The sequence below is a fragment of the Flavobacterium glaciei genome, assembly GCF_003350545.1.
GTDB lineage: Bacteria > Bacteroidota > Bacteroidia > Flavobacteriales > Flavobacteriaceae > Flavobacterium > Flavobacterium glaciei.
On record NZ_QQBA01000008.1, the window covers coordinates 1 to 57,671 of the forward strand.

The window sequence follows — 57,671 nt, forward strand, 5'->3', positions numbered from 1 at the left end:
CGCTTATAACGGATGTTTAAAATCCTGTTATAAGCGTTTCTTTATTGTCTAAAAAACGACTCTAATCAAAATAAGCGAAGTTTTTCAGTGCCCTCCAAAAAAGACAAGTGTTGATATCTTCAACCAAGCTTCTAAGTTTATCAATTCCTTCAATTGTGTGCCCATTTGTTTGATCGCTCATAATTCTATTTTTTATTTCTACAGAAATGAATTGTAAATTTATTTTACAAAGTTGAGAAACAAAACAGCCAATAGCATTACATAATTCATTGCAAAAGTTTCATTTTTCGCAGATTTATTATTGTTTAACTGCTAATTGCATCTATTTAAATGCTTAAAAAAGAATTGTTACAAGCGTTTCAATTTCAAAATGGATTTATTTTTCATCACTATTAATCTCAATCCAGTATCCATCAGGATCTTGAATATAGATTTGTTTGATGCCATCCGCACGAACAGTAATTTTATCTAATGTTCCCGGCCAATCAGAATAGGTAATGTTCAGGGATTTCAATGCCTTTATTAAAGCGTTAAAATGAGTGACTTTAAAAGCCAAATGAACTGCTTTATTTATTATCACGGGTTCTTTGATAGTAGAAACAAGATGTAACTCTTTTCCCTCTCCTAAAGAAACCCAGCGAATGCCTTCCTTTCTTGTAAGATTAGTAATTTCTGAAAATTTCAAAACGTTAGTATAGAAATCAATAGAACGATCCAAGTCTTTTACAGAAAGTGCCATGTGATCTAATTTCAAAACAAAAGAGTTAGTGTTTTGGGCATAAAGGGTTCCAATGAAAACAAAAACAATCAGGAATGCAGTTATTTTTTTCATGGGTAATTTGATTTTTATCTTACTAAAATAATATTTGTTGTTTTGTCGTTAAAATTAATTTTTACCAAGAATATCATTGATCACTTTGATTGATTCTTCAATTGTGCTGGTATTGGTGTTTATGGCTACACTATTATTGTGGTATGGTTTGTACATGTTTATATTTGGACGAGAAAACAACCCCACAGTAGGCGTTTGTGAAGCACTTGCCAAATGCATAATTCCGCTATCGGCACCAATGAAAATTTCAGTGTTGGCAATTACAGAACCTATTTCTCTAATGTCTTTACTATAAAATGTAGGAGCTTTAAATCCTATTTGTGAAATGTTTTCTACCGGTAAAACCTCTAAAATATTGTAATCTTCATATTTTGTTTTTAATTGCCCATAAAATTCTTCCCACCATGTTTCTGAATAGCATTTGTCGTCTGTTGCATAAGTGAAAATAGCAATAGTTTTTTTGTTATTAGGAACTATATTGTCTACTATTTTTTTGCCTTTAGCTAGTTCAGCAGCGCTTAATTTAAGATCTAATGGTGGAACAGGATTTTCATTTTTTGGGAACCCTAATTTGGTCAAAAAACTTCTAAATTCGTACACAGGATATTTTGCAATATGCTCATAATCGCTGTGTTTTGATTGCAAAGTTTCGTCTGCTTCACCAAAAAATTTGTATTTGGCATCAGCAAATTGTGCTGATAATCGCCCTGACGAGGAGTTTTTGTCCACGTTGATGACAATGTCATATTTTTGCTTTTTAATTTTCACCCAAACCTTGAAATAGTCGATCAAATTTTTGAAAGGTTTTTTTGGTAGTTCAATGATGTAATTGATGTTGGTGTAATTTTCAAATACAATTGGTGCCAAACCTCCTTTGACAAACAAGTCAATTTTACAGTCCGGAAAAGTTGTGATGATATCTTGTACTAGTGGTGTAATGAGTAACAAATTACCTAGTCTGTGATTGGGTCTGGAGATTAAAACCCTTTTGATTTCGACTTTTTGAGTTAAATCTATTTTGTAATCTTTTTGTGAACTGCCAATATTTTTGGTTAATCCATGTGTGACAATTCTTCGGAATACATTTACTTTTTTTAAGATACTCATGCTTTTATACTAGGATTAAGAATTGAATTTTATGTTTTAAATGAATTGCTGTACCAATGGAATAGTATCTTAAAAATACAAAACGGGTTTTCAGTACACACAAATGTACAATTTAGAAAGAAACAACATGATTTTCAATCTATAATATATAGGACACTTATTTTTTAGCAATATTCACAGGGCATTTTTGAACATGTCAAATTATACAATAGCTGTCTTGTAAGATTATAATTATCAGTTATACGCCTTGACTGTCTTAATTAGTTAGATGAAAATTTTTTTAACTCTGTATAAAAGATTACGTAAGACTATTTTAAAACTTTCAGTATAATAAGGAATCTTAGATTTTGATTTTTTGCGGACCATTATAGCTGTCGAAAGTCTTAAATTTTAATTTTGGGTAGCAACTTATATATTCAAGTGTGATTTTTGCATTAAACAATGTATTTAAATTACCATTTTAAAAAAAAATCAACCAATGCTAAAATGTCCTGAAATATTTTGCAATCTTTGAACACTAAAAATTTAAAAGTATTATGAGCAAGACAAAACTAACAATCAATCGCAATGGTTCTATAAAAATAGAAGGCGATTTCGAAATAACAGACTGCGAAGGAAACAGATACGGATTAGAAGGAAGAACCGCATTAGGGCTTTGCCGTTGTGGATTGTCAGCAAACAAGCCTTTTTGTGATGGTTCTCACCGCAATGGTTTTGAGCATGAGCCAGCTGCATTTGACTTGCCACCAGTAAAAACAAAGTAATTTCTTTTAAAACTAAAAAAGATAAAATACTATCGCTAATAAGTGATAGTATTTTATTAGATTTAATAGATTGTGAATAAAACAATTATACTTTGGAAAATAAGTTAAATTATACATTAATTAAAAAGTAACTTATAAATTAAAATTTTTTGTAAAAGTATACCTTCAATTACTTACTTAATTTTTTAAAGACTTTTTTTATCTTTTGTTTGTAATGAGTTCTTTTTTTCTGTGATAAATTTCGTTAAGGTTTAGGGTATATGTTTCCATCTCTTCTGAAACTTTTTTAAAGTAGGTTACGTATTCTACAAGTGTTTCATAACTTATATCCTTTTCGTTATCAATAAGATTGTTTAGCGTCATAAGCGTTGAAACTGGTCGTCGTAACACATGCGATATGTCAAACACAATTTGGTCAATGGCAATTTCATATTCTACGCGGTTGTTAATATTATGAAAACTGCCGTACCAAACCACGCTGCCATCTGCCATTTTTTCGGGGTTTCCTTTCATAGAATGCCAACGAAAATCCTTATCATATAGCACTCTATACTCAATGTTTAAAAAAGTTAAATTTGTAAATGAGTCCATTAATTTAGCTTTAAAATCTTCTAAATCATCGGGGTGGATTAACGTAAAACCTATTTCTGGAGAATTTAACCATTCTTGCATTGTAACAGTTGGGTGCAATTGAATCATACCTTCACTAATGAATTCAAAACTCAGAATTCCTTGTGAGGTCATTTTCAATTGAAAAATCCCATCAGGCACACTATTTGTTAGCTTTCTCAAACGTTCTACATAGGTTTTGATTTCTTCTCTTAAATCTAAAATTAGTTTGCGGAAGTTTAAAAAGTCCATGGCTTTTTTTGCCAAGATGTGTAAAACTTTAATTTGTTCGGATGATAATTGCCTTGGTTTATTATCAATGATACAAAAACTTCCTAATATATTTCCTGATGGAGTCGATAATGGTGCCCCAGCATAAAAACGAATGTTTGGATTGTTGTTTACTAATGGATTATTGCAAAAACGGGGATCGTTAAAAGTGTCTTCAATAATCAAGTTTTCTATATTTCCTGTCAATAAATGTTGGCAAAAAGAGTCTTCTCTTTTGGTTTGGGTAATTTCAAGTCCAATATTAACTTTGAACCATTGACGATCTTGGTCTACAAAAGTAATTAATGCGATAGGCACATCAAATATTAAAGAAGCCATTTCGGAAAGCTCATTTAACTCTTGTTCTGATTTGGTATCAAGAATTTGATAAGATAAAAGTTCCTCTATTCTTTTTATTTCTGATTCCATACATGAAAAATTTAAAGGCTTTTTTAATCATTGTCCAACAAGCTATTTTGTATTAAAAGCTCTTATCAAATATAATTAAAAGATTTGAAATTTAAAAATAAAATTAATGATTCATACTAAAAAGTTTACAAATTTTAATAATGTCAGAGATGCTTTTTAATTTTTTTTCTAACTTTTTAAAATAAATAGAAAAAAAGACGAATTCATATGCTTATTCTAATGGTATAAAGAAAAATAATGTAAGTGCTTCATTAATAGCTTATTTTAAAAACATTGCATTTGTTTATTCAACTGAAAATGATAGCTTTAACTGTCATCTTCATTTGAAATTAGAAATTAACTATCGTTTATTACGAGGAAATAAATTTGTTTTGTTTATGGGCCTTTTTTACAATAATACTTTGTGTATAGCTAAAGTTTCCTAATTTGAATGCATTTGGGTCTAAGAATAGGTTTTTAATTCACTTGTACTGCCTTCTAGAAAAAAGATAATCAGAGTTTACATAATTTCAATTTTTTTTCTTCTTTTTGAGAAAGTATTTTTTTTGCCCAGCGAAGTTATACTTTACGACCTGTAACAGACTTGCTTTGATATTGAGTAAAATTATCACTTATTTTTTAAACTGCTGATAATCGCCATTACATCTTGATCGCCCAATCCTTCTTGTTCTGCTGCAGCATAACTGTAGTACAAAGGATGAATAAGTGGAGAATCGAGTCCGGCTTCTTTGGCCAGTCTTAAATCTTTGACTAAATGTTTCAACGCAAATGCTGCCGGATAGGAATCATTCAGAATGGAAGGTGTTTTTATATTCGAAATGCCGTTGCCACAAGCGCCTTGATTGATGATGTTGAGCATGTCTTCTTTGCTCACGCCATTTTTCTCGGCAAATAAAACCGTTTCGGCTATGCCTTGAAGATTTAATCCTAATAGGTAATTGATAGCTAATTTAGCTGAACTTGCCACGCCAGGTTCTCCTACGTGAATGGCAATTTTACCCAAAACGTCAAATATGGGTTTGGCTACATCGAAGTCTTCAGTTGAAGCTCCTACAAGAATGACCAAAGTTCCGTCTTGTGCCGGTTTTACACTTCCAGAAACGGGAGCGTCTATGAAATGTACGTTATGTTGGTTGCAAATGGTGTTTAAATAACGCGAGGTTTCCGGAGCAACGGTACTCATATTGATGATAGTTTTGCCAGAATTGGATTTAGATAATAAACCTGTTGGACCTTCAAAAACTTCTTTGACAGCCGCGTCATTGGATAACATCGTCAAAACTATGTCACAGGTTTCCATTAGTTCTTGTAAACTACTTGCTGATTTTGCTCCTGCAGCCAGTAATGGCGCTTCTTTATCTTTGGTGCGATTGAAGACGGTAACTTCAAATCCGGCTTTGCGTAGGTTCATCACCATTGGATTTCCCATGTTGCCAAGGCCTGTCCATCCTAATTTTAATGTATTCATAGTTTTTGTGTTATTTATATTATTTGCTCATTGTGGGCACAGTTTGCAAAACTACGCTAACGATTGAGGCATATTAGCGCGGTCGGGATTACAGTCATTGCGAGGAACGAAGCAATCATATTTACTTTATTAGTTGTTTTATTTACTCCTCTTTGTGGGGAATGAATAGTTAAAGATAAAGTAAATGCGTTGCAAACGCTGCGATTGTGCTATAAATTAAAATTGGCACTCGTTGCAAGCGAGGGCCAGTAGGGAACGAACAATTACCGAAAATCTAGCCATGAGTTTTAGCATGTGCTATATGCTGGCGCTCTTTTTTATTCTTCTTCCATATTCCAATAAACATAATTAAAAAAACTATCAATTTCTAAGAATGAATTCATATTCAATTCGGTTTTAATTTTATTCAAAAGAACTGTATATTCTTGATAATCTGTTCCTTTAAATGAACCAACGGTTTTAAAATCTTTCCCAATTAGAGATAAAACAGTTAGTGGATTTTTATTTAGGTTTGGAAACTTATTGTAATTATAACTCATCATTATTTCTGCAACAATATTTTCTCCAATTCCAAATATTTCTTTAGCCTTTCGTTTTGTATTTAGAAAATTTATTGAGTTTGTAAAAGCAACGTCTATAGCTTGATTAGAGTTGTCTTTTACTTTTCTTACTAGTTCACGAAAAGCATTTGCATAATCTAAAGTTTCATGAGTTGTTCTGTGAATACTTCCTGAATGCCAAAGTTTTTTATAACCTGAATGTCCAACTAATGGACCGAATAAGTTATGGAATTGATTTGCATTTAAATGTTTATTGCTTGCAAGAATTTCTAGATTTTCTTTTGCTAAATCATATTGTTTCTCTCTGTCTAAAGGTATAATATATACACTCGATTTTTTATAGACTTCGAAGTAATGTCTTAATCTTGGCATGTCAATTCCTGCTATTGTTGTTTTTTTTCTTTTAAATTTGAAAATTGGTTTTCTAGAATATTCTTGATTAAATTCCTCTAATTGAGATTTATATTTCGCAATTAATTCAGCAATATTCTCAGTATAATAAGCTTTTGTTAATCGTGAAAAATATTGCATCAGTTGTAAATACTCGGTTGAATTAATGAAAGTTTCTTTTATCATAGAAACTTCATCGTTTACAATCCAACCCGCTTCGGTTAAATTAGCTGACCCAATAATTATGGTCGCATTATTTCCTTTTCGGAAAACATAAATTTTTGAATGAAATATTCCAGCATCTGGAGTGCAAAGGATCAAGCGATGATTAACTTTTGTTTTAATTATATTATTAAGATTTTCTAACGTTTTAGGGTCGGTTTCTCCAAGACCTGTTCCGATGAAAAAAGTTGATTTTTTAGTTTTGTCATTGCAAAAATCTTTCAAATGATCCTTAATGTTATTAAGACCGCTATTCTTTAAAAAACCTGCAGCAAATATTACTTCATCCGCTTCTTTGAAAAGTTCAATCAATTTTTCTTTATGCGATTCCTTATGGTTTGTTATTATCATTTGTTGAAATAGTTTATTCAATGTTTTATCGATTTGTAATGACTGGCTTGCGATTTAAGACTAAACTTTAGGAGCTCAAAACCAAATTAAGTTTCTCTGTGTTTTTTTAAGAAAAAAACAAAGGTTAAGTTATTAATTAAAAAAGCTAGTAGGATTTTATATTTAATTTATATTAAGTTCTTTCAAAAATTTTTCTTGATATGGATTTTTACTAAACATATTACTCTCATAACCAAGTTTCATTTCTTTGCTTAAATCTAATTGTAATCTTTCAACATAAGGTAAAAGGACCCATGCTCGTGGATATGTTTTAAAATTTCTTTTTGTTTTGTTATAATTTTGATTGACAGTAGCCTCGTAAATATGTGAAATTAGACTGACTAATGATTTTACTCTATTTTTTAAATCATTATTAGGCAAATATGTTGTAGCTAAAATATTTAGTCTAATTATTTTTTCACGAAGTCTTAGGTCATTTGAAATTAAAGTAAGAGCATTTATATATTTTTTTTCTTGTTCCATTAAAGCTTTCTTTTCAAGTTCAAAATCTTCAAAATCTGAGATTGAACGTATTTTTTCTTGAAGACAAAATAGATCATCAAATTCAGCATAATTACCAATTATTAAGATAATAATTTCAATCATTTCCTCAATTTTATGTATTCGTAATTGTCGTCTATCTCGTATAGTTGTATCATAATATGAAAGGACAGAAATGAGAATGGCAATTATTGAAAAAGTAATTGTTAAACCCTCAATAAATGTAAATTTTTCTGTAAATGATACCATATAATTATGTTTAATTTAATCAATCTAGTTTAGGATGGCTGATCCGTTAAGGTTGGGGCTAATATTTATATACTGTAAACATACTTTCTCGAAGGATAACCTAATTTGGGTAAATTGTCGCTATTAAATTGCGCTTTTGTTATCAAATATATTAAATTTTTATTACAATTTTTCTTAAAAAGAATAAAGGTCATGTCGATTGCGGTTTGCGTGAGGGAGGGAAGCGGCATCCTTTATTTTCTTTCTTTAAGAAAATAAAGATACAGCGTACCGCCCGACCCTAAGTGGCGAGGAGGAACGACAAAGCTGCTGCAGGGTCACGCCCAAAGGAATAATCAGTTTATAATATTCACGACATTCTCTATATTCTTTACTCTTTGTTCTATATTCTATACTCTTTCCTATTGGCTTTTATGAAATTTCCAAAAAAAGTATATCTTTAGCCAACTAATTCCTAAAACCAAAAACCAAATACCAAAAAAATATGGAAGACCAAAAACCAGATGATTTTAAGAGAGAACTAGGATTGCTTGACGGAACCATGCTTGTGGTGGGTTCTATGATAGGTTCCGGGATATTTATTGTGAGCTCAGATATGGTTAGGCAGTTGGGTTCTGCAGGTTGGTTGATTGCTATGTGGGTGCTCACAGGTGTGATTACGGTGATTGCTGCAGTGAGTTATGGTGAGTTGAGCGCGATGTTTCCTACGGCGGGCGGACAATATGTGTACATCAAGGAAGCTTACGGTAAACTGGTGGGTTTCTTGTACGGCTGGAGCTTTTTTGCCGTGATTCAAACCGGTACGATTGCTGCCGTGGGTGTGGCTTTTGCCAAGTTTGCCGCCTACTTGTATGCGCCTTTGAGTGATAAGAATATTTTATACGAAATTGGAGATTTCAAACTCAATGCGGCTCAGATTGTTTCGATTTTTACGATTATTTTGTTAAGTTATGTGAACAGCCGTGGGGTGAAAAACTCTAAGATTTTGCAAACGGTGCTTACGGTTATCAAAATTGTATCGCTAGCGGGTTTAATAATTTTTGGTTTTATAGCTGCTGATGCTACTGTATGGGATGCTAACTGGGCTAATGCCTGGACGGCGCAGAGCCTGAATGTAGATGCAGGCGAGTGGTTGCCCATAAGTGGAGTTGCGCTAATATCTGGTATTTCGGCCGCCTTTGTGGGATCGCAGTTTTCTAGTGTGGCCTGGGAAGGGGTTACGTTTATTGCTGGTGAAATTAAAAACCCTAAACGAAATGTGGGATTGAGTTTGTTTCTAGGAACGCTGCTTGTGAGTGTGATTTATATTCTTGCTAATGTAATGTATCTGGCTGTTGTGCCATTATACGAAATTGCTACTGCCGAATCTGATCGTGTGGCGGTGGTGGCTTCGCAACAAATTTTTGGTTCTGTGGGAACGTTGATTATTGCGGTGATGATTATGATCTCGACTTTTGCGTGTAACAATGGTTTGATTATGGCAGGTGCTAGGGTGTATTATACGATGGCACAGGATGGTTTGTTTTTTAAGAAAGCGGCCCAACTGAATAAAGCGAGTGTTCCTGCATGGTCTATATGGGCACAATGCATCTGGGCTTCGGCTTTGTGTTTGACGGGTAAATACGGTGATTTGCTTGATTTTGTGGTGATTATTGTTTTGATATTTTACATTTTAACTATTTTGGGTATTTTTATTTTACGTAAAAAAATGCCGAATGCAGAGCGTCCGTACAAAGCTTTTGGCTATCCGGTTTTACCTGCTTTGTATATCTTGATTTCTTCGGCGATATGCTTGGCTTTATTGTATACAAAACCTACTACCTGTGGCTGGGGCGTATTGATTATGCTAATAGGTATTCCAGTGTATTATTTGACAAAAGCTAAGGAGTAGTTTTTTTAGTTGTGAATAGTGAATAGTGAATAGTGAATGGTGAGTTGTGAGTTGTGAATTGTGAATTGTGAATTGTGAATTTGCGGATGTTAAATTAAATTTTCAAACAAGACTTTTTTGAAAATCAGTGAAAATCCGTTCAATCCGTGTCATCAGCGTTCCAATTCAGTACAAAAATGATAAATTAACACATAAAAAAAATCCGCTTAATCCGTGTCATCAGCGTTCCAATTCAGTACAAAAATGACAAATTATAACATAAAAAAATCCGTCTCGTTTTTATAACGAGACGGATTTTCTATTTAATTCAGGTTGGGTTGCTGCTTTTTTCAATCTAAATCTAAAAACTAAAAAACTAAAAATAACAATTTGCAACCCACAACCTGTAATCTAAAGGCTAGTAATATGTAAAGCGTCTTACTTTGGCAATATATTTTGCTAATCTAATAACTTGGTGGCTGTATCCGTATTCGTTGTCGTACCAGATATACAACACGATATTTTTTCCATCTGAGGAAACGATTGTGGCATTACTGTCATAAATAGCAGGGGCTGATGTCCCTACGATATCCGAAGAAACCAATTCGTTATTCAAAGAATATTTGATTTGCTCCACCAATTCGCCTTCTAAAGCATATTTTTTCATGATGGCATTGATGTCTTTAACGGATGTTTTTTTAGATACTTCCAGGTTCAAAACTACTAATGAACCGTTAGGAACTGGTACTCGAATTGCATTTGAAGTTAATTTTCCGGCAAGGCTCGGTAATGCTTTTGCAACAGCACTTCCTGCGCCTGTTTCAGTAATCACCATATTTAAGGCTGCAGCTCTTCCACGACGATATTTTTTGTGCATGTTATCCACAAGATTCTGGTCGTTTGTGTAGGCATGGATGGTTTCTAGATGTCCTTTGACAACTCCTAAAGTATCTTCAACAGCTTTCAAGACTGGAGTAATCGCATTTGTTGTACACGATGCTGCCGAAAAAATATTGATTTCGTCAGGATTGTATTCGTTGTGGTTTACACCATGAACAATATTAGGAACTCCTTTTCCTGGAGCGGTAAGCAATACTTTATCAACACCTTTTGAAACCAAATGGCGGCTTAATGCTTCGTGTGTGGTGAAAGCGCCCGTGTTGTCAATTACTAAGGCATTGTCAATTCCATATTGCGTATAATCAATCTCTTCGGGTCCGTTTGCTGTTATGATGTGTACAGTGGTTCCATTGATAATCAATGCATTGTTTTCAGGGTCAGCAGTTACAGATCCTTGAAAATCACCGTGAATAGAATCATAACGCAATAAAGAAGCTCTTTTTTCAAGTGAAGTGGTGTCATTTTTATCACGTGTCACTATTGCGCGCAATCGCAGTTGACTTCCTTTACCAGTTTTAGACATTAATTCTCGGGCTAATAAACGACCAATACGACCAAAACCATACAGCACAACATCTTTAGGTTGAATGTCCTCAGAGTTTTTGGCATTTTTCAATTTGTCGATGACAAAATATTTGGCGTCTGGATATTTATCTTCTTCTAAACCATATTCGTACGTTAGTTTTCCAATATCTAATTTTGCCGGTGGCAGATTCAATTCTAAAATCGCTTTTGCAATTTTAACGGAATCAAATACTGAAATAGGTTTACCAACAAATTCGGCTGCATATTCATGCAAGTTGATAACGTCACTGACATTTCTGTCAATTAATTGATTTCGGAATAATACCATTTCTATCGATTTATCATACCATAAATCGCTGATGATTTTAATCAGTTTAACTCCTGCACGTCGCCTGTCGGCTTGTAATGAAACTTCCTTCTCGTATAAAGTTGTGGTTGCCATGTTGAAAATTTAATGAAAATAAGTGATTGTATTTTTTAAAATTTGCGCAAAAATACCCATTTCAATCGATTTCGTAGCGTATTTTATGAATTATTTATAAAATAAAAAAGCCACCTTGTTTTTTCAAGATGGCTTAGTATTCAGTTTTAAAAAATCAACTTACATATAAAAACGCAGTAGTTCACCATTTTTACTGATCAGTTCTATTCGCACTTTTTGATTGTCTTCTATTTTTCCAAATTTTTTCGATACCGTTTCCACATCGGTTGCTTTTACGTTATCGATGCTTAATATAATACTTCCAACTAATTCCTCTTCGTATTGCTGCCATTTCTCATCGCTTATTCCTTTGATGCGTACACCGTAATCAATTTTGAATTTCTTTTTATCAGCAGCTTCAATATTTTCGAGTGTGATTCCTTTGAACTCAGCATTAAAAAACTCGTTTTTGCTCAAAGTCACAAGAACAGTTTTGGTTTTTCCGTCTCGGCTATAAGTCACTTGAACTTTGTCGTTTGGACGTTTGGTGTTGATGTATCCTGACAAATCCGCAAAAGTGCTGATGTTTTGCTCGTCTATTTTTACGATAACATCTCCTTTGGCCAAGCCAGCCTTGTCAGCACCTGAATTTTTAGTGACTTTATTGATGTAAAATCCTTGAGTCAAACTAATACCATAATCTTTAGAACTCATACTGTTCAATTCACCACCTTCAACACCTAGAATTCCGCGTTGTACATTCCCGAATTCCATTAAATCTTCAATAATTTTGCGGGTAATGTTAGAGGGAACGGCAAATGAATATCCGGTATAACTTCCGGTTGGTGATGAAATCATCGTGTTGATACCGATTAATTCTCCGCGAGTATTCACCAGAGCACCACCACTGTTTCCTGGGTTTACCGCCGCATCTGTTTGAATAAAGGATTGAATACCGCTTGTGTCAAGATTTCTGGCTTTCGCCGAAACGATACCTGCCGTAACAGTCGAGTTCAGGTTGTACGGGTTTCCTACAGCCAATACCCATTCACCTACTTTCACCGAATCAGAATTCGCGAAAGCGGTGTACTGAAGCTTTTCTCCCGCATCAATTTTAAGCAAAGCAATGTCCATTTTGGAGTCGGTACCAATTAATTTTGCTTTGTACGATTTTTTATTATTGAGTGTAATTTCAATTTCGGATGCGTCTTTAATCACGTGATTGTTGGTCACAATGTACCCGTCTTCCGAGATTATTACTCCAGATCCTGTTCCTACTTGTTGCTGTGATTGTCCGCCTTTGAAGCCATAAAAGTATTCTAGAATTGGATTTGAAACGGTTGTTCTTGAAACGTTTTTTACGTGAACCACCGTATGTATGGTCTTGTCAGCAGCCTCTGTAAAATCCAGCACTTCTGATGCTAAACCTACTCTTTTTCCGTATGAATTTGATGCCATGGTAACTACTGAACCATTATCTTTAGAAAAATAACCATCAGTATCAAATAATAGCTTGTAAGAACCTAAGGTAACTACACCACTTAATAAAGAAACTCCAAATAATGTTGATAAATTTTTCATAGTCAATTTCGTTTTTAAAAAAATGTGTTGGTAAAATTAAAACTTTTTTGGATTGTTAAAATACCGTTTAACGCTCTTTAACAATGATTAACATTTCATTAATAGTTTGTACTTTTGTATCTCACAAAATTAAAAAAATGCAATTAGAATTTTATAAATACCAAGGCACAGGCAATGATTTTGTAATGATTGACAACCGCACCGAGTTTTTCCCAAAAGAGAACACAAAATTGATCGCTCAATTGTGTGACCGCCGATTTGGAATAGGAGGAGATGGTTTAATTTTGTTAGAAAATGACTTGGATACCGATTTTAAAATGGTCTATTACAACTCAGATGGAAACCAGAGTTCTATGTGTGGTAACGGTGGACGTTGTTTAGTGGCTTTCGCCAAAAAGCTGAGCGTAATCGAGAACGAAACTACTTTCATAGCAACAGATGGTTTGCACCACGCAACAATTGGAATTGACGGATTAGTTTCACTTCAAATGATTGATGTAGATACCGTAAAAGTAAGTCCAGATTATGTTTTTCTGAATACAGGTTCTCCGCATCATGTGCAGCTGGTAGACGATTTAGAAAACTATAATATTAAGGAAAATGGAGCTGCTATTAGATACGGAGATTTGTACGGGAAAGCAGGAAGCAACGTTAATTTTGTAAAACAAATTGACGATACCACTTTTTCATTGCGTACCTACGAGAGAGGCGTAGAAGATGAAACGCTATCTTGCGGAACTGGCGCTACAGCAGTCGCAATTGCAATGAATGTATTAGGAAAAACAATGGAAACAGCTATTAATTTGAATGTAGAAGGTGGAAAATTAGTCGTTTCTTTTGATAAAAAAGAAGGACAGTTTACTCATGTTTTTTTGAAAGGTCCAGCGGAATTTGTATTTAAAGGAACGATTGAGATTTAACTAAAACCCAAAACCAAGAACCAAATACTTGAATGAAAACATTAAAAGGTCACAATATTTACATTCGTGCATTAGAACCCAATGATTTGGAGTTTGTATATGGCATAGAAAACGATCAAAGTATTTGGGAAGTCAGTAATACACAAACCCCTTACAGCCGATTTTTAGTCAAACAATATTTAGAAAATGCCCATCAGGATATTTATGAAGCCAAGCAGTTGCGATTAGCTATTTGCCAGGATCAGGATTTTCCCGCTTTGGGTCTAATAGATTTGTTTGATTTTGACCCAAAGAATAACAGGGCAGGCGTAGGTATAGTTATCCAAGACAATGAAAACCGGAAACAAAACATTGGTTCAGAAGCCTTGGGGTTATTAATTGAATATGCTTTTTGTAATCTTAATTTGCACCAATTATTTGCAAATATAGGAACCGAAAATGAAGCTAGTAAAGCACTTTTTACTAAATTTGGATTCGAAATGATAGGCATAAAAAAAGATTGGAACTTTGTAAACGGTGTCTATAAAGATGAAGCTGTTTTTCAGTTAATCAACACTAAATTTTAAATTTTTAAGTTTTGTACCATTATCGTTTCAAAATTAATGTACACGAAGAATAACGTCGTTGTGATTCAAAAATAAATAATGCCACTTATGAATATTAAGAAAATTATAACCATTGCTTCAGTTGTTTTAATATCAATATTAATGATTTATGGATTAATATTATTAAAACAAATTTTTTCTGCGAACACAAAATTTACCGATAAAGAAGTGTATGTGTACATTCCTACGGATTCTAAATATGAAGAAATAAAGAAAATAATTGCACCGTATATCGAGGATATGGAGCGTTTTGAAATGGTGGCTAGTAAGAGAGGTTATGTTGAAAATATAATTCCAGGTCGTTTTCTTTTCACAAAAGGAATGAATAGTTACGAATTAGTAAAAACCTTGAGACTTAATTCGCCTGTGAAATTAGCATTCAATAATCAGGAACGAGTGGAGAATTTAGCCGGACGTGTAGGTTCACAAATAGAAGCCGACAGTTTATCTTTATTGAATTCCTTTAAAGATTCTATTTTCTTGAATGAAAATGGTTTTAACGAAGAAAATGTCCTAGCTATATTTATTCCGAACACCTATGAGATTTATTGGAACACTACTGCTGAAAAGTTCCGTGATAAAATGATTAAGGAGTACCGTAATTTCTGGAATAAAGAAAGAGTTGCCAAAGCGCAAAAACAAGGACTTTCTCCAATTGAAGCTACTATTTTGGCTTCTATCGTGCACAAAGAATCCGTTAAAAAAGACGAGAGACCAAGGATTGCCGGTGTGTATTTGAATCGGTTAAGAGCAGGAATGCCATTACAAGCTGATCCTACTGTTATTTTTGCGATAAAAAAGAAATCAAATGATTTCGAACAAGTCATCAAAAGGGTATTTTACAATGATTTGACAATGAGTCATCCTTACAATACGTATATGAATGTAGGACTTCCTCCAGGACCTATAGCCATGCCTGATATTACAGCATTAGAAGCTGTTTTAGACCCTGAGAAAAATAATTTCATTTATTTCTGTGCTAGTGTAGAGCGATTTGGATACCACGAGTTTGCTGCCACTTTAGAAGAACACAATATAAACGCAAAAAAATATTCCGATTGGATCAACAGCCAAGGCGTAAAAAGATAGTTTTGGGGCGGGTCAAAAGCCTAATCTTTTTGGTGCTTTTTTGGTGCGTTTCTCAATCTGGTTTTTCACAAAACACATCGGATAGTTTCTTTAAACCATCGGATTCTTTAAATCATAAAAGACAAAATGCTGTTGTAATCTCCGAAGCAGTTTTGGCTACGGGAACTTTAATAGCATTAAATCAAGCTTGGTACGCTGAGTATCCTAAATCTGATTTTCATTTTATAAATGATAATTCAGAGTGGCTTCAAATGGATAAGGCGGGCCATGTATATTCATCATATCATTTGGGACGATTTGGTGCCGAAATGCTACAATGGAGTGGTGCCAATAAAAAGAATCAAATACTATACGGAGCTGGTTTAGGCTTTGCATTTCTTACAGCCGTTGAGGTTTTAGATGGTCATTCCTCTCAATGGGGCGCTTCTATGGGAGATGTTTTAGCAAATGCTTCCGGGACAGCTATATATGTATCACAAGAATTAATCTGGAGGGAACAGCGTATTACGCCTAAATTCTCCTTTCATACTACAAAATATGCCAGTTATAGACCAGAGGTTTTAGGAAGTTCATTAGCAGAAAACATTCTAAAAGACTACAATGGGCAAACCTATTGGCTTTCAATCAATTTGCAGTCTTTTGCCAAAGACTCAAAAATTCCAAAATGGCTCAACTTGGCTTTTGGTTATGGAGCAGATGGTATGATAACCGGAAATAAAGAAGAAAACACTCCCATTTTAGCTTCAAATCCACAAAGATTCAGACAATTTTACCTGAGTCTGGATGTCGATTTGACAAAAATTAAGACAAAATCCCATTTTTTAAAGACTGTTTTTTCCGTTCTTAACACGGTTAAAATTCCTGCACCTACGATAGAGTTCGTGCGTTTTAACGATATAAAATACCATTTCATCTATTTTTAGAAAAGTTTAACTACCTGATTATCAGTATAATTATTTTTGTTGTATCTTTGCGCGTAGAAATTTCTAAACGGGACAGCGTTTTGAAGAAAAATAATTTATGATAAAGAAGTGGTACTTTTACACTAGTCTGACTGTGATTACAGTTTTTTTAAGCTCGGGTTTTAAACCTTTTAACTTAGAAACCAGCCGTTGGTTTCTTATAAATGAAGAAGAAGGAACACACTACTTATATCCTTCTGAGAAGCATGAAGATTACATCAATTCAAATATCCCTTTTACTGGAAATTTTTTCGTTGGTTTTAAAGAAGCAATAGGATATAGAGAATCAGAAAGTAAATATAAAAAAATCAATTCTTTAGGATATTTAGGCAAATACCAATTTGGTATTGAGACTTTAAAGTCTGTTGGAGTGCATAATAGTTCTACTTTCTTGAACAGTCCAGAATTACAAGAAAAAGCATTTATAGCTCTCTTAGCTAAAAATAAGTGGGAACTAAAAAAAGAGATTGAAAAATACGAAGGAACAATACTCAACGGAATACACGTCACTGAATCTGGAATTTTAGCCGCAGCACATCTTGGCGGTGCAGGATCAGTAAAAAAATACTTTAAAAATAAGGGTAAACGTTATTTTAGAGATGCTTACGGAACTTCCATAAGAACGTACATGAAACTATTTGGTGGTTACGATACTTCGTTTATTGTAGCTGACGGTAATGCAAACGTTAAAAATATACAAATTTAAATTTGTTTATAAAACTTAAAAAGGCTGTCTGAATTAATTTTGACAGCCTTTTTTTTGATTCTAAATCAATTTATTTTGCTTTAATTATTTCCCCATTGGGACGCACCACTAATTTCATGGATTCGTTATCTTTTTTAATTTTAATGTTATATTGTTTATTGATAATGTCCCCATCCTCTTGAGTGTAAAGAAAACTATCGTTTACAATAGACCAACCGGGAAAAGTTCTGTAAATTGAGTAGATAACTTCACTGGGAAGTTTTACGTTTTTAAAATTTTCTACTACACGAATTAATTTTCCGTTTTCGTTATAAGTTGCGGTCAATGTGCCGTTTTGTACTTGCATTACTACTAGATATTCTTCGAACCCTTCAGCATCTTTACCTAAATCATAAGCAATGAATTTTTCTTGGACTAATTTTACACTTTGATCAGGATTGTTATTAGGTATATATACAGAAAAATCAGTTCCAACTCTTTTAATTACAATTCCAGGCAGTTCTTCAATTTTGATTTTTTCCTTATCCGTTACTTGAGCATTTGCTGTGATTGTCATGCTTAAAATGAATATTATGATAATTGATTTCATGAAATTTAGTTTTAAATTAATAAACAGGTAGTTGTATTCGTTATTAATAATTTAATGTTATGACTTGTTTTTCTTCCTCTCTTCTTAGAATATTTCACTAATCTGTATTCCCGTATTTAAATGTGTTTGTTATCATTAGCGTATGTAAATTTACCTTTTTTTTAAAGGTATGATAGTTAATGAATTCCCTTTTCAATGTTATAATATGAACTAATTTCTTTTTAGTAAGAGTTAAATGATTTTTTTTAGTGTTTTAACATAAAAAAAGCACCAATCTTTCGATTGATGCTTTGTAAGTAATGAAATTTTGTGAATAGCTTTTACTCGAAACTGTCCATCAAAATTTCTAATATTTTAATGGCGGCTTCACTGATTTTTGTTCCCGGTCCAAATACGGCAACTGCACCGGCATCAAATAAAAACTGATAATCTTGTGCAGGAATTACTCCGCCTACAACTACCATAATATCCTCCCGACCGTATCTTTTTAGCTCTTCAATCACTTGTGGCACCAGTGTTTTGTGACCTGCTGCTAATGAGGAAACCCCTAAAATATGTACGTCGTTTTCTACGGCTTGCTTGGCAGCCTCTGCCGGCGTTTGAAAAAGTGGACCAATGTCAACATCAAAACCTACATCAGCGTATCCAGTAGCTACCACTTTAGCGCCACGGTCGTGTCCGTCTTGTCCCATTTTGGCAATCATGATTCGTGGGCGACGTCCTTCTTTATTAGCGAATTCATCGGCCAGTTGTTTTGCTTTTTCAAAACTTTTGTCGTCTTTTATTTCTTTACTATACACACCGCTAAAGGATTTAATTTGTGCTTTGTATCTTCCAAAAACCGTTTCCAGAGCATCGCTAATTTCTCCTAATGTTGTACGGTTTCGGGCTGCTTCAACTGCAATTTCCAGTAAATTACCTTCACCAGTTTGCGCACAAAGGATTAATTTTTTTAGTGAATCCTGTACTTTTTGAGTGTTTCTGCTAGCTTTAATACGGTCTAATTGTTCCAGTTGTTGCTTGCGGACCATTTGGTTATCCACATCCAAAATCTGTAAAGGATCTTCTTTTTCTAATCGGTATTGATTGACACCTACAATAATATCTTGTCCACTGTCTATTCTAGCTTGTTTTCTTGCTGCCGCTTCCTCGATTCTAAGTTTTGGAATTCCTGATTCAATCGCTTTAGTCATTCCTCCCAGTTCTTCTACTTCTTGGATAAGTTTCCAAGCGTTTTCAGCTATTTCATTCGTTAAGTTTTCTACATAATAACTGCCTGCCCAAGGATCGACGGTTTTAGTAATTTTAGTTTCTTCTTGTAAATAAAGCTGTGTGTTTCTGGCAATTCTTGCCGAAAAATCTGTTGGTAAAGCAATAGCTTCATCTAAAGCATTGGTATGCAAAGATTGTGTTCCTCCAAAAGCGGCTGCGGCTGCTTCAATACAAGTTCGTGCCACGTTATTGAAAGGATCTTGCTCTGTTAAACTCCAACCCGAAGTTTGACAATGGGTTCGTAACGCTAGAGATTTATCATCTTTTGGTTCGAATTGCTTCACTAATTTTGCCCAAATCATTCTTCCTGCACGCATTTTGGCAATTTCCATAAAATGATTCATTCCAATCGCCCAGAAAAACGATAATCTTGGAGCGAATTCATCAATTTTCATTCCGGTTGCTAATCCAGTTCTAATGTATTCCAATCCATCGGCTAGCGTATATGCCAACTCAATATCAGCTGTGGCTCCCGCTTCTTGCATGTGGTATCCGGAAATTGAAATCGAGTTGAATTTGGGCATATTTTTGCTGGTAAATTCAAAAATATCAGCAATGATTTTCATAGAAGGTGTTGGCGGATAAATATAAGTATTACGCACCATGAACTCTTTTAGAATATCATTTTGTATCGTACCGGAAAGTAATTCAGGTTTTACGCCTTGTTCTTCGGCCGCGACAATATAAAAAGCCATAATAGGTAAAACAGCGCCATTCATCGTCATGGAAACGGACATTTCATCTAAGGGGATTTGGTCGAATAATACTTTCATATCTTCCACGGAATCAATTGCGACTCCTGCTTTTCCTACATCACCTACCACGCGTTCGTGATCCGAATCATAACCGCGATGTGTAGGTAAATCAAAAGCGATCGATAGTCCTTTTTGACCCGCAGCCAAGTTTCTTCTGTAAAAAGCATTGCTTTCTTCCGCAGTTGAGAATCCGGCATATTGGCGCACTGTCCATGGTCGGCGAACGTACATTGTAGCGTAAGGTCCGCGTAAATTTGGTGCAAAACCAGCTCCAAAATCAAGATGAGTAAGATGCTCAATATCTTTTTCTGAATATGTTGGTTTTAATTCGATTCCCTCTGCCGTTAGAAATGCATCAGCCGCAGCATTTTCATTCTTCACTTTCAACGGTGTGCTTTCTAATTTTATATGTTGTAAATCTTTTCTTTTCATTTGTTTAGTACCAAATTTCACGAATGCTTATGAATTTTTAATTTTGATTAGTCTTAATCTCTGAAAATTATTCAAGATCCAATCTTTCTTGTTCTATTTTTTCTGCCAGACGTTTTTCTATTATTGGTGTAATCAAGGTTTTTCTTGGTTTGACTTTTACAAAAGGAAACAATTCTAAATCATGTTTCATTTTATCCTGTTTATTAGGATGTTTGTTTGTGCCTAATAGAATTTCTTTCCCAGAATCAAATAATTCCTGAGCTGTGTCAGCACTTTCCTGAATTTTCCTTTTGATGATTCCATCGTTAAGTTGTTTCAAGAAACCACCATTTGCCTCAATATCTTTGAACAATGCCAAAGCTTTTTCGGCTAATTGATTGGTGAGATTCTCGATATAATAACTTCCGTCAGCTGGATTATTCACTTTGTCAAAATAACTTTCGTTTTTAAGAATCAACAATTGATTTCTCGCGATTCTGTCTCCAAATTCATTGTCTTTGTGATACAAGGCATCATAAGGTAAATTTGCTATAGCATCAGCCCCACCAATAATAGCACTCATACATTCTGTTGTGGTACGCAACATATTTACATTGTAATCGTATAATGTTTTGTTTCGTTTGGTTGGTGATACGATAATATTGCAATCAATTTTGTGGTTGTACTCCTTAGCTATTAGATTAAAAAGTAATCGTAATGCTCGCAGTTTTGCAATTTCAAAAAAGTAATTTGTTCCAACAGCTACTTCAAAAACTATGGGTTGATTTATGCTTTCAATTCGATTCAAATATTCATTTGCTTGTCCTAAACTATAAGCGATTTGCTGCACCATATTGGCTCCGGCGTTTTGATATAAAGCAGAATTAATACTAATTAATGATGCTGATTCTGTTACTTCCGTAAGTAAATTGAGGGTGTCAAAATTGCTTTTTTCTGCGGTTGTAAACCAGTTTCCGTCTTTGGCTAATTGCCCAATTGGATCCAAATTACAAAAAATAACAGCATTATTTTTCTTTGTAAAAGCATCAATTTTCTTCACGAAATCGATTGAAATAAATGCTAGATTAAAATAAACGGTTACTTTTTTTAAAGGTAATTGCTCTAAAAGATTGATAATATCAATTGATTCATTTTCTATTGTAAATCGAAGGCTATCCGCACCACGATTCAAGGAGTCGATCGCTCTTTCTATTGATTTTTGAACATCGTAGACAAATATATTTTGACAAATTTTAAATTCAGAAGCTTTTGTGGCAACAGGTAAAACTCTGGTAAACTCATCTTTGTGGTAAAAAGGTTTTACTTGAATGTCTTCAGGAGAATTCCAAACTAAGGTTTCATTATAATCCGCTCCTTTGAGTTCAAATTGGATTTTTTGTTTCCATTGTTTAGAGGAAATGGAATCGAAATCATCGAAAAGGTTTGTAGCCATTTTGTCTGTTATTTTCCTCACCCCAGCCCTTTCCAATGGAGAGGCAGCCGAAACTTGGTGTTATGTTTTTAATAATTACTATATATTTTATGTTCCTTTTCCTTTGGGAATGGTTGAGATGGAATTTTTATTTTTTTTCAATCGTGTCACCTTCGAATTCGATGATATAAATATCTTCACTATCTTTTTTCATATAGTATTTTTCGCGGGCGTATTTTTCTATTTGTTCTGAATTTTTTAATTGCTTGATGTTTTCTTGATCCTTTTTTATTTCTTCTTTGTAATAGGACGCATTATCTTCTAAATCTTCAATTTGTTGATCCAAAATACGATGACCGAAGTAGGAATAATTATCCAAGAAAATCATCCACGTACAAAAAAACAACAAAACCCAAACGTATTTGTTACTTAAGAATTTAAACCAAGATTTGTTTTTATACGGATTTGTCATTTTTTATTTTTTAGCCCCGATTACAGTAAAAACCCTTTTAGTAGGTGATGATGACTAAGGAAGAATCATCTACTAAAAAAATGCAATCTCGTCTTCAGGACGAGAGAGGAAATAGCTCCTATTAATTATTCCAATAAAATTACAACTAAATTATAGAATTCTTTGATTTATTACCGCACGAACTACATCAATGGCTACGGTATTATATTTGTCATTTGGAATGATAATATCAGCAAATGCTTTTGTTGGTTCGATAAATTGCTCGTGCATCGGTTTTAATGTATTTTGATACCTGTTGATTACCTCATTCATATCTCGACCACGTTCTGCGATATCACGTTTCATACGTCGGATTAATCGCTCGTCAGAATCGGCGTGAACGTATATTTTTACATCAAATAATTCTCTTAATTCTGGATTTGCCAATATTAAAATTCCTTCCACAATCATCACTTTTCTAGGGTGTGTAAAAACGGTATCATCTGTTCTGTTGTGCGTAACAAAGGAATAAACTGGCTGATGAATATTGTTTCCCTCTTTTAATTCCTTAAGATGAGCTACTAACAGCGGAAAATCAATAGCACGAGGATGATCAAAATTAATTAATGCTCTTTCATCAAATGAAAGTCCGTGATTTTCTTTGTAATATGAGTCTTGAGAAATAATACCAACTTCAGTTTGTGGTAATTCATTCATAATCTGATGTACAACGGTAGTTTTTCCGCTTCCTGTACCACCTGCAATTCCTATAATGAGCATAAATATTTTTTTATGTTTTTATCGGCACAAAAATAGGAATTTAATCGGGAGCAGTTTTTCTTTTTTTGAGAAATATTGCTAAATTGCTATATTTATGAGTAGTTATTACTTGATGTTTTTCTATCTTTAATTTCTAAAATTTAAACGGTGTATTCACAAATCAACAAAAATATAAGTAGGTATGTTACTTTTGATACGAATGAATTAGAGATTTTTAATTCATTACTAGAGTATACAACGATTCCTAAGAAAACTATTTTATTGCATGAAGGCGAAATGTGCACTTTTGAAGCTTTTGTCATCAAAGGCTGTGTCCGAAAATATTATATTGATGCTAATGGTTTTGAAGTTATTTTACAATTTGCGATTGAAAATGCTTGGATTAGCGATATTTCTTTCAGTATCTACGAAGAGAAACCCAGTAGGGTGTATATTGAAACATTAGAGGATTGTGAATTTTTTATGTTTAGCCCAGAAACAAAAGAGGAGTTATTTGCTAAAGCTCCAAAGTTTGAACGCGCCTTCCGTATCTTGATGCAAAGGAGTCTAGCGGTTACTCAAGACCGTTTGTTTAATACGATTTCTAAATCCGCCACCGAGAAATATTTAGAATTTAGGGAACTATATCCCACACTTTCTCAGCGTGTGGCGCAGCATTACATTGCTTCTTATCTGGGAATTTCAGCTGAGTTTCTTAGTAAAATAAGAACTAAAATCGCTAAACTTTAAATTATCTTTATTTTTCATTTCTTGTCCTAGTTCAATGTATGCGCTTTTTTTTTGACGCAACTTTGCATCATACTATTAAAGAACAGGATAATGGAAAATACAGATAAAATTTCAGACGGTGTAATTACACATCATGTTTTGCACAAATCAAATACTCGCGGTCATGCTAACCATGGTTGGTTAGAATCCTATCACACGTTTAGTTTTGCCAATTACCAAAATCGGGAACGAATGAATTTTGGAGTATTGCGTGTTCTAAATGATGATAGAGTCAGTCAAGGAATGGGTTTTGGAAAACATCCTCATGATAATATGGAAATCATTTCAATTCCGCTCGAAGGTGATTTAGAACACCAAGACAGTATGGGAAATACTACCGTAATCAAAGAAGGTGATATTCAAGCGATGAGCGCCGGTACCGGAATTTTTCATAGTGAGTACAACAAAAACAAAGACCAGTTAGTTAAATTTTTACAGATTTGGATTTATCCAAATGAAAAAAATGTAACGCCTCGATATGACCAAATCACTTTAGATTTAAACGATCGTCACAATAAATTACAGCAAATTTTGTCACCAAATCCAGAAGACGAAGGGGTTTGGATTCATCAAGATGCTTGGTTTCATATTGGGAAGTTTGAAAACAATTTTTCTACTTTGTATGAATTGAAAAAACCAGGAAACGGAATTTATGCTTTTGTTTTAAAAGGTGATTTTACATTAGGAAACATCTCTTTAAATGAACGTGATGGATTAGGAATTTGGGATACGAATACAATAAAAATTACCGCTAATTCAGCTAATGCAGAGATCCTATTGATGGAAGTTCCGATGCAATTGTAATCTACTAGATAATAGAAATAAATAATAATAATTAAAATAAAATAATATTATGTCTACAACAAAATGGGTAATAGACCCTACACACTCAGAAATTGGTTTTAAAGTAAGACACATGATGTTTACTAATGTTTCAGGTAAATTTTCAAAATTTGATGCAACGATTGAAGCAGAAGACAGCAATCTAGAAAACTCAAAAATTGAATTTACAGGAGCAATTGATTCAATCACAACTGGGAATGCAGATAGAGATACGCATTTATTGAGTGCAGATTTTTTTGATGCTGCTCAGTTTCCAGAAATTAAATTTAGCGCGACTTCTTTTTCTAAAATTGATGAAGGAGAATATGTATTAGTTGGCGATTTATCATTACACGGTGTTACAAAATCAGTGAAATTAATTGCAGATTACGGAGGATTAATGAAAGATCCATGGGGAAATACTAAAATGGCTCTTGCTTTAGAAGGAAAAATCAACAGAAAAGATTGGGGATTAAATTGGAATTCGGCACTTGAAACAGGAGGTGTTTTAGTAAGCGAAGAAGTTCGTTTGAATATCGAATTGCAATTTTTGCAACAATAATTTTAAAGTAAATAAAAACAAATCTCACAGGTATATTTCCTTTGAGATTTGTTTTTTTTAATAAAATGGAATGATGGAAACCATAAATATTTTATACATAGGAAGACATCTCGAAATTTTAGCAACTGTAGTCCGATTGATAAATGCTAATGCTAATGCGAATTGGAATGGAGTAGGCGTAATGAATGATGAGGAAGCAAAGGAGATTTTTCTCAGAAAAGATTTTTCCCTTGTATTGTTAGGTTCCGGAATTCAAGAACAAAGTGAAGCCGATTTGTGTAAGTTTTTCATAAATCATAATCCAAATATTAGTATTGTTCAGCATTATGGAGGCGGAAGTGGTTTGCTGAAAAGTGAAATATTACTAGGGTTGTATAACAATAAAAATTAAAAACTCTTTTTTTACCATTAAGAAATTAAGAAAAATTAAGCACTACTTCATAATTTTTCTTAATTCCTTAATGGTTAAATTTAAACAATAGAATGTTGACTAAATATGTAGTAGTGTTAACTAAAAAAAGAGAGCCATGTGACTCTCTTTTTTTATTTTATATAAAGCTATTATTTATTTTTCTTTGCTTTGATCATCATTTCTAGTTGATCCCAAAGTTCTTCTGGAATTGCTTCAAGTAAATTGAATTGTCCAGCGCCTTTCAGCCATTCACCACCATCAATTGTAATCACATCACCGTTGATATAAGCTGAAAAATCAGAAACTAAATAAGCTGCTAGATTGGCTAATTCCTGATGATCTCCCACACGTTTTAGCGGAACTTTTTTAGCCATATCAAATTTCTCGGCTAAATCTCCTGGTAATAATCGATCCCATGCACCTTTAGTAGGGAAAGGACCTGGAGCAATTGCATTCGAACGAATTCCGTATTTTGCCCATTCTACCGCAAGACTTCGTGTCATGGCTAAAACTCCCGCTTTTGCTGTTGCGCTAGGCACAACATAAGCAGAACCTGTCCAAGCATAAGTCGTAACAATATTCAAAATGGTAGATGATTTTTGTTTGGTGTCTATCCAATGTTTTCCAAAAGCAAGTGTACAGTTTTTGCTCCCTTTTAAAACGATATCAATTACAGTATCAAAGGCATTCGCAGATAATCTTTCGGTTGGTGATATGAAATTTCCGGCAGCATTATTCAATAAAACATCAACTTTACCAAAAACTTTCAATACTTCTTGGAGCATATTTTCTACTTCTTCGTAATGACGTACATCACATTGAACAGGCAGACAAGTTCCACCGGTTTCTGTTTCCAGTTCTGCAGCAGTACTTTTTAGTTTTTCTAAATCTCTGGAAGTAATGGCGACTTGTGCACCCAATTCCAAGAAATATTTAGTCATTGCTTTTCCTAAACCGCTTCCGCCTCCGGTTACTACAATCACCTTGCCTTTTAGGGCATCATCGCGTAACATTTTATCTGTATAACTCATATTTTTGATATTTTTTTATTGTAAATATATAAAATTAAATAGTATGCATGCATAATAAAAGTAAATTTCAATGCTGATTTTAAATGGCACACAATCTTTTAGCGGCTTCTTCCAGCGTTATGTTGTCTTTAGCAAAGCAAAACCGAATTAATTTTAGGTCTTTTCCATCGGCATAAAAAGTAGAGATAGGAATTGCGGCAACACCATATTCCATAATAAGTCGTTTGCAAAAATCAACATCATTCTCATTTGATATAGCTGCATACGAAACGACTTGAAAATAAGTTCCTTCGCACGGCATGAGTTTGAAGCGGCTGTCCTTTAGTAATAGTTTAAAGTAGTCCCGTTTTTCCTGATATAATTTCCTGATTTCAGAAATTGAAACAATATCTAAATACTCGCTAATGGCTACTTGACAAATGCTATTGACACTAAAAACTAAAAATTGATGTACTTTTTTGATTTCTCTCATCAAGTATTCTGGTGCAACTAAATAACCAATTTTCCATCCCGTAACATGAAATGATTTTCCAAAAGAGGAAACCATCACACAGCGATTTAATAGTTTCTCCCGTGTATGAGCTGAAATATGTTTCTCCTCGAAAGTGATGTATTCATAGACTTCATCAGAAAGAAGTACGATGTCAGGATATTTATCCAACAGTATTTCCAAGGCTTCAAAATCAGGTTCCGTTAAAATTTTTCCCGTTGGATTGTGCGGATTATTGATGATTATCATTTTGGTTTTTGAAGTACACGCCTTTTCGATAATTTCCCAATATGGAGTATAATCATCATTCAGCGCTACCCGAACCGGATTTGCGTTGCACAATAATACGGGCGCTTCATAGCAATCATAACTTGGATCTAAGATAATTACATCATCATTGCTTTTTACTAAAGCTGTTATAGTGGTAAAAATGGCTTGGGTCGCTCCAGCAGTAATTAGTAATTCCGTTTCAGGCTGGATAGTTCTTTGATAAGAGTTCTTGATTAACAAAGTTATTTTTGATAATAAAGGCGGAAAGCCAGACATTGGTGTGTATTGATGTACATTTTCTTTGGCCAGCTTAGTTACAATATCAGTTAATCGTTCATCAACAGGGAAGTTTGGAAAACCTTGAGAAAGATTGATAGCATTATATTCAGCAGCCATTTTTGACATAACAGTAAAAATACTCGTGCTAATATTTGGAAGTTTACTCATAAAAAAAATCATTAATTCTAATTATAAAAATAGGTTTTTATAATTAGAATTAATGATTAGAAGTATTGTTTTATCTTTTATTAACTCTTTTGAGGCCAGAAATTCAAAGTTTACTATTGTTACATCAAATTGTAAGTTCTGGAATTTTTATTTATTTCATTCTCTAGGATTAATAAAATCATTTTCAATTTACATCTTATGAATAATAAAAATTGTGGGGCGTTTGTGCAAATCGATGGTTTCTTTTTTCCAGGCAGCAATTTTTTTGGTTTTGATATATTCTGTAGGCAAGGTAATGTCCGTAGCGATACATAAATGCGTTTCAGGATGTAAGGTTTGGATTAAATCTTCTAGTAATTTGTTATTGCGATATGGAGTTTCGATGAAAATTTGCGACTGATTTTTTTCGAAAGAAACCCTTTCTAACGTTTTAAAACTGGCTTTCTTTTCGTCTTTTTCGATAGGTAAATAACCATGAAATGTAAAACTTTGACCGTTCATTCCTGACGCCATCATTGCCAAAAGAATAGAAGAAGGACCTACCAAAGGAATAACTTGAATTCCTTTTTCATGTGCTAATTTTACAATTACAGCACCAGGATCAGCTACACCAGGACATCCAGCTTCGCTCATTAAACCCATATTGTGACCTTCGAGTAACGGTTTTATAAACTCTAAATGTTCTTTAGTTTCGGTGTGTTTATTTAATACAAAAAGTTTCAACTCAGCTTGTTTTTTCTCGGGATTCACACCTTTGATAGATTTACGAGCTGTTTTGTCGTTTTCAACAATATAATAATCAATGAGATCGATACTTCGTTTTATGGTTTGTGGCAAAACATCCATAGGATCACAATCGCCCATGGTGGTTGGGATTAGGTAGAGTTTTCCTAAAATAGCGTTTTGTTTCATGGGTGTAATTTATGTTCCTAAAAGTATTTTGTTTGTTTGATGGCGAGTTAACAATAGTGCTACCAACCCAAAGTAATTTTTCACAAAAAAAATTATGGATGCTTCTCTATTAGTTTTTTTGCAATTATCTCGCAAACTTCATCCAGCATGTTGTGAACAATTTCGAAACCATTAGGTAAACCAAAATAAGGATCGGGAACATCTACTTTTTCGTTTGGAAATAATTCATTCAAAATAAGCTGAACTTTTTCTTTTTGCTGCTGGTTTTTAGCAAGCTTAACAACATCCTGATAATTAGAATTATCCATCACGTAGATGTAATCAAAGGCATCAAAATCAGTTGTGCTGAATTGTCTGCCTTTTTGATTTGAAATGCTGATTTTATTTTTTTTTGCTACTGCAATAGAACGTTCGTCAGGTGAATTGCCAATGTGCCAAGAACCTGTTCCTGCTGAATCGACTGTGAATTTGTCTTTAGGAAGTTTTGAAGCCAAAATACCCTCTGCCAATGGAGAACGACATATATTTCCCAAACAGACCATTAGAATTTTTACAGACATGATGTGTTTACAACGTTAATTTTTTATTGATATCCTCAACAAATTTTTTGAATTGTTTGTCAGTAGCTACTAAATTGTCTACGGTTTTACAAGCGTGTAACACCGTTGCGTGGTCGCGATCTCCAATTTGGGAACCAATATTTGCTAAAGAAGCTTTAGTAAATTTCTTTGCGAAAAACATGGCTAATTGTCTGGCTTGCACCACGTGTCTTTTTCTAGTTTTAGATTGTAATGTTTCTAAATCCAATTGGAAATAATCTGAGACAATTTTTTGAATGTAATCGATCGAAATTTCTCGTTTTACATTTTTTACAAATTTCTCGACAACACTTTTAGCAAGCTCCAGTGTTACTTCTTTTTTATTGAATGAAGATTGTGCAATCAAGGAAATGATTGCTCCTTCTAATTCTCTAACATTGGATTTGATATTACGGGCAACATATTCGATAATTTCCTCAGGGATTTCTACACCATCTCGATACAATATATTTTTCAGGATGGAAATTCTGGTTTCATAATCAGGTTGGTGCAATTCAGCAGACAATCCCCATTTAAAACGAGAAAGTAAACGTTGTTCAATATCTTGCATGTCAACAGGCGCCTTGTCAGAAGTCAAGATGACTTGTTTACCGTTTTGATGTAAATAATTAAATATATGAAAAAATACATCCTGAGTTCCAGATTTACCAGAAAGGAATTGTACGTCATCAATGATTAAAACATCAATTAATTGATAAAAATGGATGAAATCATTTCGATTATTTTTCTTAACCGAGTCAATATATTGTTGTGTGAAAATTTCAGCTGAAATGTATAAAACTGTTTTTTCTGGGTATTTGTCTTTTATCTCTACACCAATAGCGTGAGCTAAGTGTGTTTTTCCTAGACCAACTCCTCCAAAAATCAATAGTGGATTAAAAGAAGTTCCACCGGGTTTATTAGCAACAGCCATTCCAGCAGAGCGGGCTAATCTATTGGAATCTCCTTCTAAAAAATTATCAAAACTGTAATTTGCATTTAGTTGTGATTCGATTTTCAAGTTTCGAATTCCAGGTATTACAAATGGATTTTTTAGTTCTGGGTTTAAGTTTTTAAATGGCGCATCAACTTCTTGAGGCTTCATTGGAGTTCTGTTGGCACTTGGCAATTGCTCCGTAAACGGTTGTTTGTTGCCATAAGTGTTTTCCATTCTGATTTTATAAAGTAACTTTGCGTTTTTCCCTAGTTCTTTGGTAAGCGCAACTTTTAACAATTTTACATAGTGTTCTTCTAGCCATTCGTAGAAAAATTTACTTGGAACTTGAATATATAATGCGTTATCGGTAAGTTCAACTGATTTAATTGGTTCGAACCAAGTTTTGTACGCTTGGTCTTGGATGTTGTCTTTTATAAAAGACAAACAGTTTTCCCATACTGATTGAGCAGTTTTGTTCATATATTCTATAAAATTGTTTTTAATTGGTAATTGTTTTCTTACTAAAAAAAAGATGTTTTGTTATTTATTATCGGGGTAACAAATATGTGAACAAATTTCTATAAAAAAAAATATATAGGGTAATAATTTTACGAATTATTGTTGTAAGGCAGTGTTTAAAATTTAAATTTTTAATTCATAATTAATGAAAGATCATCAAGTAGAAGTTAGGGTTCGATACTCCGAAACAGACCAAATGGGAGTTGTTTATCATGGGAATTATATTCCATATTTTGAAATAGGAAGAGTGGAATGGCTTAGAAACAAAGGGATTTCATATAAAAAAATGGAAGAAAGCGGTATTGCGCTTCCAATTGTTTCGATGAATATAAATTATAAAAAATCAGCTCGCTATGATGAGTTGTTGACGGTTCATACTGTTTTTAAAAGTCAGAGTTCTGTGAAGATAGAATTTGATTGTGCTATTTATAATGAGTCTGATGAGTTATTAACAACTGCCCAATTTATTTTGGTTTTTGTGTCCCTAAAAACGGGTCGTCCTACAGCTCCTCCGGATTATATTTTAGAATTGTTAAAAACGATGGAATAAAATCCCAAAAAAGCAATTTTGAAGTGAAATTAAAGTCGATTTATTTCGATTTCAAACATCGAATTAAAAATGTCGAATATCATTTCGGCATTTTTTTTTCGTGTTTTTAGTTCAATTTTGCCTACTGGAAGTGTAGTTATTTCATTTATTTCCATTTCTTGTGATACCATTTCTATTTTTTTTTCCTTGATTACCCGCATTACTTTATTCATGTTTTGATAATCAAAAGTGATGTTAAAATGGATGTCAATAGTTTTTTCGATAATTTCACAGCTTTCAAGTACCATTTGCGCTGTGGTTTTATAAGCAGAAATTAGTCCTCCAACTCCTAATTTGACTCCGCCAAATATTCTGACCACAACTATGAGTACATTGGTCACAGAAAAAGATTGAATTTGTCCAAAAATAGGCATTCCAGCACTATTGTTAGGTTCGCCATCGTCATTTGCTCTAAAGGTTGGGGTTTCGGAACCTATTTGATACGCATAACAAAAATGCCCAGCATTAGGGTGTAGTTTTCTTAATGTTTCGATGAGTGGCTTTACATCTTCCTCTGATTGTATTGGAAAGGCATAGCCATAAAATTTACTGTTTTTTTCTTTGAATAATACTTCTTCAGAGGGAAATTCAATGGTGTTGTAGGTGTCTTTAAATTCCAAAAGTTACTTTTCTAAATTATTTTTTTGTCTAATAAATGAACGACATCTTCTGTTCCTACTTGCAAATTCCAAACTTGTAACCCTAATGCAAGTGCTGCATCTGTATTTTCTTTTTTGTCATCAATAAACAAAGTGCGTTTAGGAATTAATTCATGTTTTTGTATTAAATATTTATAAATTTCGGAATCGGGTTTTCGCATACCTAATTCAAAAGAAAAATAAACTTTTTCAAAACATTGGTAAAATTCTCTATAAAATGTCATTCCTGCCTTATGTTGAAATTTGTCGATGTGTATTGCATCTGTATTACTCAGTAAAAATAGACGGTATTTTCTTGATAGCAATTGTAGAAATTCTAATCTATATAAAGGGAAATCTAATAAAACTGAATTCCAGGCATTTCTGATTTCTTCAATCGAAGCTGTTGGTACATGTTTTTGAAAACCATTTATAAATTGAAGTTCTGAAACCTGTCCCTTTTCAAATTTTAGATTTAAGTCATTTAAATCGTCATGCCATTCATGTAAACCTAACTTTTTAAACTCAATTATAGGGGCATCTTTATCTAAGTTGATAAAAATATCTCCGAAATCAAAAATTATAGTGTTAATCATGGTTTCTAAAAATTAAAAGTTCGTCTGTGCCTATGCAATATTTCTCGAATTGTTTTCTATCAAGAATAGGTGCTTTGATTCCATTTTTGAAAGGAGTGTTTCCAACAAATATTCGTGCTTCATCCCAAAGATTGGCATCGATAAAAGTATGTAAAGTTTGTCTTCCGCCTTCAATAATAACGGATTGAATGTGATTAGTATATAACGATTGAACAATTTGCTCTGCAATATTTTTTTTAAAATCGATTGTTTCAAAGATACCGTTTTCTTTTTCAAGATTAGGTTTAAATCCGGAAAACAGGATGGTTTTAGCTTGATTATCTAGAATATGGCTGTCTTTTGGGATGCGATTATTTTGGTCTAAAACTACTCTGATCGGATTGTTTCCGAACCAATCACGTGCATTTAGTTTGGGATTGTCGTCAATTACTGTTTGTGTTCCCACCAGAATAGCTTGTTCTTCCGTGCGCCATTTGTGTACTAATTGCCTCGAATACACATTGGTAATCCAAACGGGTTTTTTTTCTGATTTTTCTATAGGAGCAATAAAGCCGTCATGGCTTTCAGCCCATTTCAAGATGATATAAGGTTTTTTCTTTTCATGAAATGTAAAAAATCTTTTGTTAAGTTCGTTACATTCCGCTTCCAGAATACCTACGGTGACATGAATGCCAGCCTCCATCAGTTTTTTTATTCCGTTTCCAGCTACTTTTATGTTAGGATCTACTGTTCCTATAACCACACTCGGAATTTTGTTTTGGATTATCAAATCACAACAAGGCGGAGTTTTACCAAAATGACTACACGGCTCTAAACTTACATATATAGTCGCTTTTTTTAGTAAAGATTTATCTTTTACAGAATTTACGGCGTTAACCTCTGCGTGCGGTTCTCCTGATTTTTTATGCCAGCCTTCGCCAATGATTTTATTATCATAAACAATGACGCTACCCACTAACGGATTTGGATACGTTGTTCCCAAGCCATTTTTGGCTAATTCAATACAACGTCGGATGTATTTTTCATGTATTTTCACCTTGCAAAAGTAGTAATTTTGGGATTAGTCCTGAAACGTATGGTTTTGTTTTAATACTTTCTAAAATAATAGCAAACAATTTCTATTTTTGCAAGTATAATCAGATTTTGAAAAAATGGAAAATTACATTATCAGAAAAATAAATAAAGAGGATAATCCCGAAGTTGCACAACTGATTCGTTCAGTTTTCGATGAGATGGAAATTCCAAAAGTAGGAACGGCTTATGAAGATCCGTATTTGGATTTAATGTATGAAGAGTACAACAAACCAAAATCCGTATATTATGTGGTAGAGAATAACGGTAAAATTGTTGGTGCAGCAGGAATAGCTCCACTTGCAAATGAAGCCGAGACCATCTGCGAACTACAAAAAATGTATTTTCTCCCAGAAACACGTGGGATAGGAATTGGATCTGAAATGATGGAAGTTTGCTTGCAAAGTGCTCGAAATTTTGGCTTTGAAAAATGCTATTTAGAAACCATGCCTTTCATGCTTGATGCTCAAAAATTATACAAAAAGACAGGTTTTGAATATATTTCTGGTCCTATGGGAAGCACAGGCCATGTTAGTTGTCCGGTTTGGATGTTGAAAGAGTTGTAAGTTTGAAAATTAAATGTTTCTAGTGTTAATTCCTTAGGATTGATTTCCCGATAATATGAAGATAAAAGAATACAGAACTCAATTTATTCAAGAACTGACACCAATTTATGATGCTGGAGAAGCAGAGAGTTTTTTTTATTTGATTTTAGAAGAAAAAAATCAATTGAAAAGAATTGACTTGGCATTGCATCCTGATTTAGTTTTTTCGGAAGGTGAAATCGTTATTTGGAATTCGATTTTGGAACAATTAAAAAAAGAAATTCCAATTCAATATTTATTGGGGAAAACGAGTTTTTATGGTTTGGATTTTGAAGTCAATGAAAATGTTTTGATTCCAAGACCTGAAACCGAAGAGCTTGTTGAATGGATTATTGAAAGCCAAAAGTCAAAGGTCAAAAGCCAAAATATCCGAATTCTAGACATTGGAACTGGAAGTGGTTGCATCGCGATTTCATTGGCAAAAAACCTTTCAAATGCTCAGGTTTTTGCGATTGATGTTTCTAAAAATGCTTTGGCTACATCCCAAAAAAACGCAGAAAACAACTCTGTAAACGTTACTTTTATCCATCAAAATATTCTTGAAACGGAAGATTTACAACAACAATTTGATATTATCGTTTCAAATCCGCCTTATGTTCGAAATTTAGAAAAAGATGAAATCAAGAAAAATGTTTTAGACAATGAACCACATTTAGCACTCTTTGTAGCAGATGATGATGCGTTGATTTTCTACAAAAAAATAGCCGAATTAGCGCAACAACACCTCTCTGAAAATGGTCAGTTGTTTTTTGAAATCAATCAGTATTTAGGTAAGGAAATGATTGATTTACTCGAAAAAATGAACTTTAAAATCATCGAATTACGAAAAGATATTTACGGAAATGACAGGATGCTTAGTTGTCATTGCGAGGAACGAAGCAATCGCATCTAACTTTGGTTGTTGTTTATGCAAAAGTTCTCGTTTTACGCGGTTTGCGTGAGGGGTAGAAGCTAGTTACCATGTAACGCGGATGACCCGACGGCATTAAAAAAAGGGGCAACTAGCACGTATGATTAGTTAGCTCCTTTTTTTAATGTGGTCACGCCCAAATTGTTTTGAAAAATATTAAATGTGATCTTTGTTCCTCGCAATGAAGTTGATTACTACTGTTATTCGTATCGCAATGCTTCAATAGGATCCAGTACAGCAGCTTTGATAGCAGGATATAACCCGGAAGCAATAGCTACGATGAAACTGGTGATGAAAGCTGCCATAATAGCGCCCCAAGGAATTACGAATGCAAAATCCATTGCAGTCGCAATACCAAATCCAATTAGGATTCCAAAAATGATTCCTACTAATCCGCCAAATTGACCTATCAGCATTGTTTCTATAAAAAACTGAATCGCAATAGTTGTTTTTTTTGCGCCTAATGCTTTTCTAACTCCAATTTCTCTGGTACGTTCCGTAACTGAAACAATCATAATATTCATCAAAGCAATAGAGGAACCCAGTACGGTGATAATTCCTATCAACCACGATGCTAGTCCCAGATATTGTGTTATTCCTAAAATTCGATTAATCAAGTCGTCGCTGCGAACTATCCCAAAATTATTGTCTTCTACAGGATTTAGTTTACGAACCCTGCGCATCGTACTATTTGCATTGTCTATGGCCTGATTCAGTAATTCTTTTTTGCTAACCATAACGCTCACCGTATAATTGATATTGGGCGCTGTAAATATGGAACGGGCTAATTGTATTGGAATCAAAACTCGTAAATCCTGACTGTTTCCAAAAGTTGATCCTTTCTCTTTTAATACTCCAATAACTCTAAACTTAGCGCCTCTGATTGAAATTATTTTATCAATAGGATTCACGTCCTTTAGCAATCCTTTCTCAAAATCAGAACCTACAATACACACATAGGCATTGTTATCTATATCAAATCCAGTAAAATTTCTTCCAGCACTTGTTTCTAATCCGGAGTTCGTCATAAAAAATTCGTCGACACCCACGATAGAATTTTCTGGATCTGTTTTTGAAGATTCAAATTTTACTTCAGCACCAGAAGTAGCTGTAAATGAAAGAGAAGTTTCCGTAAATGGATAGCTGTATTTATTTTTGAAAGCCACTGCTTCAGGATACGAAATAATAGGATTTATTATTTCACGTTCGCCTCCACCACGATTTCTTGTAGTGTTTTCATACTGTCTTAGGTTAAAGGTATTGGCTCCCATCGAGGCAAAATCGGAGGAAATTGTATTTTCCAGCGCTGAAACAACTGTCAGAATACTAACTAATGCCGTGATTCCAATAGCGATAATCAACACAGTGAGAACCGTTCGCAACAATTGCGTTCTGATAGAGCCGAATGCAATTCGAATATTTTCTTTGAATAATTTTAACATCATGTAAGTTTGACACGAAAATACAAATTTTGTTACAATTTTTTTTAAGCTAAAAACTAATTTAATTTGAGTGCTTTGTTTTTGAAGCTATTGCCAGCTTTCCGTTACAATCCGGCAGCAAAAATAATTTGTTTTCAATTGCCCAAAAGGAGCTTCCTGCGGTCGCTCTTTTAGGCAAGAAAACAATAGTATTTTTTGCCGCCGTATTTCCACTTTAATCTGGGCTAGGCGATGTGTAATAAAATGCTAGAATTTGGAAGCAGAATAATTTTAAAAATAAGATATTTGCAAAGAATTAGAATTTGGAGTTTTTTAAATACTTCCAAAATCTGAAAATTTAATTTCCAATACTCATACCATGGCATCAAAACCGAGCATTCCTAAAGGGACTAGAGATTTTTCACCTGCAGAGGTAGCAAAACGACACTATATCATCCAAATTATAAAAAGCAATTTCGAGAAATTTGGTTTTCAACCTATAGAAACTCCATCTTTCGAAAATTCCGAAACCCTAATGGGAAAATACGGAGAAGAAGGCGATCGTTTGATTTTCAAAATATTAAATTCAGGAGATTATTTGGTAAAAGCCAATGCAGCACATTTAGAAAATAAAGACAGTACGAAACTGACTTCAAGTATTTCTGAAAAAGCCTTGCGTTATGATCTAACCGTTCCGTTTGCGCGTTATGTAGTACAACATCAAAACGATATAGAATTTCCATTCAAGAGATATCAGATTCAACCGGTTTGGAGAGCAGATCGTCCGCAAAAAGGACGTTTCAGAGAGTTTTTTCAATGTGATGCGGATGTGGTAGGCTCTAAATCGTTATGGCAGGAAGTAGAATTAGTACAATTATATGATACTGTTTTTTCAGCCTTAGGTTTAGAGGGCGTAACCATCAAAATCAATAACCGAAAAATATTATCCGGAATTGCTGAAGTAATCGGTGCATCAGATAAATTGATAGATTTCACGGTAGCGCTGGACAAGCTGGACAAAATAGGTGAGGACGGCGTGAAAAAAGAAATGATTGAGAAAGGGATTTCAGAAGATGCAATTCGCAAAGTGCAACCTTTATTCAATTTTACAGGAACCATTTCAGAGAAAATAAACCAACTTTCGGTTTTGCTTGCAGAATCACAGGAAGGAATGAAAGGCGTAGATGAATTGCGTTTTATTTGTGAAAACGTTTCGGAACTTGGATTATCAAAAGCAATTTTAGATTTAGATGTAACCTTGGCAAGAGGACTAAATTATTACACAGGTGCTATTTTTGAAGTGGCTCCGCCAAAATCAGTCTCTATGGGTTCTATTGGCGGTGGGGGAAGATATGATGATTTGACTGGAATTTTCGGATTGAAAAACATGAGCGGTGTGGGAATTTCTTTTGGATTAGACCGAATTTATTTGGTTGTCGAAGAATTAAATTTGTTTCCGGAAACCGTTACAGCAACTTCAAAAGCATTGTTTATAAACTATGGTGAAGCCGAAGCTTTTTATGCTATGAAGGCAATAAAAGAACTGAGAAATTCAGATATAAAAGTAGAATTATACCCAGATAATGCTAAAGTAGCAAAGCAGTTTCAGCATGCTGATAAAAGAGGGATTCCTTTTGCTGTAATCGCAGGGGAACAAGAAATGGCTACCAATTCTTTTTCTCTTAAAAATTTATTGAGCGGAGAGCAGACTTCAGTGGATTTTGAAGGTTTGCTAAATGCATTACTGTAGCTTTATTTTAAAAGTATAAAAAAAGCTTCGTATGTTTTACGAAGCTTTTTTTAATATAAAATAATGGTGAATTAATAATTGGTACAGATTCTTTGTTTTTTATTCAGAGATAAACATCAACAAATAACTGAAACAAATCTAATTAAACTATATCGAGATAGTCTTAAAATTATATTAAAATTTTAAGTGGTTGAAATTTTTTTAAAAACATGTAAAATTTATGTAGAATCATAAATTTAATAAAAAGGTGACAATTTGACATTTTAAAAGAATTGGCAGTACTTTTGTAATCCATAGAAAAGAATAAAAATGAAGTTTAAGAATATTTTTAAAAATACAAGTAATATGACTACTGAAAATACAGAAATTGATCAAGAAATAGATGATGTGACATTAGAAAATAATGCCAATGGGGAGCAAATCATTATTGAGGAATTAAGTCTGGAAGAGCAATTGACTCAGGATTTAGCCAAAGAGAAAGATAAGTATTTACGATTATTTGCTGAATTTGAAAATTATAAACGTAGAACTACAAAAGAGCGTATCGATTTGTTCAAAACAGCTAATCAAGAAGTTTTACTTGCAATGCTTCCTGTACTAGATGACTTTGACAGAGCCTTAGTTGAAATTAACAAATCAGATGACGAATTGTTGACAAAAGGAGTGGAGCTTATTCATGAAAAACTAAAAAACACTTTAGTTTCTAAAGGTTTAGAGCAAGTTGAGGTGAAGGCTGGAGACGCTTTTGATGCTGATTTTGCTGAAGCAATTACTCAGATTCCAGCGCCAAAGATGAAGGGAAAAATTGTTGATGTTCTTGAAAAAGGATACAAATTAGGAGACAAGATCATTCGTTTTCCAAAAGTTGTAATAGGGCAGTAATAGATTCGCGATTAATCGCTTATTTATATCACGCATGGTTGCGCACTACGGTGCGTTTCAACAAAAGATAAAATAAAAATGAAAAAAGATTTTTACGAAATATTAGGCATTTCAAAAAATGCTGATGCTGCTGAAATTAAAAAAGCTTACAGAAAAAACGCTTTACAGTATCATCCTGACAAAAATCCTGGAGACAAATCGGCAGAGGATAAATTTAAATTAGCTGCTGAAGCTTATGAGGTATTAAGCGATCCTCAGAAAAAAGCCAAATACGATCAATATGGTCATCAAGCATTTGATGGTTCTGGCGGTTTTGGCGGAGGTGGTCACGGCGGAATGAATATGGATGACATATTCAGTCAGTTTGGTGATATTTTCGGAGGCGGTTTTGGTGGTTTCGGAGGCGGAGGAGGCGGAGGCGCTCGACGTGCTAAAGGAAGTAACCTTCGTATCAAAGTAAAATTGACATTGGAAGAAATTGCAAATGGAGTAGAGAAAAAAGTAAAAGTAAAACGTAAAGTTCAAGCACCAGGAGTTACCTATAAAACATGTTCTACATGTAACGGTCAAGGTCAAGTGATGCGTGTTACGAATACCATTTTGGGTAGAATGCAATCAGCATCTACATGTCCAACATGTAGTGGTTCTGGTCAAATTTTAGACAAAAAACCATCAGAAGCAGATTCACAAGGAATGATTCTTGAAGATGAAACGGTTTCTATAAAAATACCTGCGGGTGTTGTGGACGGAATGCAATTGAAAGTTTCTAATAAAGGAAATGATGCTCCGGGAAACAGTATTCCGGGAGATTTGATTGTTGCAATTGAAGAATTGGAACATGAGTTCTTGAAACGTGAAGGAGAGAATTTACACTACGATTTATATATTAGTTTTGCTGAAGCGGTTCTTGGTATTTCTAAAGATATTGAAGCTATAAACGGAAAAGTGAGAATCAAACTGGAAGAAGGAATTCAGTCTGGTAAAATTCTAAGACTTAAAGGAAAAGGAATTCCAAGTATTAATGGCTACGGAAATGGAGATTTATTGGTACATGTAAATGTTTGGACTCCAAAAACATTGAACAAAGAACAAAAACAATTTTTCGAAAAAAATCTTTCGGATGATAATTTTATTCCTAATCCAGAGAAGTCAGACAAATCATTTTTTGAGAAAGTGAAAGATATGTTTTCATAATAAAAAACGTTGAGATGCTATTTATCGCGCCTTATATAAAAACATACATTTACCCATCCTTGTTAAAATAAGGATGGGTTTTTTATGAAATCGCTACTAACAATTTGTTTGTTGCAAACAATTGAAAATCATCGAACTCCAATGAAAATAAAATATTGTGAGATAAACACCAAAAAATATAAGGCGATAACGTAAAGAACAGCTAAAAATTAAATGCTACATATATGAAACTATTCTAAGTATTTCGGTACTAATTATTTACTTTTACACCAATTAAAAAATAAGCATGAGTAATATTCTTGAAGTGAATAAAGTTGTTAAGCAATACGGTGACTATGTGGCGCTTAACGAAGTTTCATTAATGGTTCCAAAGGGGAGTATCTACGGACTTTTAGGTCCAAATGGAGCTGGAAAAACATCACTTATCCGAATAATAAATCAGATTACATTGCCTGATAGTGGTGAAATTATTTTGGATGGTGAAAAATTGCAACCCAAACACGTTCAATATATAGGCTATTTACCTGAAGAAAGGGGATTGTACAATACAATGAAAGTGGGTGAACAATGCTTGTATTTGGCCCAAATGAAAGGGCTTTCTAAGGCTGAAGCCAAAAAACAACTAGAGTATTGGTTCGAAAGATTAGAAATTCAAGGTTGGTGGAACAAGAAAATCCAAGAGCTTTCTAAGGGAATGGCGCAGAAAATTCAGTTTGTAGTTTGCGTTTTACACAAACCTAAACTATTGATTTTTGACGAACCTTTTTCTGGTTTTGATCCCGTAAATGCCAATATTATCAAAGATGAAATTCTAGCATTGCGTGAAGAGGGAGCAACCATAATTTTCTCGACTCACCGTATGGAAAGCGTGGAAGAATTATGTGACCATATTGCGCTGATTCACAAATCCAATAAACTCATTGAAGGAAAACTGGATGATGTAAAAAGACAATTTAAAACCAATAGTTTTGAAGTGGGTATTTTATCGGAGAATGTAGAAAGTTTGATGTATTCGATTACACAAAAATTCACTGTTGGTCCAGCTAATTTTAAATCATTAAACAACGAATTAAAGCTTGAAATTCAACTGGGGAATGCCACGCCAAATGAATTATTGAATCTCTTAACGCAATGTGGACAAGTAACTCATTTTGTAGAAAAAATTCCAAGTGTCAATGATATTTTTATTCAAACAGTAACAAAATAGATTTTTTGACTTCTTAGATTTTCTAAAAATCTAAAGTTTTATAATTCTAACAGTCTAAAATGTCTAACAATCTAATAATCTAGAATGTCTATAATAACATTAATCATAAAAAGAGAGTTTATAGCCAAAGTGCGCAATAAATCTTTTATTGTTATGACTTTTTTAAGTCCCTTATTATTTGTTGCAATAGCATCATTTGTAGCGTATTTAAGTTCGATGAAAGCAGAAACAAAGCGAATCGCTGTTCATGATGAATCGGGTATGTTTGTAAAAGAATTTACTTCACAAAACAAGAAAAATGATGAATACAAATACCTTGATTTGTCATTGATTGATTTAAAATTCCTCAGAGACAGTATTACAAATGAAAGCTATGAAGGATTATTACACATTCCAAAAGCGAGTAATTCAAAGGATTTCGAGAGTAAAATTCAGTTTATTTCTAATAGTAGTCCTAGTATTTCATTTATTGAAAATGTTCAGGATATAATTGCCAATAAATTGACCAAAAACAATTTAGAAGCAGCAAATTTAGATACATTGGCTATTAAAAATGCCCAGTCAAGAGTGAATATCAGCTTGACAAAAGCATCTGGAGAAGAGAGCGTCAAGGGACTGAACGAAATCAAAATCGGTATTGGAGGTGCATTTGGTTATCTTATTATGATGTTCATAATTATCTACGGAAACATGGTGATGCGAAGTGTCATCGAAGAAAAAACCAGCCGTATAGTAGAAATCATAATTTCCTCAGTTAAACCCTTTCAGTTGATGATGGGAAAAATTATTGGAACTTCATTAGCAGGATTGTTGCAATTCCTAATTTGGGCAATAATTGGAATGTCATTAATGTTTGCAGCATCTGTATTTTTTGGAGTAAATGTGGGGTCTACAGCCAGAGTTTCTCCAGAAATGATGCAAACTGCACAGCAAGAAATGACCGGAACTGCACAAATGTATATTAAGGAATTATGGAATTTACCCATTGCAAGTATCTTGATTGGATTTGTGATTTATTTCATTGGCGGTTATTTTCTGTACAGTTCCTTTTACGCGGCAATTGGCGCTGCAGTTGATAATCAAACCGATTCACAGCAATTTTTGTTACCTATCATTATGCCGTTAATGTTGAGCGTTTACGTTGGATTTTTTACAGTTATCAATGATCCGCACGGGACAGTTGCAGTTGTTTTCTCCATGATTCCGCTTACCTCACCAATAGTAATGTTGATGCGCATTCCGTTTGGCGTACCTTTGTGGCAAATTGCAATATCAGTTACGTTATTATTTGGAAGTTTCTTTGGCGTCGTTTGGTTTGCCGCAAAAATTTACCGAATAGGGATACTGATGTACGGCAAAAAACCAACGTGGAGTGAAATGTATAAATGGTTAAAATATTGATATGGAAGTTTTAAACAAAATCATAGATTTATTTGGTTTAAGTATTATTAAAACCAAAGACGTAAATTTAACTGTAGGAGCTCTGATAGCATTAGTAGTAGCTTTTATGCTAACGAGTTACATCTTGAAATTTGTTAGTAAAGTAATTACCCGAAATATACCAATTGAAGATAAAAATAAATTTGTTAGTATTTTTCAATTTGTGAAATATCTAGTTTATTTGTTTGTAATAATGTTCACTTTGAATGCTTCGGGTGTAAACATTAGTGTCTTGCTAACAGCTTCTGCAGCTATTTTTTTAGGGCTAGGTTTTGCACTCCAACAACTTTTTCAAGATTTAATTTCAGGAATATTGATTATTTTAGAACAATCACTTAAGGTTGGCGATATTATTGAGGTGGAGGGAAAGGTATGTCGTGTTGAAAAAATAAGTCTTCGCTCAACCAAAGCAGTGACTCGCAATCAGCGGGTTATGATTATTCCAAATCATAAATTTTTGTCGGACGTTTTGTTTAATTGGACCCAAAATAGTACCATAATAAGGGAAAGTGTAGAAGTTGGAGTGGCTTATGGATCCGATACCGAACTAGTGAAGGAAATTTTGATTTCATGTGCGAAAAACAACTCTAACACATTGGATGATTGTGAACCAATTGTAATGTTTGAAAATTTTGGAGATTCATCTTTAGATTTTGCTGTCTACTTTTTTGTAGATGATGCTTTCACAGTTCTAAGAGTAAAAAGCGAACTACGGTTTGAAATTGACAAACAGTTTAGAATCAATAACATTACGATTCCATTCCCACAAAGAGATGTTCATTTTTTAAATCCCAATGCATAAATTAAAATTCTTATGTCAAAAATACTAATCATAGAAGACGAAGCTGCAATCCGAAGAGTACTCACAAAAATACTATCTGAGGAAAATGACACCTATCAAGTTGAAGAAGCTGAAGATGGTGTTGCAGGTCTTGAAAAAATAAAAAACAACGATTACGATTTGGTTTTGTGCGATATCAAAATGCCAAAAATGGATGGTGTTGAAGTTTTAGAAGCAGTCAAAAAAATCAAACCCGAAATTCCGATGGTGATGATTTCTGGTCATGGCGATATGGAAACGGCAATTAACACGATGCGTTTGGGAGCGTTTGATTACATTTCGAAACCACCAGATTTAAACCGATTATTGAATACGGTTCGTAATGCTTTAGACAAAAAACAACTCGTAGTTGAGAATAAAATCCTAAAGAAAAAAGTCAGTAAAAACTACGAAATGATTGGCGAAAGCGACGCAATCAATCACATCAAAGTGATGATTGAAAAAGTAGCACAAACTGAAGCCAGAGTTTTAATCACGGGGCCCAACGGAACCGGAAAAGAACTCGTTGCGCATCAATTGCACGAGAAAAGCGAACGCGCTAATTTTCCTTTAATCGAAGTAAACTGTGCTGCGATTCCATCAGAATTGATAGAAAGTGAATTATTCGGTCACGTAAAAGGAGCGTTTACTTCGGCAGTGAAAGACCGCGCAGGAAAATTTGAAGCAGCGGATAAGGGAACAATTTTCTTGGATGAAATTGGTGATATGAGTCTTTCGGCCCAAGCCAAAGTATTACGTGCTTTACAGGAAAGCATGATCACCAGAGTAGGAGCGGACAAAGATATCAAAGTCGATGTTCGTGTGGTTGCAGCGACTAATAAAGATTTGAAAGTAGAAATTGCCGAAGGGCGATTCCGTGAGGATTTATACCATCGTTTAGCAGTTATCCTAATAAAAGTTCCAGCGTTGAATGACAGAAGAGATGATATCCCAATGTTAATTTCTCATTTTGCAGATAAAATCGCCACAGAGCAAGGAAATGCTGTAAAAAAATTCTCTGCAGCAGCTATTAATTTGCTGAAAGAATACGATTGGACAGGAAATATCCGTGAATTACGAAATGTAGTGGAGCGCCTGATTATCCTTGGTGGAAGCGAAATTTCAGAGAATGATGTGAAGTTATTCGCAAGTAAATAATTTATTTCGCAAAGATTCGCAAAGTTAACGCAAAGAAACACTAAGATTTTTTTAATTAAATCTTCGTGAATCTTCTTTTTACTTGGTGAATCTTCGTGTAAAAACGATAAAAATGAAACTAAAAAAAATAAACGAAGAGTTACAACAAGCTCTAATTGAAAACGGTTTGACAGAGGCTAATACGATGCAAAAAGAAACATTTTCGACACTGAAAAGTGGTTCGGATTGCATTATTATTGCGCCAAAAGGAAGCGGGAAATCAACAACAATTGTGCTAAATGTAATTCAGAGATTAGCCGGTGCAACTGAAGAGTCTCCAAGGGCTTTGATTATTGTTGAAGATAAGGTCAAAGTATTAGAAATGGTAGATCTTTTCGAAAAATATGGTAAGCATTCGAATTTAGAAGTCTATGGTGTTCATGACAAAGGCGATATGGAATATGATAAAAATTATGTATCTACCGGAATCGATGTGTTGATAGGGACGCCAAATAAATTAAGTGATATGTTCACTACTGCGGGGTATAATGTAAACCGATTGAAAATGTTTATCCTTGATGATGCTGATCCAATTTTGAAATTACGTCATGAAACTAAAATCATGCGTATTTCGAATAGTATCGTAAAAACGCAACGTATTATCTTTACAGAACAATTCACAGAACGAATAGAAATTCTTGCTGAAAAAATGCTAGTGGAACCTTATGAATTCGATTTTGATGGAGAAGAGGATGAAGATGAAGACGAAGATTTCGAAGAGGATGAAAACTTGGAGGCAGATGAAAATGATGACTTCCAGGAGCAAGAAGGTGATGAAGAAAACGGAAATAAATAATTAAATAAAGAGTAAAATGGGATTAATGAAAGTGTTTTCAGGAAGTGAAATTTTAGCCTTGGCGTTACAACAGAGAATCGAAGCCATAGGTGTGGATACCGTTTTGAAAAATAATATACAATCGGCTCGATTGGGAGGTTTTGGAACTTCGGGACAAGCAGTGGAATTGTTCGTTCAAGAAACCGAGTTTGCAAAAGTAAACCCTGTTATTGAAGAATTCAGAATGAGTATTTAATTCATTTACAATAAAAAAATAGAATGAAATATAAAATGTTGGTTTTGGACATGGATGACACTTTGTTGACTGATGACCATACTATTTCAAACGAGAATAAAGTGATGTTGGCTAAGGCAAGGGAATTGGGGGTGCATATTGTTTTGGCATCCGGAAGACCAACGCCAGCAATGATTACTTACGCTAAAGAATTACATTTAGATGATTCCTATATGATATCGTATAATGGCGCTGTCATTACAGATTTGAAGGAAGATAAGATTATTTTTGAGCAAACGTTAACCCAAGAACAAATCCATGAATTGTATGACTACAGTTTAAAAAGTAATACTCACATTATTACTTATGTTGGTGGGAAAATTGTGAGTGAAACGGATTCTGAATATATTGACATCGAAAAAAACATTACTGGTTTAGCACATAATAAAGTGGTAAGTTTTAAAGAGGAAGTGCAGTCTTCAGCTGTGAAATGTATTTTATTAGAAGAACCAAGCTATTTAAAAGAAGTAGAAAAAGACTTGAAAGCAGCGATGCCACATCTTAGTGTCAGTATGTCAAAGCCCTTTTTTCTTGAAGTAGCGCAAAATGGAATTGATAAAGGAGTCAGTATCAAATTTTTAGCCGAAAGACTAAATATTCTTCAAAGTGAAATTATTGCTGTAGGAAATGCAGGAAATGATTTAACCATGATTGAATATGCAGGATTGGGTGTTTGGGTAGATAATGTAGATCCTGAATTGAGAGATAAAGGAGATGTGATTGTAGCATCCAATAATAATCATGGCGTGGCTGAAGTGGTGAGACGATTTATCTTGAATTAGAATTTAAATCAAAAAGATAAAATTATTATCCGATACTTTGTTTTGTAAAAGAGCAGAGTATCGGATTTAGTTTTTAATAAAATATGCATTATAGAAAAATTTATAGATTTAGTTCGTAAATTTGCGCACTCAATTTTTTGACAACGATTTCATTAATTGAGTTATCTTATGGAAAACAGAAAAAAAGTAGCCTTTTATACCTTAGGCTGTAAACTAAACTTCTCAGAGACTTCTACAATTGCCCGTAACTTACAAGACGAAGGATTTGACCGCGTTGATTTTGAAGAAGTGGCTGATATGTACGTGATTAATACCTGTTCAGTTACTGAAAATGCTGATAAGCAATTCAAACAAGTTGTGCGAAAAGCAATGAAATTGAATGATAAAGCATTTGTTGCGGCTGTGGGTTGTTATGCGCAATTGAAGCCGGAAGAATTAGCAAGCGTAGATGGAGTGGATTTAGTTCTTGGAGCAACTGAAAAATTTAAATTAGCGGATTATATCAATGATTTGTCTAAAAATGATTTTGGCGAAGTGCATTCGTGTGAAATTGCCGAAGCTGATTTTTATGTAGGAAGTTACTCAATAGGAGACAGAACCCGTGCTTTCTTAAAAGTACAAGATGGTTGCGACTACAAATGTACCTATTGCACGATTCCCTTAGCAAGAGGGATTTCAAGAAGTGATGAACTGGAGAATGTATTGAAAAATGCTTCAGAAATTTCGAAACAAAATATCAAGGAAATTGTTCTTACCGGAGTAAATATTGGGGATTACGGAAAAGGAGAATTTGGGAATAAAAAACACGAACATACCTTCTTAGAATTGGTTCAGGAGTTAGACAAAGTAGAAGGAATCGAAAGATTGCGAATTTCATCTATTGAACCGAATTTATTGAAGAATGAAACGATAGAGTTTGTGTCTAAAAGCAGGACTTTTGTGCCACATTTTCACATTCCGTTGCAATCAGGAAGTAATGATATTCTAAAGTTGATGAAACGCCGTTACCAACGCGAAGTATATACGGAAAGAGTAAATAAAATTCGGGAAGTAATGCCACACGCTTGTATTGGTGTGGATGTGATTGTTGGTTTTCCGGGTGAAACAGATGAGCATTTTCTAGAAACCTACCATTTCTTGAATGAAATGAATATTTCGTATTTACACGTATTTACGTATTCAGAACGAGATAATACGGAAGCAGCTACAATGCAAGGTGTTGTTCCTGCTAATGTTCGTGCCAAACGCAGCAAAATGTTACGCGGTTTGTCCGTAAAAAAACGACGTGCTTTTTACGAAAGCCAATTGGGAACTAATAGAACTGTTTTGTTCGAAAGTGAAAATAAAGAAGGGTATATTCATGGTTTTACCGAAAATTACGTAAAAGTAAAAACACCTTGGAATCCAGAATTAGTCAATACATTACACGATATTAATTTGACGAAAATTGATGAAGATGGAAGTGTACGAATGGATTTTGTTTCGTCTTTGGTGTAAGTTTTTTTCAACCATATAAGTCATTTAAGTTTTTAAACCAATAAGAGATTAAGTTTCATTAAGTCTTCCGCTTAATTTTCTTAATCTCTTAATGGTTTTTTTACTAAATATTGATCATCTGACTTTAAGACTTTTGACTTTCGACTACTTTTACGGATTCGTAGACCAAATACTACTGTTTTTGATAAACACGCGTCGGTTTAGTTTAAGTTGCGCAATGATTAATTCAGCCATATCTTCGGCTTGCATTACGGTTTCCGGATTGCCGTCTGTCAATTTTAATTCTTTTGCCATATCTGTAGCAACAGTACTTGGCGTTAATGCTGTCACGCGAATATTATGCTTGCGAACTTCTTGCATCAAGGATTCTGTTAAACCTAAAACAGCAAATTTAGAGGCACTATAGGCGCTCGTTAACGCATTTCCGCTTAATCCAGCTGTGGAAGAAATATTGATGATATCACCCGTTTGTCTTTCAATCATATTAGGCAATACGGCACGAGTTACGTAGTATGTTCCCATTAAGTTTACTTGGATAATGCGTTCCCAATCCGTTGGTTCTAATTCTAAGAATTTTCCAAAAGCAGCTATTCCGGCATTGTTGATTAAAATGTCGATGGTTCCAAATTCGGCTAAAGCTTTGGCAACGGCAGCGTTTACCGAATTGATATCGGCAACATCAGCGGCTATTGCCAGTGCTTTTACTCGTAAAGAACGCACTTTTGCAGCTACACTGTCTATTTCTTCTTGTGTTCTTGCTACCAAAATCACATTTACACCTTCTTTTGCCAATGCCAAAGCGATTGCTTTTCCAATTCCTTTTCCTGCGCCGGTGATTAGGGCATTTTTATTTTTTAAATCTGTCATTTTATATATTATTTTAGGCCAATAAAGGCTTAGTTTACTGTAAAAGTAGTACGTTTTATAGTTGAAATCTATTTTGATTTTCTATTTAATCTAAATTTAACGTTCTGTTATTTGACTGAAATGAATATTATTTTTTGTCTAAAGTTAATTTGTAAATATCTGTTTCCAAAACTTCGGTGTCTTTGTCTTCACAAAGTAAGAATTCGATTTTTTCTTTTGAATTGGTGTGTAAAGTCAATCCTTCAAATTTATGAGAACTGCTAATTTTTTGGGTAAAATCGATTTTCATAGTTTTCAGGTTAATGCTCCCAATAAAACTCTCTAAAACTTCGCCATCATCATACGTTGATTCGGTATCTTCGGCTGTCGCTAAAAAATAAATACTGTCTCCGACTATAATTCCATCGGTAAAACTACTGCGTACTCCTTTAATTTTAGGGAGTTTGTAGTCGTTTGAGAGAATAGTGAAATCGTTAGTGAGGTTTTTTCCTTCGATGGTGAAAATAACATTTTTATGGGAGCTACCGTTCCCACGATTTAATAAAAACCAACTTTCGCCATTATAGATGGCACCTTCGAGGTTGAAATCTTCGGGTTTTATATCTCCGAAATTTTGCATAACGGCATACAAATCGCTGAGGTCATTTGTGGCGATTATCTTTTTATCTGTAGCATTGACTTGTATCATTTTGTTTCTTTTTTCGGTAGAACCGGAACCAAAAATATATATACTATCCCCGAATTGCGTTATGGCTTCAAAATCTGCTTTGTCTTTTTTGAGCGTGTTCTCTATGGGGTTTTCTAGTAACGGATGGCGTTTTAAGTTTTTGGTATCCGTGTTGTATTCGTAGAGAAAACCGCTGTTGTCACCTATAATCAGTAGGGAATTGTCTTTGTAAATGAGTCCTGATGCAGAACCAATACCGATGATTTGAAATAATAATTCGAGTTTGAATTTTTCCATTGTATGTGTTTTTAAAACGGGTGCCTAGCCCAGATTACTTCACCTAATTTCTATTTTCATAGGAGTTCAGTGAACTTTGTTTGAAGTGAAAATCCTTTTATTATTTTTTTTTAAATAATAAAAGATTGCAACGGATAGCTGGAAAATGCTCCTGAAATTCATCAGGATTAATCCTTATAATTTGTTATATTTGAATATACAAAGATAAAATATTTCATATGAAGTCTATAAATCCCGATGATTTTAAAGTGATTGGCAAAATTGATTTGTCAAAAATTCCTACGAACTTGTTTAATGGAGCTAGTGATGATGATAAAGAGGAGAAACTGGATAAAGTTCAGACAAAATTGAGTGAGTTACAGGATGTGATGTATGCGCACAATAAATACGGTGTATTGATTTGTTTGCAAGGCATGGATACATCAGGGAAGGACAGTTTGGTTAGGGAAGTTTTTAAGGAATTTAACTCGCGTGGTGTTGTGGTACATAGTTTTAAAACACCCAATTCTACAGAACTAGAGCACGATTATTTGTGGCGACATTATTTGGCTTTGCCAGAAAAAGGAAAGTTTGCAGTATTTAACAGAACTCATTATGAAAATGTCTTGGTGACCCGAGTGCATCCCGAATATATTTTGAATGAAAATTTGCCAGGAATTGAAAAAGTAGAAGATATTACGCCTCAATTTTGGGAAAATAGAATGGAACAAATCAATAATTTTGAAAAGCACATCACGCAAAACGGAACGATTGTTTTGAAGTTTTACTTTCACATGAGTAAAGAAGAGCAACGCAAACGCTTGCTTCGACGACTGGAAGAAGTGGAGCACCATTGGAAATTTTCACCAGGAGATTTGAAAGAGCGCGGACATTGGGATGAATACATGCAATATTATCAGGAGGCAATTAATAAAACAGCCACTGAAAATGCACCGTGGTATATTATTCCTGCTGATGATAAGGAAATGGCGCGTTATATAGTTGCAAAAATTATCTGGGAAGAAATGCAAAAATATACTGATATCAAAGAGCCACAATTAGACGAAAAAGTAAAAGCTAATTTTGAAATGTATAAAGACCTTTTGAAAAAAGAATAGAACAAAAAAAATGCGCTGAATTTCAGCGCATTTTTTAAGTATTATAGAATAGTTTATAGTTTGAAACCATAAGCTAAACGAACTCCAACTTGTCCAACTCCTCTACCTAAAGAACCGTTACTGTTTAAACGATCAAAATGATTGTAGTGTGTATAGTTCAAAGAAATATCTATGTATTTAGTAGCATAACCGATACTTGGAGATAACAACAAAGAAGTTTTGTCTCTAGTATTACTTACGTTACTAGTTGCAAATGCTGCACCAGCTTCACCCATAACATAAAATTGGTCTTCCCAAATAAATGCTTTGAAACCTGCTTTTGCTGGGATGATACCTAAATCTAAACCTTCTGTTTGACCAGGAAACGTATCAGCTTTGCTTACAAATAAATTAGTGTAACCTGTAGTCAATGTCAAAGAGTATGTTTTTGATAAATCATATTGTCCTCTTACATCTGCACCAAGTGCTAATTTATATGGGTCATGTACTGAATATCCAACATTTGCACCAATACCTAAACGGAAACCTTGATCATAATTTGTTGCGTTGCTAGTTTCTTGTGCTTCTACATTACTAGCAAACATCATTGAGATTGTAAGTGCTAGTGCGAATTTAATTTTTCCTGCGATTTTCATAATTGTATTTTTTAATATTCTTGTTGTTTTTACGGGTTTTGTTTGGTTAAAAACAACTGTGCAAAAGTAAGTCCCCCAGTATGTAAAAAGTTATATAATTATGACCATTTGTTATAGAATTCATTGTTTTGTATGTTACTGTAAAAAAACAATTGTTTAAAGTGCAATACTAACCACACAATTAAAAGCTTCTAATTATCTTTGCTATCAAAAAATACTAAAAGTGAATTTATCTCAATACTTCAAAGAGTTTTCTTATAATATTAAATTAGCGTATCCTGTAGTTTTAGGAATGTTAGGGCATACATTAATAGGAATAGTTGATAATTTCATGGTTGGGAAATTAGGTTCGACTGAATTGGCTGCAGTTTCGTTAGGAAACAGCTTCATTTTTATAGCTATGTCTTTAGGTATAGGTTTTTCTACAGCGATTACTCCATTAGTTGCTGAGGCTGATGCCGAAAAAAACGATCAAAAAATCCGTACTACTTTTCACCACGGATTGCTTTTATGTACGGTTTTGGGTGTGGCATTATTTATTTTGACTGTACTGTCTAAACAAATTATGTATATCATGCACCAGCCTAAAGAAGTGGTAGAAATGGCTGCTCCGTATATTGATTGGGTTGCATTTTCTTTGATTCCAGTAATTATATATCAGGGATACAAACAATTTGCTGATGGATTGTCTAAAACAAAGTATTCCATGTATGCTATATTTATGGCAAATGTGGTGCATATCTTTTTTAATTACGTTCTCATTTATGGAGTTTGGATTTTTCCAAAACTAGGTATTTTAGGTGCTGCATTAGGAACGGTATTGTCTAGGATAATGATGGTCGTTTTTATGCATTACCTGATGAAAACAAATTCAGTGTTAAAAAAATATTTTAAGAATTTTAGTTTCAAAGAAATACGAAAATCAATTCTGAAAAAAATTATTGATATTGGTATGCCTTCAGCGATGCAAATGTTGTTTGAAGTAACTTTGTTTACCGCTGCTATTTGGCTTTCAGGTTCTTTAGGAAAAAATAGTCAAGCGGCTAATCAGATTGCGCTTATTCTGGCATCCTCCACATTTATGGTAGCAATGGGTTTGAGTGTTACTGCAATGATCCGAGTGAGCCATTGCAAAGGAATAAACGATTATAAAAAATTGATTGTTGTAGCACGTTCTATTTTTCTCTTGGCCATTATATTAGAAACAATCTTTGCGATAATATTTGTGGCATTTCATAATTTTTTACCGCATTTATTCTTAAATATGAGCGATTCGGCTCAAATGCTGGATAACGAAGAAATCATCTTAATCACTTCTAAACTGCTATTGATTGCGGCTATTTTCCAAATTTCAGATGGAATTCAAGTAGTTGTCTTAGGAGCGTTACGTGGTTTGCAGGATGTAAAAATCCCAATGTACATAACATTTGTAGCCTATTGGGTTATTGGATTTCCTATTTCTTATTATTTAGGAAAATACACAGAACTGAAAGCCGTTGGAATCTGGATAGGACTTTTAGCAGGATTAACAGCTGCCGCTTTATTTTTGTATATTCGCTTTGCGAGATTGACAAAAAGGTTGGTGATGCAAAACGAGAATAAATAAAACAATAAATTACTTAAATATTAAATTCATGGAATTACCAAAATTTTTACTAGGCGATAATACTGATTTTCCCGAAGATATTTTCATCATACATCTTGATTACCCTAGATTTATCATTAATCTTAAAGATGATGAGGTAGAATTTATGGAAGAAGCTGAAGATCTAGACGAGGCAGAATTAAATACAGAAATGGAAGGATTAATCGTTCTTGCCAATGAGTTTTATGACCGAGAAATGGAGCGCTACGAGAAAGAGTAAGTTTATTTTTTAAAATACTTTTCCAACAAACTTACAGCAGCTGCAAAAGGTGACAATTCATCATTTTGCACTGCTTTTTTATTTTTTTCTATCAATTCGATAATTTCTGGATGGTTGTAGAAATTTGATTTCAGTTGCTCATTAATCGTTTCCAACATCCAATATTGGTTTTGTTCTTTGCGCTTTGTAAAAAAGTAATTATTGCCTTTTGTCAGTTCCAGAAATTTCTGAATCGTTTCCCAAACATTGGATATTCCTTCATGGGTAATAGCGCTACAGGCAGCAGTTGTAGGAGTCCAACCTGATTTTTTGGCTGGAAAAAGATGTAAAGCTCTATTGAATTCTAATTTGGCAAGATTAGCTCTTTTGATATTATCGCCATCGGCTTTGTTGATGACAATAGCATCTGCCATTTCCATAATGCCACGTTTAATGCCTTGCAATTCGTCACCGGCGCCAGATATTTTTAACAGCAAGAAAAAATCAACCATACTGTGAACGGCGGTTTCGCTTTGGCCTACGCCAACGGTTTCAATAATAATGGTATCAAAACCAGCAGCTTCGCAAAGCGTTATGGTTTCACGGGTTTTACGAGCCACACCACCTAATGTTTCTCCTGAAGCAGATGGTCGTATAAAAGCATTTTTATCTTTAACGAGTTCTTCCATTCGGGTTTTATCGCCCAAAATACTTCCATGCGAAATCGTGCTACTGGGATCAACAGCAAGTACGGCTACTTTTTTTCCTAAACCGGTCAGGTATTTTCCAAAAGCTTCAATAAAAGTGCTTTTCCCAACGCCTGGTACGCCGGTAATCCCTATTCTTACGGATTTATTGGCATAAGGCAAGCAGGCATTTATCACTTCATTGGCTTTAGCTAAATGATTGACATTAGTGCTTTCGACTAAAGTAATCGCACGGCTAAGTGCAGTAATATTTTCGTCTAAAATTCCTTCAACAAGTTCTTTTGCCGAAGGTTGTATTTTTCTAAAACGCTGAATATTCCCTACAGATGTGGCACTAATAATCTCTGGAGCTTGAATTCCTGGTTTTTCGTTTAAAGCGCTTGGATGGTGTTTTTTATTTGACAAAACTATTTTTTAGAATAGTAAAAATAATAAAAAACTATCTTGAATAGACGGTCATTTTCTTAAAATATCATTTCATTTTGATGGTTCCTCTTTTGCAGAGGATAAATCACAAATTTTATTTTTTTTGAATTCATTTTATTTCTCATTAGTCAATATCTTTGCGATATTATGACCAACTTCATCCTAATTTTTGTTTTCCTATTCCTTGGAATTGTATTCCAAAATATAAAGGGGTTTCCGGTAACTATTTACAAGTTATTAAACAAGATTGTTATTTACATCTGTCTTCCAGCGCTGGCTTTATATTATATTCCAAAAATAAAATGGAGTAACGAATTGTTATTTCCAATTGGAGTTGCATGGATTGGTTTTATTATTTCCTTTTTCTTTTTTAGTTTTTTAGGCAGCAAATTTGGTTGGTCTAAAAAGCTTACAGGTTGTTTAATTTTAACGGCCGGTTTAGGAAATACCTCCTTTTTAGGTTTTCCAATAATTGAAGCTTTATACGGTGAGGAAGGTTTGAAAACGGCAATTCTGGTTGATCAACCTGGTTCTTTTGTGGTACTTTCTACCTTAGGAATTTTAGTGGCAACTGTATATTCTAGTGGGAACCCAAATGGTTTTCAAATCGCCAAAAAAATTCTTTTATTTCCGCCATTTATAACTTTTTTGATTGCTTGTTTGATGAATGGTTTTAATGTCGATTTACATGGATACGTGCAGCTTTTGCTGCAAAAACTAGGAAGTGGAGTAACACCTTTGGCTTTGCTTTCTGTTGGTTTGCAACTGCGCTTTGACCGGAATAGCTTGCATTGGAGGTTCTTAGGATTGGGTCTGTTGTACAAATTAATACTGACTCCGGCTCTTATTTATGTGTTGTATGTTGTAATTTTGCAACAACATTCTAAAATTATTCAGGTTGCTATAATGGAGTCAGCGATGGCGCCCATGATTACCGCATGTATTTTAGCCTCTACCCACGGTTTAAAGCCCCGTTTAAGTAGTATGATGATTGGTTATGGAATCCCATTATCGTTTATTACTTTGTTATTTTGGTATTTTGTGGTTCAATATGCTTAAGATTTAAATACCGATTAAAAACCAATATTTAGTAATATGTTTTTTATTTAAAAATATGAATTCATCTCTTGATACTGCATCAAAAACAGAAACAACTCCTATTGCACAGCAAACCGTTTATTCTATATTATTTTCGATAGCATTTGCCCATTTATTAAATGATTTGTTACAAGCCGTAATTCCGGCAGCGTATCCTATTTTAAAAGAAAATTTTAATTTAACATTCACACAAATTGGTTTAATCACTTTGTCATATCAATTGGCGGCTTCCATATTACAGCCCTTAGTTGGTTTGTATACTGATAAAAGACCAAAACCTTTTTCTCAAATTTTCGGAATGCTGTTTACTTTATCTGGAATAGTATGTTTATCCTACGCTTCCAGTTTTGAAATGATTATAATTTCGGTAGTTTTGGTCGGAATTGGTTCTTCTATTTTTCATCCAGAAGCTTCCCGAATCTCCTTTTTGGCTTCTGGTGGAAAGCGTGGTTTGGCACAATCCATCTTTCAGTTAGGAGGGAATGCCGGAACAGCCATCGGACCTTTGTTAGTAGCCTTAATTGTAGTTCCTAATTCGCAATATTACATCATTTGGTTTGTGGTCGTTGCCATCATCGGATTGATTGTCTTGAGTAGAATTGCACTTTGGTACCAAAACCATTTAAGTTTAAGAAGTGCAAAGAAAGCCGTAATCGATTTGCCTAATTTATCCCAAAAAAAGATTGTCATCTCAGTGGTAATTTTGCTGGTTTTGATTTTTTCAAAATTCTTTTACATGGCGAGTATGTCTAGTTATTTCACCTTTTATTTAATCGAAAAATTTGGATTGTCGGTTCAGGAGGCGCAATTTCATTTGGTTTTATTTTTAGCATCTTGTGCCATTGGAACTTTAATTGGTGGGCCATTAGGTGATAAATTCGGAAGGAAATATGTGATTTGGTTTTCAGTCTTGGGAGCAGCGCCTTTCACATTATTGTTGCCGTATGTTGATTTGTTTTGGACAGGCGTTTTGTCGGTCGTAATTGGAATTGTAATCTCCTCTGCATTTCCGGCAATCTTGGTTTATGCGCAAGAATTATTGCCTAAAAAACTCGGAATGGTTTCTGGTCTTTTCTATGGTTTTGCCTTTGGAATGGGCGGTTTGGGTTCCGCTTTATTGGGTAATCTTGCCGATCACACCAGTATAACGTACGTGTATTATCTTTGTGCCTATTTGCCTTTGATAGGGATTATAGCGCTCTTTTTGCCTAATCTAAAGAAAAAATAATACTTCTTTTTAGGAGCTGTTTCCTGCTCTTCACTATATTCCCGATTAATAAAAACTACGGCTGAAAAAGCCTTGTTTTTCTAAATCGGGAGATGCTGTTGCGATCAGGGCTAGGGCATTTCGTTTCCTGATTGCTTTCTGTTTTCCGTAAACATTAGTACAACTTTAAGATTAGTTTTCTCCTTTATTGCTTTTATTTCAATACCTTACAATGTTACTAATCAATAAATTAAATTACTATGGCAACAGTACGATTAGGCGATATTGCTCCTGATTTTGAAGCAGAAACGTCACAAGGAAAAATAAAATTTCATGAATGGTTAGGAGA

Annotated in this window: 57 protein-coding genes (1 of these 57 running past the window's edge); 31 read left to right on the forward strand and 26 right to left on the reverse strand. The window is 34.0% G+C overall.

The window, feature by feature from the left end:
* Positions 1 to 376: 376 nt before the first annotated feature.
* Both DFR66_RS08280 and DFR66_RS08285 read right to left on the reverse strand, forming a co-directional pair.
* Positions 377 to 832, reverse strand: coding sequence for a VOC family protein (locus tag DFR66_RS08280; RefSeq protein ID WP_114754372.1), 456 nt, complete (start codon positions 830 to 832; stop codon positions 377 to 379).
* Positions 833 to 886: 54 nt separating this feature from the next.
* Positions 887 to 1,939, reverse strand: a complete 1,053-nt coding sequence (locus DFR66_RS08285) for a glycosyltransferase family 9 protein (protein ID WP_114754373.1) — start codon at positions 1,937 to 1,939, stop codon at positions 887 to 889.
* Between the two features lie 536 nt (positions 1,940 to 2,475).
* On the opposite strand from DFR66_RS08285, the gene DFR66_RS08290 reads away from it, so the two are divergent.
* Positions 2,476 to 2,703 (forward strand): CDGSH iron-sulfur domain-containing protein, encoded by a 228-nt coding sequence (locus tag DFR66_RS08290; protein ID WP_114754374.1) that lies wholly within the window; start codon positions 2,476 to 2,478, stop codon positions 2,701 to 2,703.
* Between the two features lie 198 nt (positions 2,704 to 2,901).
* Here the strand turns inward: DFR66_RS08290 and DFR66_RS08295 are convergent, their stop codons facing one another.
* From DFR66_RS08295 to DFR66_RS08310, 4 genes are all read right to left on the reverse strand, one after another.
* Positions 2,902 to 4,011, reverse strand: a complete 1,110-nt coding sequence (locus tag DFR66_RS08295) for a GAF domain-containing protein (protein ID WP_114754375.1) — start codon at positions 4,009 to 4,011, stop codon at positions 2,902 to 2,904.
* A gap of 607 nt (positions 4,012 to 4,618) precedes the next feature.
* Positions 4,619 to 5,479 (reverse strand): NAD(P)-dependent oxidoreductase, encoded by an 861-nt coding sequence (locus tag DFR66_RS08300; protein WP_114754376.1) that lies wholly within the window; start codon positions 5,477 to 5,479, stop codon positions 4,619 to 4,621.
* A 317-nt stretch (positions 5,480 to 5,796) separates the two neighbouring features.
* Complete coding sequence (locus DFR66_RS08305) at positions 5,797 to 7,002, reverse strand: restriction endonuclease PLD domain-containing protein (protein WP_114754377.1); 1,206 nt, start codon at positions 7,000 to 7,002, stop codon at positions 5,797 to 5,799.
* A gap of 162 nt (positions 7,003 to 7,164) precedes the next feature.
* Positions 7,165 to 7,791, reverse strand: a complete 627-nt coding sequence (locus DFR66_RS08310) for a hypothetical protein (RefSeq protein WP_114754378.1) — start codon at positions 7,789 to 7,791, stop codon at positions 7,165 to 7,167.
* A gap of 484 nt (positions 7,792 to 8,275) precedes the next feature.
* On the opposite strand from DFR66_RS08310, the gene DFR66_RS08315 reads away from it, so the two are divergent.
* Positions 8,276 to 9,682 carry an APC family permease gene (locus tag DFR66_RS08315; protein ID WP_114754379.1) on the forward strand — a complete coding sequence of 469 codons (1,407 nt, stop codon included), beginning with the start codon at positions 8,276 to 8,278 and terminating at the stop codon, positions 9,680 to 9,682.
* 397 nt (positions 9,683 to 10,079) lie between these two features.
* On the opposite strand, the gene DFR66_RS08320 is transcribed toward DFR66_RS08315, so the two are convergent.
* Together DFR66_RS08320 and DFR66_RS08325 are read right to left on the reverse strand one after the other, a co-directional pair.
* The gene (locus DFR66_RS08320) at positions 10,080 to 11,528 is read right to left on the reverse strand and encodes a glyceraldehyde-3-phosphate dehydrogenase (protein WP_114754380.1); all 1,449 of its coding nucleotides are present in this window, start codon (positions 11,526 to 11,528) and stop codon (positions 10,080 to 10,082) included.
* A gap of 159 nt (positions 11,529 to 11,687) precedes the next feature.
* Positions 11,688 to 13,088, reverse strand: coding sequence for a S1C family serine protease (locus tag DFR66_RS08325; RefSeq protein WP_114754381.1), 1,401 nt, complete (start codon positions 13,086 to 13,088; stop codon positions 11,688 to 11,690).
* Positions 13,089 to 13,225: 137 nt separating this feature from the next.
* Here DFR66_RS08325 and dapF point away from each other — a divergent pair, with 137 nt between their 5' ends.
* From dapF to DFR66_RS08350, 5 genes are all read left to right on the forward strand, one after another.
* Positions 13,226 to 14,008 carry a diaminopimelate epimerase gene (gene dapF, locus DFR66_RS08330; RefSeq protein ID WP_114754502.1) on the forward strand — a complete coding sequence of 261 codons (783 nt, stop codon included), beginning with the start codon at positions 13,226 to 13,228 and terminating at the stop codon, positions 14,006 to 14,008.
* A gap of 32 nt (positions 14,009 to 14,040) precedes the next feature.
* Entirely contained in the window at positions 14,041 to 14,574 is a 534-nt protein-coding gene (locus DFR66_RS08335) for a GNAT family N-acetyltransferase (protein ID WP_114754382.1), read from the forward strand.
* 87 nt (positions 14,575 to 14,661) lie between these two features.
* Positions 14,662 to 15,702 carry an endolytic transglycosylase MltG gene (gene mltG / locus DFR66_RS08340; protein WP_114754503.1) on the forward strand — a complete coding sequence of 347 codons (1,041 nt, stop codon included), beginning with the start codon at positions 14,662 to 14,664 and terminating at the stop codon, positions 15,700 to 15,702.
* A 32-nt stretch (positions 15,703 to 15,734) separates the two neighbouring features.
* Positions 15,735 to 16,625, forward strand: coding sequence for a DUF2279 domain-containing protein (locus DFR66_RS08345; RefSeq protein ID WP_242008651.1), 891 nt, complete (start codon positions 15,735 to 15,737; stop codon positions 16,623 to 16,625).
* Between the two features lie 97 nt (positions 16,626 to 16,722).
* On the forward strand, positions 16,723 to 17,370 hold the full coding sequence (locus DFR66_RS08350) for a peptidoglycan-binding protein LysM (RefSeq protein WP_114754384.1): 648 nt from the start codon (positions 16,723 to 16,725) through the stop codon (positions 17,368 to 17,370).
* Between the two features lie 70 nt (positions 17,371 to 17,440).
* On the opposite strand, the gene DFR66_RS08355 is transcribed toward DFR66_RS08350, so the two are convergent.
* From DFR66_RS08355 to udk, 5 genes are all read right to left on the reverse strand, one after another.
* Positions 17,441 to 17,959 (reverse strand): hypothetical protein, encoded by a 519-nt coding sequence (locus DFR66_RS08355; RefSeq protein ID WP_114754385.1) that lies wholly within the window; start codon positions 17,957 to 17,959, stop codon positions 17,441 to 17,443.
* A 320-nt stretch (positions 17,960 to 18,279) separates the two neighbouring features.
* Complete coding sequence (scpA, locus tag DFR66_RS08360) at positions 18,280 to 20,418, reverse strand: methylmalonyl-CoA mutase (protein ID WP_114754386.1); 2,139 nt, start codon at positions 20,416 to 20,418, stop codon at positions 18,280 to 18,282.
* Positions 20,419 to 20,485: 67 nt separating this feature from the next.
* Entirely contained in the window at positions 20,486 to 21,850 is a 1,365-nt protein-coding gene (locus DFR66_RS08365; RefSeq protein ID WP_114754387.1) for a methylmalonyl-CoA mutase subunit beta, read from the reverse strand.
* A gap of 127 nt (positions 21,851 to 21,977) precedes the next feature.
* Positions 21,978 to 22,301 carry an FtsB family cell division protein gene (locus DFR66_RS08370; protein WP_114754388.1) on the reverse strand — a complete coding sequence of 108 codons (324 nt, stop codon included), beginning with the start codon at positions 22,299 to 22,301 and terminating at the stop codon, positions 21,978 to 21,980.
* A 150-nt stretch (positions 22,302 to 22,451) separates the two neighbouring features.
* Entirely contained in the window at positions 22,452 to 23,060 is a 609-nt protein-coding gene (gene udk / locus DFR66_RS08375) for a uridine kinase (protein ID WP_114754389.1), read from the reverse strand.
* 147 nt (positions 23,061 to 23,207) lie between these two features.
* On the opposite strand from udk, the gene DFR66_RS08380 reads away from it, so the two are divergent.
* The 4 genes from DFR66_RS08380 (at position 23,208) to DFR66_RS08395 (ending at position 25,603) form a co-directional block, all read left to right on the forward strand.
* On the forward strand, positions 23,208 to 23,789 hold the full coding sequence (locus DFR66_RS08380; RefSeq protein WP_114754390.1) for a Crp/Fnr family transcriptional regulator: 582 nt from the start codon (positions 23,208 to 23,210) through the stop codon (positions 23,787 to 23,789).
* A gap of 90 nt (positions 23,790 to 23,879) precedes the next feature.
* On the forward strand, positions 23,880 to 24,632 hold the full coding sequence (locus DFR66_RS08385; RefSeq protein ID WP_114754391.1) for a pirin family protein: 753 nt from the start codon (positions 23,880 to 23,882) through the stop codon (positions 24,630 to 24,632).
* A 49-nt stretch (positions 24,633 to 24,681) separates the two neighbouring features.
* A complete protein-coding gene (locus tag DFR66_RS08390; RefSeq protein ID WP_114754392.1) occupies positions 24,682 to 25,212 on the forward strand; it encodes a YceI family protein in 531 nt (176 codons plus the stop codon).
* A 70-nt stretch (positions 25,213 to 25,282) separates the two neighbouring features.
* Positions 25,283 to 25,603 (forward strand): hypothetical protein, encoded by a 321-nt coding sequence (locus DFR66_RS08395; RefSeq protein ID WP_114754393.1) that lies wholly within the window; start codon positions 25,283 to 25,285, stop codon positions 25,601 to 25,603.
* Between the two features lie 170 nt (positions 25,604 to 25,773).
* Here DFR66_RS08395 and DFR66_RS08400 read toward each other — a convergent pair whose 3' ends face one another.
* The 5 genes from DFR66_RS08400 to dnaA form a co-directional block, all read right to left on the reverse strand.
* Positions 25,774 to 26,655 (reverse strand): SDR family oxidoreductase, encoded by an 882-nt coding sequence (locus DFR66_RS08400; RefSeq protein WP_114754394.1) that lies wholly within the window; start codon positions 26,653 to 26,655, stop codon positions 25,774 to 25,776.
* Between the two features lie 79 nt (positions 26,656 to 26,734).
* Positions 26,735 to 27,862, reverse strand: a complete 1,128-nt coding sequence (locus tag DFR66_RS08405; RefSeq protein ID WP_114754504.1) for a methionine aminotransferase — start codon at positions 27,860 to 27,862, stop codon at positions 26,735 to 26,737.
* A gap of 189 nt (positions 27,863 to 28,051) precedes the next feature.
* Positions 28,052 to 28,774, reverse strand: coding sequence for an SAM-dependent methyltransferase (locus DFR66_RS08410; RefSeq protein WP_114754395.1), 723 nt, complete (start codon positions 28,772 to 28,774; stop codon positions 28,052 to 28,054).
* Positions 28,775 to 28,866: 92 nt separating this feature from the next.
* Positions 28,867 to 29,334, reverse strand: a complete 468-nt coding sequence (locus tag DFR66_RS08415) for a low molecular weight protein-tyrosine-phosphatase (protein WP_114754396.1) — start codon at positions 29,332 to 29,334, stop codon at positions 28,867 to 28,869.
* Positions 29,335 to 29,341: 7 nt separating this feature from the next.
* On the reverse strand, positions 29,342 to 30,769 hold the full coding sequence (gene dnaA / locus DFR66_RS08420; protein ID WP_114754397.1) for a chromosomal replication initiator protein DnaA: 1,428 nt from the start codon (positions 30,767 to 30,769) through the stop codon (positions 29,342 to 29,344).
* 184 nt (positions 30,770 to 30,953) lie between these two features.
* Here dnaA and DFR66_RS08425 point away from each other — a divergent pair, with 184 nt between their 5' ends.
* On the forward strand, positions 30,954 to 31,358 hold the full coding sequence (locus tag DFR66_RS08425) for an acyl-CoA thioesterase (protein ID WP_114754398.1): 405 nt from the start codon (positions 30,954 to 30,956) through the stop codon (positions 31,356 to 31,358).
* A 29-nt stretch (positions 31,359 to 31,387) separates the two neighbouring features.
* Here the strand turns inward: DFR66_RS08425 and DFR66_RS08430 are convergent, their stop codons facing one another.
* The 3 genes from DFR66_RS08430 to ribD are packed head-to-tail and all read right to left on the reverse strand — an operon-like array spanning position 31,388 to position 33,667.
* Positions 31,388 to 32,017: an IMPACT family protein gene (locus DFR66_RS08430; protein WP_114754399.1), complete on the reverse strand. Its 630-nt coding sequence runs from the start codon at positions 32,015 to 32,017 to the stop codon at positions 31,388 to 31,390.
* An 11-nt stretch (positions 32,018 to 32,028) separates the two neighbouring features.
* The gene (locus DFR66_RS08435) at positions 32,029 to 32,631 is read right to left on the reverse strand and encodes an HAD family hydrolase (protein WP_114754400.1); all 603 of its coding nucleotides are present in this window, start codon (positions 32,629 to 32,631) and stop codon (positions 32,029 to 32,031) included.
* Positions 32,624 to 33,667, reverse strand: coding sequence for a bifunctional diaminohydroxyphosphoribosylaminopyrimidine deaminase/5-amino-6-(5-phosphoribosylamino)uracil reductase RibD (gene ribD / locus DFR66_RS08440; protein WP_114754401.1), 1,044 nt, complete (start codon positions 33,665 to 33,667; stop codon positions 32,624 to 32,626). Before ribD ends, DFR66_RS08435 begins: the two co-directional genes overlap by 8 nt.
* 115 nt (positions 33,668 to 33,782) lie before the next feature.
* Here ribD and DFR66_RS08445 point away from each other — a divergent pair, with 115 nt between their 5' ends.
* Both DFR66_RS08445 and prmC read left to right on the forward strand, forming a co-directional pair.
* Positions 33,783 to 34,268 (forward strand): GNAT family N-acetyltransferase, encoded by a 486-nt coding sequence (locus DFR66_RS08445; RefSeq protein WP_114754402.1) that lies wholly within the window; start codon positions 33,783 to 33,785, stop codon positions 34,266 to 34,268.
* A gap of 55 nt (positions 34,269 to 34,323) precedes the next feature.
* The gene (gene prmC / locus DFR66_RS08450; protein ID WP_114754403.1) at positions 34,324 to 35,199 is read left to right on the forward strand and encodes a peptide chain release factor N(5)-glutamine methyltransferase; all 876 of its coding nucleotides are present in this window, start codon (positions 34,324 to 34,326) and stop codon (positions 35,197 to 35,199) included.
* 218 nt (positions 35,200 to 35,417) lie between these two features.
* Here prmC and DFR66_RS08455 read toward each other — a convergent pair whose 3' ends face one another.
* Positions 35,418 to 36,662 (reverse strand): ABC transporter permease, encoded by a 1,245-nt coding sequence (locus DFR66_RS08455; RefSeq protein WP_167400503.1) that lies wholly within the window; start codon positions 36,660 to 36,662, stop codon positions 35,418 to 35,420.
* Between the two features lie 355 nt (positions 36,663 to 37,017).
* Here DFR66_RS08455 and hisS point away from each other — a divergent pair, with 355 nt between their 5' ends.
* The 11 genes from hisS (at position 37,018) to mtaB (ending at position 48,477) form a co-directional block, all read left to right on the forward strand.
* Positions 37,018 to 38,388, forward strand: a complete 1,371-nt coding sequence (gene hisS, locus DFR66_RS08460; protein WP_114754405.1) for a histidine--tRNA ligase — start codon at positions 37,018 to 37,020, stop codon at positions 38,386 to 38,388.
* Between the two features lie 309 nt (positions 38,389 to 38,697).
* On the forward strand, positions 38,698 to 39,270 hold the full coding sequence (locus DFR66_RS08465; RefSeq protein ID WP_114754406.1) for a nucleotide exchange factor GrpE: 573 nt from the start codon (positions 38,698 to 38,700) through the stop codon (positions 39,268 to 39,270).
* Between the two features lie 78 nt (positions 39,271 to 39,348).
* A complete protein-coding gene (gene dnaJ / locus DFR66_RS08470; RefSeq protein WP_114754407.1) occupies positions 39,349 to 40,464 on the forward strand; it encodes a molecular chaperone DnaJ in 1,116 nt (371 codons plus the stop codon).
* Between the two features lie 286 nt (positions 40,465 to 40,750).
* Positions 40,751 to 41,671, forward strand: a complete 921-nt coding sequence (locus DFR66_RS08475; protein WP_114754408.1) for an ABC transporter ATP-binding protein — start codon at positions 40,751 to 40,753, stop codon at positions 41,669 to 41,671.
* An 84-nt stretch (positions 41,672 to 41,755) separates the two neighbouring features.
* A complete protein-coding gene (locus DFR66_RS08480; protein ID WP_114754409.1) occupies positions 41,756 to 43,072 on the forward strand; it encodes an ABC transporter permease in 1,317 nt (438 codons plus the stop codon).
* 1 nt (position 43,073) lies between these two features.
* On the forward strand, positions 43,074 to 43,913 hold the full coding sequence (locus DFR66_RS08485) for a mechanosensitive ion channel family protein (RefSeq protein WP_114754410.1): 840 nt from the start codon (positions 43,074 to 43,076) through the stop codon (positions 43,911 to 43,913).
* 12 nt (positions 43,914 to 43,925) lie between these two features.
* A complete protein-coding gene (locus DFR66_RS08490; protein WP_114754411.1) occupies positions 43,926 to 45,089 on the forward strand; it encodes a sigma-54-dependent transcriptional regulator in 1,164 nt (387 codons plus the stop codon).
* Between the two features lie 112 nt (positions 45,090 to 45,201).
* Positions 45,202 to 45,924, forward strand: coding sequence for a DEAD/DEAH box helicase (locus DFR66_RS08495; protein WP_114754412.1), 723 nt, complete (start codon positions 45,202 to 45,204; stop codon positions 45,922 to 45,924).
* A gap of 16 nt (positions 45,925 to 45,940) precedes the next feature.
* A complete protein-coding gene (locus DFR66_RS08500; RefSeq protein ID WP_114754413.1) occupies positions 45,941 to 46,159 on the forward strand; it encodes a DUF2007 domain-containing protein in 219 nt (72 codons plus the stop codon).
* Positions 46,160 to 46,182: 23 nt separating this feature from the next.
* Entirely contained in the window at positions 46,183 to 46,980 is a 798-nt protein-coding gene (locus tag DFR66_RS08505; RefSeq protein WP_114754414.1) for a Cof-type HAD-IIB family hydrolase, read from the forward strand.
* A 168-nt stretch (positions 46,981 to 47,148) separates the two neighbouring features.
* Positions 47,149 to 48,477, forward strand: a complete 1,329-nt coding sequence (gene mtaB, locus DFR66_RS08510; protein WP_114754415.1) for a tRNA (N(6)-L-threonylcarbamoyladenosine(37)-C(2))-methylthiotransferase MtaB — start codon at positions 47,149 to 47,151, stop codon at positions 48,475 to 48,477.
* Between the two features lie 150 nt (positions 48,478 to 48,627).
* Here the strand turns inward: mtaB and DFR66_RS08515 are convergent, their stop codons facing one another.
* Together DFR66_RS08515 and DFR66_RS08520 are read right to left on the reverse strand one after the other, a co-directional pair.
* Positions 48,628 to 49,344: a 3-ketoacyl-ACP reductase gene (locus tag DFR66_RS08515; RefSeq protein WP_114754416.1), complete on the reverse strand. Its 717-nt coding sequence runs from the start codon at positions 49,342 to 49,344 to the stop codon at positions 48,628 to 48,630.
* A gap of 127 nt (positions 49,345 to 49,471) precedes the next feature.
* Positions 49,472 to 50,308, reverse strand: a complete 837-nt coding sequence (locus tag DFR66_RS08520; RefSeq protein WP_114754417.1) for a DUF6929 family protein — start codon at positions 50,306 to 50,308, stop codon at positions 49,472 to 49,474.
* A gap of 218 nt (positions 50,309 to 50,526) precedes the next feature.
* Here DFR66_RS08520 and DFR66_RS08525 point away from each other — a divergent pair, with 218 nt between their 5' ends.
* Positions 50,527 to 51,405: a PPK2 family polyphosphate kinase gene (locus DFR66_RS08525; protein WP_114754418.1), complete on the forward strand. Its 879-nt coding sequence runs from the start codon at positions 50,527 to 50,529 to the stop codon at positions 51,403 to 51,405.
* Between the two features lie 53 nt (positions 51,406 to 51,458).
* Here DFR66_RS08525 and DFR66_RS08530 read toward each other — a convergent pair whose 3' ends face one another.
* Positions 51,459 to 52,040, reverse strand: coding sequence for a hypothetical protein (locus DFR66_RS08530; protein WP_114754419.1), 582 nt, complete (start codon positions 52,038 to 52,040; stop codon positions 51,459 to 51,461).
* Between the two features lie 223 nt (positions 52,041 to 52,263).
* Here DFR66_RS08530 and DFR66_RS08535 point away from each other — a divergent pair, with 223 nt between their 5' ends.
* Positions 52,264 to 53,646: an MATE family efflux transporter gene (locus DFR66_RS08535; protein ID WP_114754420.1), complete on the forward strand. Its 1,383-nt coding sequence runs from the start codon at positions 52,264 to 52,266 to the stop codon at positions 53,644 to 53,646.
* 28 nt (positions 53,647 to 53,674) lie between these two features.
* A complete protein-coding gene (locus DFR66_RS08540) occupies positions 53,675 to 53,905 on the forward strand; it encodes a hypothetical protein (protein WP_086453598.1) in 231 nt (76 codons plus the stop codon).
* Between the two features lie 2 nt (positions 53,906 to 53,907).
* Here the strand turns inward: DFR66_RS08540 and meaB are convergent, their stop codons facing one another.
* Complete coding sequence (gene meaB, locus DFR66_RS08545) at positions 53,908 to 54,996, reverse strand: methylmalonyl Co-A mutase-associated GTPase MeaB (protein ID WP_167400504.1); 1,089 nt, start codon at positions 54,994 to 54,996, stop codon at positions 53,908 to 53,910.
* A gap of 168 nt (positions 54,997 to 55,164) precedes the next feature.
* Here meaB and DFR66_RS08550 point away from each other — a divergent pair, with 168 nt between their 5' ends.
* The 3 genes from DFR66_RS08550 to DFR66_RS08560 all read left to right on the forward strand — a co-directional run.
* Complete coding sequence (locus DFR66_RS08550; protein ID WP_114754422.1) at positions 55,165 to 56,076, forward strand: AEC family transporter; 912 nt, start codon at positions 55,165 to 55,167, stop codon at positions 56,074 to 56,076.
* Positions 56,077 to 56,131: 55 nt separating this feature from the next.
* Positions 56,132 to 57,343 carry an MFS transporter gene (locus DFR66_RS08555; protein ID WP_114754423.1) on the forward strand — a complete coding sequence of 404 codons (1,212 nt, stop codon included), beginning with the start codon at positions 56,132 to 56,134 and terminating at the stop codon, positions 57,341 to 57,343.
* A 239-nt stretch (positions 57,344 to 57,582) separates the two neighbouring features.
* Positions 57,583 to 57,671: the beginning of a peroxiredoxin gene (locus DFR66_RS08560; RefSeq protein ID WP_114754424.1), read on the forward strand. The gene runs 550 nt beyond the window's last position; only the first 89 of its 639 coding nucleotides appear in the window; its start codon is at positions 57,583 to 57,585; its stop codon lies off the right edge, out of view.

Excerpts from the sequence above, each read along its gene's own strand:
- DFR66_RS08280 (WP_114754372.1), bottom strand. The coding sequence starts at position 832 with ATGAAAAAAATAACTGCATTCCTGATTGTTTTTGTTTTCATTGGAACC.
- DFR66_RS08285 (WP_114754373.1), bottom strand. The coding sequence starts at position 1,939 with ATGAGTATCTTAAAAAAAGTAAATGTATTCCGAAGAATTGTCACACAT.
- DFR66_RS08290 (WP_114754374.1), top strand. The coding sequence starts at position 2,476 with ATGAGCAAGACAAAACTAACAATCAATCGCAATGGTTCTATAAAAATA.
- DFR66_RS08295 (WP_114754375.1), bottom strand. The coding sequence starts at position 4,011 with ATGGAATCAGAAATAAAAAGAATAGAGGAACTTTTATCTTATCAAATT.
- DFR66_RS08300 (WP_114754376.1), bottom strand. The coding sequence starts at position 5,479 with ATGAATACATTAAAATTAGGATGGACAGGCCTTGGCAACATGGGAAAT.
- DFR66_RS08305 (WP_114754377.1), bottom strand. The coding sequence starts at position 7,002 with ATGATAATAACAAACCATAAGGAATCGCATAAAGAAAAATTGATTGAA.
- DFR66_RS08310 (WP_114754378.1), bottom strand. The coding sequence starts at position 7,791 with ATGGTATCATTTACAGAAAAATTTACATTTATTGAGGGTTTAACAATT.
- DFR66_RS08315 (WP_114754379.1), top strand. The coding sequence starts at position 8,276 with ATGGAAGACCAAAAACCAGATGATTTTAAGAGAGAACTAGGATTGCTT.
- DFR66_RS08320 (WP_114754380.1), bottom strand. The coding sequence starts at position 11,528 with ATGGCAACCACAACTTTATACGAGAAGGAAGTTTCATTACAAGCCGAC.
- DFR66_RS08325 (WP_114754381.1), bottom strand. The coding sequence starts at position 13,088 with ATGAAAAATTTATCAACATTATTTGGAGTTTCTTTATTAAGTGGTGTA.
- dapF (WP_114754502.1), top strand. The coding sequence starts at position 13,226 with ATGCAATTAGAATTTTATAAATACCAAGGCACAGGCAATGATTTTGTA.
- DFR66_RS08335 (WP_114754382.1), top strand. The coding sequence starts at position 14,041 with ATGAAAACATTAAAAGGTCACAATATTTACATTCGTGCATTAGAACCC.
- mltG (WP_114754503.1), top strand. The coding sequence starts at position 14,662 with ATGAATATTAAGAAAATTATAACCATTGCTTCAGTTGTTTTAATATCA.
- DFR66_RS08350 (WP_114754384.1), top strand. The coding sequence starts at position 16,723 with ATGATAAAGAAGTGGTACTTTTACACTAGTCTGACTGTGATTACAGTT.
- DFR66_RS08355 (WP_114754385.1), bottom strand. The coding sequence starts at position 17,959 with ATGAAATCAATTATCATAATATTCATTTTAAGCATGACAATCACAGCA.
- scpA (WP_114754386.1), bottom strand. The coding sequence starts at position 20,418 with ATGAAAAGAAAAGATTTACAACATATAAAATTAGAAAGCACACCGTTG.
- DFR66_RS08365 (WP_114754387.1), bottom strand. The coding sequence starts at position 21,850 with ATGGCTACAAACCTTTTCGATGATTTCGATTCCATTTCCTCTAAACAA.
- DFR66_RS08370 (WP_114754388.1), bottom strand. The coding sequence starts at position 22,301 with ATGACAAATCCGTATAAAAACAAATCTTGGTTTAAATTCTTAAGTAAC.
- udk (WP_114754389.1), bottom strand. The coding sequence starts at position 23,060 with ATGCTCATTATAGGAATTGCAGGTGGTACAGGAAGCGGAAAAACTACC.
- DFR66_RS08385 (WP_114754391.1), top strand. The coding sequence starts at position 23,880 with ATGGAAAATACAGATAAAATTTCAGACGGTGTAATTACACATCATGTT.
- DFR66_RS08390 (WP_114754392.1), top strand. The coding sequence starts at position 24,682 with ATGTCTACAACAAAATGGGTAATAGACCCTACACACTCAGAAATTGGT.
- DFR66_RS08395 (WP_114754393.1), top strand. The coding sequence starts at position 25,283 with ATGATGGAAACCATAAATATTTTATACATAGGAAGACATCTCGAAATT.
- DFR66_RS08400 (WP_114754394.1), bottom strand. The coding sequence starts at position 26,655 with ATGAGTTATACAGATAAAATGTTACGCGATGATGCCCTAAAAGGCAAG.
- DFR66_RS08405 (WP_114754504.1), bottom strand. The coding sequence starts at position 27,862 with ATGAGTAAACTTCCAAATATTAGCACGAGTATTTTTACTGTTATGTCA.
- DFR66_RS08410 (WP_114754395.1), bottom strand. The coding sequence starts at position 28,774 with ATGAAACAAAACGCTATTTTAGGAAAACTCTACCTAATCCCAACCACC.
- DFR66_RS08415 (WP_114754396.1), bottom strand. The coding sequence starts at position 29,334 with ATGTCTGTAAAAATTCTAATGGTCTGTTTGGGAAATATATGTCGTTCT.
- dnaA (WP_114754397.1), bottom strand. The coding sequence starts at position 30,769 with ATGAACAAAACTGCTCAATCAGTATGGGAAAACTGTTTGTCTTTTATA.
- DFR66_RS08425 (WP_114754398.1), top strand. The coding sequence starts at position 30,954 with ATGAAAGATCATCAAGTAGAAGTTAGGGTTCGATACTCCGAAACAGAC.
- DFR66_RS08435 (WP_114754400.1), bottom strand. The coding sequence starts at position 32,631 with ATGATTAACACTATAATTTTTGATTTCGGAGATATTTTTATCAACTTA.
- DFR66_RS08445 (WP_114754402.1), top strand. The coding sequence starts at position 33,783 with ATGGAAAATTACATTATCAGAAAAATAAATAAAGAGGATAATCCCGAA.
- prmC (WP_114754403.1), top strand. The coding sequence starts at position 34,324 with ATGAAGATAAAAGAATACAGAACTCAATTTATTCAAGAACTGACACCA.
- DFR66_RS08455 (WP_167400503.1), bottom strand. The coding sequence starts at position 36,662 with ATGATGTTAAAATTATTCAAAGAAAATATTCGAATTGCATTCGGCTCT.
- hisS (WP_114754405.1), top strand. The coding sequence starts at position 37,018 with ATGGCATCAAAACCGAGCATTCCTAAAGGGACTAGAGATTTTTCACCT.
- DFR66_RS08465 (WP_114754406.1), top strand. The coding sequence starts at position 38,698 with ATGAAGTTTAAGAATATTTTTAAAAATACAAGTAATATGACTACTGAA.
- dnaJ (WP_114754407.1), top strand. The coding sequence starts at position 39,349 with ATGAAAAAAGATTTTTACGAAATATTAGGCATTTCAAAAAATGCTGAT.
- DFR66_RS08475 (WP_114754408.1), top strand. The coding sequence starts at position 40,751 with ATGAGTAATATTCTTGAAGTGAATAAAGTTGTTAAGCAATACGGTGAC.
- DFR66_RS08480 (WP_114754409.1), top strand. The coding sequence starts at position 41,756 with ATGTCTATAATAACATTAATCATAAAAAGAGAGTTTATAGCCAAAGTG.
- DFR66_RS08485 (WP_114754410.1), top strand. The coding sequence starts at position 43,074 with ATGGAAGTTTTAAACAAAATCATAGATTTATTTGGTTTAAGTATTATT.
- DFR66_RS08490 (WP_114754411.1), top strand. The coding sequence starts at position 43,926 with ATGTCAAAAATACTAATCATAGAAGACGAAGCTGCAATCCGAAGAGTA.
- DFR66_RS08495 (WP_114754412.1), top strand. The coding sequence starts at position 45,202 with ATGAAACTAAAAAAAATAAACGAAGAGTTACAACAAGCTCTAATTGAA.
- DFR66_RS08500 (WP_114754413.1), top strand. The coding sequence starts at position 45,941 with ATGGGATTAATGAAAGTGTTTTCAGGAAGTGAAATTTTAGCCTTGGCG.
- DFR66_RS08505 (WP_114754414.1), top strand. The coding sequence starts at position 46,183 with ATGAAATATAAAATGTTGGTTTTGGACATGGATGACACTTTGTTGACT.
- mtaB (WP_114754415.1), top strand. The coding sequence starts at position 47,149 with ATGGAAAACAGAAAAAAAGTAGCCTTTTATACCTTAGGCTGTAAACTA.
- DFR66_RS08515 (WP_114754416.1), bottom strand. The coding sequence starts at position 49,344 with ATGACAGATTTAAAAAATAAAAATGCCCTAATCACCGGCGCAGGAAAA.
- DFR66_RS08520 (WP_114754417.1), bottom strand. The coding sequence starts at position 50,308 with ATGGAAAAATTCAAACTCGAATTATTATTTCAAATCATCGGTATTGGT.
- DFR66_RS08525 (WP_114754418.1), top strand. The coding sequence starts at position 50,527 with ATGAAGTCTATAAATCCCGATGATTTTAAAGTGATTGGCAAAATTGAT.
- DFR66_RS08530 (WP_114754419.1), bottom strand. The coding sequence starts at position 52,040 with ATGAAAATCGCAGGAAAAATTAAATTCGCACTAGCACTTACAATCTCA.
- DFR66_RS08540 (WP_086453598.1), top strand. The coding sequence starts at position 53,675 with ATGGAATTACCAAAATTTTTACTAGGCGATAATACTGATTTTCCCGAA.
- DFR66_RS08550 (WP_114754422.1), top strand. The coding sequence starts at position 55,165 with ATGACCAACTTCATCCTAATTTTTGTTTTCCTATTCCTTGGAATTGTA.
- DFR66_RS08555 (WP_114754423.1), top strand. The coding sequence starts at position 56,132 with ATGAATTCATCTCTTGATACTGCATCAAAAACAGAAACAACTCCTATT.